At 69.5% G+C, this 55899-nt stretch carries 52 protein-coding genes and 2 tRNA genes (1 of these 54 running past the window's edge); 37 read left to right on the forward strand and 17 right to left on the reverse strand.

Going from position 1 to position 55899, the window contains the following annotated elements; genetic code table 11:
* Nucleotides 1–179: 179 nt before the first annotated feature.
* The 12 genes from fabG (at nt 180) to H537_RS0101120 (ending at nt 12222) form a co-directional block, all read left to right on the forward strand.
* Nucleotides 180–920 carry a 3-oxoacyl-ACP reductase FabG gene (fabG, locus tag H537_RS0101065; RefSeq protein ID WP_028996434.1) on the forward strand — a complete coding sequence of 247 codons (741 nt, stop codon included), beginning with the start codon at nt 180–182 and terminating at the stop codon, nt 918–920.
* Between the two features lie 188 nt (nt 921–1108).
* Entirely contained in the window at nt 1109–3154 is a 2046-nt protein-coding gene (locus H537_RS0101070; RefSeq protein WP_028996435.1) for a ribonuclease catalytic domain-containing protein, read from the forward strand.
* An 8-nt stretch (nt 3155–3162) separates the two neighbouring features.
* On the forward strand, nt 3163–4050 hold the full coding sequence (locus tag H537_RS0101075; protein ID WP_156901261.1) for an energy transducer TonB family protein: 888 nt from the start codon (nt 3163–3165) through the stop codon (nt 4048–4050).
* A 29-nt stretch (nt 4051–4079) separates the two neighbouring features.
* On the forward strand, nt 4080–4919 hold the full coding sequence (gene aroE, locus H537_RS0101080) for a shikimate dehydrogenase (RefSeq protein ID WP_028996437.1): 840 nt from the start codon (nt 4080–4082) through the stop codon (nt 4917–4919).
* 15 nt (nt 4920–4934) lie between these two features.
* The gene (locus H537_RS0101085) at nt 4935–5750 is read left to right on the forward strand and encodes a transglycosylase domain-containing protein (RefSeq protein ID WP_211234950.1); all 816 of its coding nucleotides are present in this window, start codon (nt 4935–4937) and stop codon (nt 5748–5750) included.
* Nucleotides 5751–5864: 114 nt separating this feature from the next.
* Entirely contained in the window at nt 5865–6473 is a 609-nt protein-coding gene (locus H537_RS0101090; RefSeq protein ID WP_028996439.1) for a hypothetical protein, read from the forward strand.
* Nucleotides 6470–6982, forward strand: a complete 513-nt coding sequence (locus H537_RS40345) for a TlpA family protein disulfide reductase (protein ID WP_043457956.1) — start codon at nt 6470–6472, stop codon at nt 6980–6982. Before H537_RS0101090 ends, H537_RS40345 begins: the two co-directional genes overlap by 4 nt.
* A gap of 333 nt (nt 6983–7315) precedes the next feature.
* Nucleotides 7316–7795, forward strand: coding sequence for an acetyl-CoA carboxylase biotin carboxyl carrier protein (gene accB, locus H537_RS0101100; RefSeq protein WP_028996440.1), 480 nt, complete (start codon nt 7316–7318; stop codon nt 7793–7795).
* A 171-nt stretch (nt 7796–7966) separates the two neighbouring features.
* A complete protein-coding gene (gene accC, locus H537_RS0101105; RefSeq protein WP_028996441.1) occupies nt 7967–9316 on the forward strand; it encodes an acetyl-CoA carboxylase biotin carboxylase subunit in 1350 nt (449 codons plus the stop codon).
* Nucleotides 9317–9327: 11 nt separating this feature from the next.
* On the forward strand, nt 9328–10236 hold the full coding sequence (gene prmA, locus H537_RS0101110; protein ID WP_028996442.1) for a 50S ribosomal protein L11 methyltransferase: 909 nt from the start codon (nt 9328–9330) through the stop codon (nt 10234–10236).
* A 7-nt stretch (nt 10237–10243) separates the two neighbouring features.
* Nucleotides 10244–11302, forward strand: a complete 1059-nt coding sequence (locus H537_RS0101115) for a zinc-ribbon and DUF3426 domain-containing protein (protein ID WP_028996443.1) — start codon at nt 10244–10246, stop codon at nt 11300–11302.
* 17 nt (nt 11303–11319) lie between these two features.
* Nucleotides 11320–12222: a carbohydrate kinase family protein gene (locus H537_RS0101120; protein ID WP_028996444.1), complete on the forward strand. Its 903-nt coding sequence runs from the start codon at nt 11320–11322 to the stop codon at nt 12220–12222.
* Nucleotides 12223–12349: 127 nt separating this feature from the next.
* Here the strand turns inward: H537_RS0101120 and H537_RS50515 are convergent, their stop codons facing one another.
* From H537_RS50515 to H537_RS0101150, 6 genes are all read right to left on the reverse strand, one after another.
* Nucleotides 12350–12877, reverse strand: coding sequence for a hypothetical protein (locus tag H537_RS50515; protein ID WP_043457994.1), 528 nt, complete (start codon nt 12875–12877; stop codon nt 12350–12352).
* A 288-nt stretch (nt 12878–13165) separates the two neighbouring features.
* A complete protein-coding gene (locus tag H537_RS0101130) occupies nt 13166–14347 on the reverse strand; it encodes a ribonucleotide-diphosphate reductase subunit beta (protein WP_028996445.1) in 1182 nt (393 codons plus the stop codon).
* Nucleotides 14348–14540: 193 nt separating this feature from the next.
* Entirely contained in the window at nt 14541–17462 is a 2922-nt protein-coding gene (locus H537_RS0101135; protein WP_028996446.1) for a ribonucleoside-diphosphate reductase subunit alpha, read from the reverse strand.
* Nucleotides 17463–17827: 365 nt separating this feature from the next.
* A complete protein-coding gene (gene ampD, locus H537_RS40355; protein ID WP_051241460.1) occupies nt 17828–18442 on the reverse strand; it encodes a 1,6-anhydro-N-acetylmuramyl-L-alanine amidase AmpD in 615 nt (204 codons plus the stop codon).
* Nucleotides 18439–18687, reverse strand: coding sequence for a PP0621 family protein (locus tag H537_RS0101145; RefSeq protein WP_028996447.1), 249 nt, complete (start codon nt 18685–18687; stop codon nt 18439–18441). The genes ampD and H537_RS0101145 overlap by 4 nt, the downstream gene beginning before the upstream one ends.
* Nucleotides 18688–18780: 93 nt before the next feature.
* Nucleotides 18781–19611 carry a cytochrome C assembly family protein gene (locus tag H537_RS0101150; protein ID WP_028996448.1) on the reverse strand — a complete coding sequence of 277 codons (831 nt, stop codon included), beginning with the start codon at nt 19609–19611 and terminating at the stop codon, nt 18781–18783.
* A gap of 58 nt (nt 19612–19669) precedes the next feature.
* On the opposite strand from H537_RS0101150, the gene ffh reads away from it, so the two are divergent.
* On the forward strand, nt 19670–21046 hold the full coding sequence (ffh, locus tag H537_RS0101155) for a signal recognition particle protein (RefSeq protein WP_028996449.1): 1377 nt from the start codon (nt 19670–19672) through the stop codon (nt 21044–21046).
* A 121-nt stretch (nt 21047–21167) separates the two neighbouring features.
* Here the strand turns inward: ffh and ftsY are convergent, their stop codons facing one another.
* The gene (gene ftsY, locus H537_RS0101160; RefSeq protein ID WP_028996450.1) at nt 21168–22316 is read right to left on the reverse strand and encodes a signal recognition particle-docking protein FtsY; all 1149 of its coding nucleotides are present in this window, start codon (nt 22314–22316) and stop codon (nt 21168–21170) included.
* Nucleotides 22317–22390: 74 nt separating this feature from the next.
* Here ftsY and H537_RS0101165 point away from each other — a divergent pair.
* The 3 genes from H537_RS0101165 (at nt 22391) to miaB (ending at nt 25909) form a co-directional block, all read left to right on the forward strand.
* Nucleotides 22391–22467 (forward strand) — tRNA-Met (locus tag H537_RS0101165).
* A gap of 101 nt (nt 22468–22568) precedes the next feature.
* Nucleotides 22569–24401 carry an aminodeoxychorismate synthase component I gene (gene pabB / locus H537_RS0101170; protein WP_028996451.1) on the forward strand — a complete coding sequence of 611 codons (1833 nt, stop codon included), beginning with the start codon at nt 22569–22571 and terminating at the stop codon, nt 24399–24401.
* A 161-nt stretch (nt 24402–24562) separates the two neighbouring features.
* A complete protein-coding gene (miaB, locus tag H537_RS0101175; RefSeq protein ID WP_028996452.1) occupies nt 24563–25909 on the forward strand; it encodes a tRNA (N6-isopentenyl adenosine(37)-C2)-methylthiotransferase MiaB in 1347 nt (448 codons plus the stop codon).
* A 57-nt stretch (nt 25910–25966) separates the two neighbouring features.
* Here miaB and H537_RS0101180 read toward each other — a convergent pair whose 3' ends face one another.
* Both H537_RS0101180 and H537_RS0101185 read right to left on the reverse strand, forming a co-directional pair.
* Nucleotides 25967–26182, reverse strand: a complete 216-nt coding sequence (locus tag H537_RS0101180; protein ID WP_028996453.1) for a hypothetical protein — start codon at nt 26180–26182, stop codon at nt 25967–25969.
* A 165-nt stretch (nt 26183–26347) separates the two neighbouring features.
* Nucleotides 26348–26635: a hypothetical protein gene (locus tag H537_RS0101185; protein WP_028996454.1), complete on the reverse strand. Its 288-nt coding sequence runs from the start codon at nt 26633–26635 to the stop codon at nt 26348–26350.
* A gap of 118 nt (nt 26636–26753) precedes the next feature.
* On the opposite strand from H537_RS0101185, the gene hemA reads away from it, so the two are divergent.
* From hemA to H537_RS0101215, 6 genes are all read left to right on the forward strand, one after another.
* On the forward strand, nt 26754–28055 hold the full coding sequence (gene hemA, locus H537_RS0101190; protein WP_028996455.1) for a glutamyl-tRNA reductase: 1302 nt from the start codon (nt 26754–26756) through the stop codon (nt 28053–28055).
* A 58-nt stretch (nt 28056–28113) separates the two neighbouring features.
* Nucleotides 28114–29202 carry a peptide chain release factor 1 gene (gene prfA, locus H537_RS0101195; protein WP_028996456.1) on the forward strand — a complete coding sequence of 363 codons (1089 nt, stop codon included), beginning with the start codon at nt 28114–28116 and terminating at the stop codon, nt 29200–29202.
* Complete coding sequence (gene prmC / locus H537_RS0101200; RefSeq protein ID WP_028996457.1) at nt 29199–30056, forward strand: peptide chain release factor N(5)-glutamine methyltransferase; 858 nt, start codon at nt 29199–29201, stop codon at nt 30054–30056. The genes prfA and prmC overlap by 4 nt, the downstream gene beginning before the upstream one ends.
* Before the next feature lie 125 nt (nt 30057–30181).
* Nucleotides 30182–30754, forward strand: a complete 573-nt coding sequence (locus H537_RS0101205; protein WP_028996458.1) for a hypothetical protein — start codon at nt 30182–30184, stop codon at nt 30752–30754.
* Between the two features lie 96 nt (nt 30755–30850).
* Complete coding sequence (gene grxD, locus H537_RS0101210) at nt 30851–31171, forward strand: Grx4 family monothiol glutaredoxin (protein ID WP_028996459.1); 321 nt, start codon at nt 30851–30853, stop codon at nt 31169–31171.
* Nucleotides 31172–31173: 2 nt separating this feature from the next.
* Nucleotides 31174–31734: a UbiX family flavin prenyltransferase gene (locus H537_RS0101215; protein ID WP_043457957.1), complete on the forward strand. Its 561-nt coding sequence runs from the start codon at nt 31174–31176 to the stop codon at nt 31732–31734.
* A 31-nt stretch (nt 31735–31765) separates the two neighbouring features.
* Here H537_RS0101215 and H537_RS0101220 read toward each other — a convergent pair whose 3' ends face one another.
* On the reverse strand, nt 31766–32368 hold the full coding sequence (locus tag H537_RS0101220; RefSeq protein WP_028996461.1) for a lytic transglycosylase domain-containing protein: 603 nt from the start codon (nt 32366–32368) through the stop codon (nt 31766–31768).
* Nucleotides 32365–34110 carry a proline--tRNA ligase gene (locus H537_RS0101225; RefSeq protein WP_028996462.1) on the reverse strand — a complete coding sequence of 582 codons (1746 nt, stop codon included), beginning with the start codon at nt 34108–34110 and terminating at the stop codon, nt 32365–32367. The genes H537_RS0101220 and H537_RS0101225 overlap by 4 nt, the downstream gene beginning before the upstream one ends.
* A 134-nt stretch (nt 34111–34244) precedes the next feature.
* Between H537_RS0101225 and H537_RS40360 the strand changes: the two genes are divergently transcribed.
* Complete coding sequence (locus H537_RS40360) at nt 34245–34826, forward strand: RNA pyrophosphohydrolase (protein ID WP_043457996.1); 582 nt, start codon at nt 34245–34247, stop codon at nt 34824–34826.
* 66 nt (nt 34827–34892) lie between these two features.
* Here H537_RS40360 and proB read toward each other — a convergent pair whose 3' ends face one another.
* The 4 genes from proB to rplU all read right to left on the reverse strand — a co-directional run bounded on the left by proB (nt 34893) and on the right by rplU (nt 37758).
* Nucleotides 34893–36011 carry a glutamate 5-kinase gene (proB, locus tag H537_RS0101235; RefSeq protein ID WP_028996463.1) on the reverse strand — a complete coding sequence of 373 codons (1119 nt, stop codon included), beginning with the start codon at nt 36009–36011 and terminating at the stop codon, nt 34893–34895.
* Entirely contained in the window at nt 36008–37087 is a 1080-nt protein-coding gene (gene cgtA, locus H537_RS0101240; RefSeq protein ID WP_028996464.1) for an Obg family GTPase CgtA, read from the reverse strand. The genes proB and cgtA overlap by 4 nt, the downstream gene beginning before the upstream one ends.
* A gap of 74 nt (nt 37088–37161) precedes the next feature.
* Nucleotides 37162–37419 carry a 50S ribosomal protein L27 gene (gene rpmA, locus H537_RS0101245; protein ID WP_028996465.1) on the reverse strand — a complete coding sequence of 86 codons (258 nt, stop codon included), beginning with the start codon at nt 37417–37419 and terminating at the stop codon, nt 37162–37164.
* 27 nt (nt 37420–37446) lie between these two features.
* Complete coding sequence (gene rplU / locus H537_RS0101250) at nt 37447–37758, reverse strand: 50S ribosomal protein L21 (protein ID WP_028996466.1); 312 nt, start codon at nt 37756–37758, stop codon at nt 37447–37449.
* Between the two features lie 205 nt (nt 37759–37963).
* Here rplU and ispB point away from each other — a divergent pair, with 205 nt between their 5' ends.
* From ispB to groL, 9 genes are all read left to right on the forward strand, one after another.
* Nucleotides 37964–38953: an octaprenyl diphosphate synthase gene (gene ispB / locus H537_RS0101255; RefSeq protein ID WP_043457958.1), complete on the forward strand. Its 990-nt coding sequence runs from the start codon at nt 37964–37966 to the stop codon at nt 38951–38953.
* Nucleotides 38954–39035: 82 nt separating this feature from the next.
* Nucleotides 39036–39112, forward strand: a tRNA-Pro gene (locus H537_RS0101260).
* Between the two features lie 256 nt (nt 39113–39368).
* Nucleotides 39369–41090 (forward strand): type IV-A pilus assembly ATPase PilB, encoded by a 1722-nt coding sequence (pilB, locus tag H537_RS0101265; protein WP_051241465.1) that lies wholly within the window; start codon nt 39369–39371, stop codon nt 41088–41090.
* Nucleotides 41091–41168: 78 nt separating this feature from the next.
* Complete coding sequence (locus H537_RS0101270; RefSeq protein WP_028996469.1) at nt 41169–42392, forward strand: type II secretion system F family protein; 1224 nt, start codon at nt 41169–41171, stop codon at nt 42390–42392.
* A gap of 8 nt (nt 42393–42400) precedes the next feature.
* Entirely contained in the window at nt 42401–43321 is a 921-nt protein-coding gene (locus tag H537_RS0101275) for a prepilin peptidase (RefSeq protein ID WP_028996470.1), read from the forward strand.
* A complete protein-coding gene (gene coaE, locus H537_RS0101280) occupies nt 43321–43959 on the forward strand; it encodes a dephospho-CoA kinase (protein ID WP_051241470.1) in 639 nt (212 codons plus the stop codon). The genes H537_RS0101275 and coaE overlap by 1 nt, the downstream gene beginning before the upstream one ends.
* A gap of 102 nt (nt 43960–44061) precedes the next feature.
* On the forward strand, nt 44062–44268 hold the full coding sequence (locus H537_RS0101285; RefSeq protein ID WP_028996472.1) for a DNA gyrase inhibitor YacG: 207 nt from the start codon (nt 44062–44064) through the stop codon (nt 44266–44268).
* Between the two features lie 165 nt (nt 44269–44433).
* On the forward strand, nt 44434–44724 hold the full coding sequence (gene groES / locus H537_RS0101290) for a co-chaperone GroES (protein ID WP_028996473.1): 291 nt from the start codon (nt 44434–44436) through the stop codon (nt 44722–44724).
* A gap of 44 nt (nt 44725–44768) precedes the next feature.
* Nucleotides 44769–46412, forward strand: a complete 1644-nt coding sequence (gene groL, locus H537_RS0101295) for a chaperonin GroEL (protein WP_028996474.1) — start codon at nt 44769–44771, stop codon at nt 46410–46412.
* A gap of 105 nt (nt 46413–46517) precedes the next feature.
* Here the strand turns inward: groL and yihA are convergent, their stop codons facing one another.
* Entirely contained in the window at nt 46518–47276 is a 759-nt protein-coding gene (gene yihA / locus H537_RS0101300; RefSeq protein ID WP_028996475.1) for a ribosome biogenesis GTP-binding protein YihA/YsxC, read from the reverse strand.
* Nucleotides 47277–47332: 56 nt separating this feature from the next.
* Here yihA and H537_RS0101305 point away from each other — a divergent pair, with 56 nt between their 5' ends.
* The 5 genes from H537_RS0101305 to msrQ all read left to right on the forward strand — a co-directional run bounded on the left by H537_RS0101305 (nt 47333) and on the right by msrQ (nt 53484).
* Complete coding sequence (locus H537_RS0101305) at nt 47333–47971, forward strand: c-type cytochrome (RefSeq protein ID WP_028996476.1); 639 nt, start codon at nt 47333–47335, stop codon at nt 47969–47971.
* A gap of 138 nt (nt 47972–48109) precedes the next feature.
* Nucleotides 48110–50272: a cytochrome c biogenesis protein ResB gene (locus H537_RS0101310; RefSeq protein ID WP_028996477.1), complete on the forward strand. Its 2163-nt coding sequence runs from the start codon at nt 48110–48112 to the stop codon at nt 50270–50272.
* Complete coding sequence (gene ccsB / locus H537_RS0101315) at nt 50269–51630, forward strand: c-type cytochrome biogenesis protein CcsB (RefSeq protein WP_028996478.1); 1362 nt, start codon at nt 50269–50271, stop codon at nt 51628–51630. Before H537_RS0101310 ends, ccsB begins: the two co-directional genes overlap by 4 nt.
* A gap of 182 nt (nt 51631–51812) precedes the next feature.
* Nucleotides 51813–52805, forward strand: a complete 993-nt coding sequence (msrP, locus tag H537_RS0101320) for a protein-methionine-sulfoxide reductase catalytic subunit MsrP (protein WP_028996479.1) — start codon at nt 51813–51815, stop codon at nt 52803–52805.
* A 25-nt stretch (nt 52806–52830) separates the two neighbouring features.
* A complete protein-coding gene (gene msrQ / locus H537_RS0101325) occupies nt 52831–53484 on the forward strand; it encodes a protein-methionine-sulfoxide reductase heme-binding subunit MsrQ (RefSeq protein ID WP_028996480.1) in 654 nt (217 codons plus the stop codon).
* Here the strand turns inward: msrQ and uvrA are convergent.
* Nucleotides 53474–55899 carry the 3' portion of an excinuclease ABC subunit UvrA gene (uvrA, locus tag H537_RS0101330; RefSeq protein WP_028996481.1) on the reverse strand. 3244 nt of this gene lie beyond the right edge of the window, so 2426 of the gene's 5670 nt are visible here — the last part of the coding sequence; the start codon falls outside the window, past its right edge — the gene reads right to left on this strand; its stop codon occupies nt 53474–53476. The two genes, msrQ and uvrA, sit on opposite strands and share 11 nt — an antisense overlap.

Raw genomic sequence — 55899 nt, forward strand, 5'->3', positions numbered from 1 at the left:
ATTGATTGCCCGCAAGGCCGCTGCAGTTCTCGGCCCGTCGGGGGCTCTTCCCATCCCGGCCCTTCCAGCAGTACGGAAGCCGTGTGGCACCATGGATGCGCGCGCATCGGCCCAGGCGGCGCGGCATGGCATGACGTGACCGCGGAGGCCGGTGTCGCTCACTTTCCTGGAGCTCGTTCATGCGTTTGAAAGACAAGATCTGCATCGTCACCGGCGCCGCTCAGGGCATCGGGCTGGCCACGGCGAAGAAGTTCTGCGCCGAAGGGGCGGTGGTCGTGCTGTGCGACATCCGGCCCGAGGCGGTCGATGCCGCCGTGGGGCAGTGCCTGGACACCGGTGGCCGCGCCGAGGGCCAGGTGCTCAACGTCACCGACCGCGCCCAGGTCGACGCCATGGTGGCGGCCGTGAAGGCGCGGCACGGGCGCATCGACGTGCTGGTCAACAACGCCGGCATCACCAAGGACGCGCGGCTGCAGAAGATGACGCTGGAGCAGTTCGACGCCGTGATCGACGTCAACCTGCGCGGCGTCTTCCACTGCTCGCAGGCGGTGGCCGACACGATGGTGGCGCAGGGCAGCGGCGTGATCCTCAACGCCTCCAGCGTGGTGGGCCTGTACGGCAATTTCGGCCAGACCAACTACGCCGCCAGCAAGTTCGGCGTCATCGGCTTCACCAAGACCTGGTCGCGCGAGCTGGGCCCCAAGGGCGTGCGCGTCAACGCGGTGGCGCCGGGCTTCATCCAGACGCCCATCCTCGACACCATCCCGCAGAAGGTCATCGACCAGCTCGTGGCGCAGGTGCCGCTGGGCCGCCTGGGCAAGCCCGAGGAGATCGCCAACACCTACGCCTTCCTCGCCAGCGACGAGGCCAGCTACATCAACGGCGTGGTGATCGAGGTCGGCGGCGGGCTGACGGTCTGAGGCGATCTTCCCGTTCGGGCTGAGCCCTTCGACAGGCTCAGGACAGGCCTGTCGAAGCCCCGCAGCGACCTCCGAGCGCCGGCCCTTCGACAAGCTCAGGGCGAACGGGAACCTCTCCCCGCCCCGCAACAAGCGCGTACACCCCTGCCCCGGCGGGCCTTGCGGCCGCTGCGGCGACAATACGGGGGATGTACGCCCTGTTCGATGAAGCCGGCAAATTCCTCGCCGGCCGTGTGATGTCCGAAGCCGAGAGCTCGCTGCAGGTCGAGCTGGACTCCGGCAAGCGCGTCAAGGTCAAGGCCGCCAACGTGCTGCTGAAGTTCGACAAGCCCGCGCCGGCTGAGCTCATGAGCCGCGCCCAGGCCATCGCCCCCGAGATCGATCTCGACCTGGCCTGGGAATTCGCCCCGGAAGGCGAGTTCGGCTTCGCGGCGCTGGCCCGCGACTACTTCAGCGCCAATGCCTCGCTGGAGCAGCAGGTGGCGGCGCTGCTGCGGCTCTTCGAGGCCCCGCACTACTTCCGCCGCGCCGGCAAGGGCCTGTTCAAGAAGGCGCCCGAGGAGATCGTCAAGGCCGCGCTGCTGGGCATCGAGCGCAAGAAGCAGCTCGCGGCACAGATCGAGGCCTGGGCCGCCGAGCTGGTGGCCGGCACCTGCCCGCAGCCCATCCGCGAGCAGCTCTACAAGATCCTGTTCCGCCCCGACAAGAACGCCGCCGAATACAAGGCCGTGGTGGACGCCGCCAAGCAGGCGCAGCGCGCGCCGCTGGACCTGCTCAAGGACGCCGGCGCCATCAGCAGCCCCTACCAGTTCCACTGGCGGCGCTTCCTGTTCGAGATGTTCCCCAAGGGCACCGGCTTCCCCGCGCTGCAGGCGCCGGCGATCAAGGAGGAGCTGCCCCTGGCGCCGGTGGCCGCGTTCTCCATCGACGACTCGGCCACGACCGAGATCGACGACGCCCTGTCCGTGCAGGGGCTGGGCAGCGGCACGGTGGTGTTCGGCGTGCACATCGCGGCGCCGGGGCTGGCGATCCAGCCCGATACGCCGGTGGACAAGGTGGCGCGCGACCGGCTCTCCACCGTCTACATGCCGGGCTGGAAACTGACCATGCTGCCCGACGAGGTGGTGCAGGCCTACACGCTGATCGAAGGCCGCGACTGCCCGGCCGTGAGCCTGTACGTCACCTTCGACGAGGCGACGCTGGAGATCCGCAGCCGCGAGACGAAGCTGGAGCGCGTGCCCATCGCGCGCAACCTGCGCCACGACCAGCTCGATGACGTCATCACCGAGGCCACGCTCACCGGCGAGGCGCCGGCCGACTACGAGTTCGCGCCGGAGCTGGCTTTCACCTTCCGCCTGGCCAAACATCTGAAGGCCCAGCGCGAGGTGGTGCGCGGCAAGCCCGAGACCTTCAACCGCCCGGACTACAACTTCCGGCTGCTGGACAACGCGAGCGAGCCCACCGGCGACGAGACGGTGCAGATCAGCACGCGCCGCCGCGGCGCGCCGCTGGACCTGATCGTCTCGGAAGCCATGATCCTGGCCAACAGCAGCTGGGGCGGCTGGCTGGCCGAGTGCGGCGTGCCGGGCATCTACCGCAGCCAGGCCAGCCTGGCCCCGGGCATCAAGGTGCGCATGGGCGTCAAGCCCGCGCCGCACGCGGGCATGGGCGTGGCGCAGTACACCTGGGCCACCTCGCCGCTGCGCCGCTACGTGGACCTGGTCAACCAGTGGCAGATCATTGCCTGCGCGCGCCACGGGCGCACCGCACCGCTGTCCGCGCCCTTCAAGCCCAAGGATGCGAGCCTGTTCTCCATCATCTCGGGCTTCGATGCCGCCTACGGCGCCTACAACGACTTCCAGCACGGCATCGAGCGCTTCTGGACCCTGCGCTGGCTGCAGCAGAACGGCGTGACGGAACTCGACGCCGCGGTGCTCAAGGACGGCCTGGTGCGTGCCGACACGCTGCCGCTGGTGTTCCGTGCCCTGGGCTGCGAGGGCCTGCCGCGCGGCGCGCACGTGCGCGTGCGCGTCACCGGCTGCGACCTGCTGACGCTGGACCTGCATGCCAGCCTGCTGGCGCGCCTGGACGACACCGCGCCCGCCGCAGGCCTGGCCGAGCCCGAAGCCGAGGAGGCCGAGGAGGAAGAGACCAGCGGTCCGCTGGCGCTGGCCATCGACGTGGCCGACGCCGACGCCACCGCGGCGGCCGAGCCGCCCGCTGCCGCCGCCTGAGGCTGCCCATGCGCGCCCTGCGATGGCCGGCACTGAGCCCGCTGCAGTGGGCGCTGGGGCTGTCGCTGGCGCTGCATGCCGGGCTGCTGGCGGTGCGCGTGGCCGATCCGCAGGCGTTCGCGCGCATGTTCCAGGACGCGCCGCTGGAAGTGGTGCTGGTCAACGCCCAGGCACAGATACCGCCCAAGCGCTCGCAGACGCAGGCGCTGGCGCAGCACCACCTGGCCGGCGGTGGCGGTGGCGATGCCGAGGCCGGGCGCGCCACTTCGCCGCTGCCCGCCTCCACCATCGAGGCGCACGGCGACGCCAGCGAGGACGCGCAGCGCCAGATCGAGCAGCTGCAGGCGCAGCAGCAGCAGTTCCTGGCGCAACTGCGCGCGGAGGTGCAGCAGCTGCCGCCGCCCGATCCGCAGCGCGACCAGGGCCAGCCCAAGGCGCAGGAGCTGGAGGAACGCCGGCGCCGGCTGCTGCGCCAGCTCGCCGAGATCGAGCGCCGCGTGAACGAGGAAAACGCCCGGCCGCGCAAGCGCTACGTCAGTCCCGCCACGCGCGAGGTGCCCTATGCGCGCTACTACGACGCGCTGCGCCGGCGCATCGAGGCCCGTGGCACTCAGGACTTCCCGCACGTGCAGGGCAAGAAGCTCTACGGCGAGCTGACCATGGGCATCACCGTGGACACCCAGGGCCGCGTGCTGGGGATGGAGGTGCTCAAGCCCTCGGGCCAGCCGCTGCTGGACCGCCGCGCCCAGGCCATCGTCCAGGCTGCCGCGCCCTACGGCAACTTCGGCCCCGAGCTGCGCACGCTGGCCGACCTGCTCGTCATCACCGCGCGCTTCCGCTTCACGCGCGAGGAAGGCGTGGAAGCCATCCCGCTGGGCGGTAGCGGCACGCCCTGAACTGAAGAACCCCTTTTCCATCCCGTCCCATGACCGACCTCGACCGCTACGCCGTCTTCGGCCACCCCGTGCAGCACAGCCTGTCGCCACAGATCCACCAGGCCTTCGCCGAGCAGACCGGGCAGCGCCTGGCCTACACCCGGCTGTGGGCGCCGCTGGACGGCTTCGAGGCCGTGCTGCGCGCCTTCGTCGCCGGCGGCGGGCGCGGCGCCAACGTGACGGTGCCGTTCAAGTTCGAGGCGCTGCGTCTGGCCACGCGGCGCAGCGCGCGCGCGGAGCTGGCGCAGGCGGCCAACGTGCTCACCTTCGACGGCGAGCAGATCCAGGCCGACAACAGCGACGGCGTGGGCCTGGTGCGCGACATCGAGACCGGCGCCGGCCGCCCGCTGGCGGGCCAGCGCGTGCTGCTGGTGGGCGCGGGCGGCGCGGGCGCGGGCGTGCTGGGCCCGCTGCTGCAGGCGGCGCCGGCGGAGCTGGTGGTGGTCAACCGCACGGACGAGCGCGCGCAGGACCTGGTGCTGCGCCACACCGAGCTGGCGCGGGAGAGCGGCGTGCGGCTGCACACGGCCTTGATGCAGGCGCCGGGCGCGGGCTTCGACGTGGTGATCAACGCCAGCGCCAGCAGCCTGGAGGGCGCCGCGCCCTCCCCCGTGCCGGAGACGGTGCTGCGTCCGGGCACCCTGGCCGTGGACCTGATGTACGGCCCCAAGGCGCAGCCCTTCATGGACTGGGCGCGCCAGCACGGTGCCGAGCCGCGCGACGGCCTGGGCATGCTGGTGGAGCAGGCCGCGGAGGCCTTCGAGCTCTGGCGCGGCGTGCGTCCCGACACGGCCCCGGTGATGGCGGCGCTGCGCGCGCTCAAGGGCTGAGTGGGCCGGCAGCCGATGGGAGCGGTCTCACCGGTCCGTGCAGTCCAGGCCGGCAAGGCGCGCGGCGTGCTGCGCCAGGCGGCGCGGCTGCTGGCGCTGCTGGCGATCTGCGTGCTGGCGCTGCAGCTCTACTTCGTCGGGCGCATCGCGCTGATGCGCTGGGTCGCTCCAGCCTCCACCACCTTCGAGCGCAGCGAGGCCTGGCGGCTGCTGCGCGAGGACGGCCGCATCGCCTGGGCGCAGCAGTGGGTGGACGGCGAACGCATCTCGCCGCACCTCAAGCGCGCCGTGATCGCCAGCGAGGATGCGGGCTTCAACCAGCACGGCGGCGTGGAGTGGGATGCGATCGAGGGCGCCTGGAACAAGAACCAGCGCGCGCAGGCGCGCGTGGAAAGGCTCAACGAGCAGGCCAGCCGGCGCGCCGCCGCGCGCGGGCGCGAGCCGCCGCCGGCGGCGGCGCCCAAGGTCATCGGCGGCTCCACCATCACGCAGCAGCTGGCGAAGAACCTGTTCCTGGATGGCGAGCGCACGCTGGTGCGCAAGGGGCAGGAACTCTTCATCACGCTCACGCTGGAGGCGCTGCTGGACAAGCGCCGCATCCTGGAGATCTACCTCAACCACGTCGAATGGGGCGAGGGCGTGTTCGGCGCACAAGCCGCGGCGCGGCACTACTTCCGCGTGGACGCGGCCAATTTGAATCTGGCCTCGGCGGCACGGCTGGCGGTGATGCTGCCGGCGCCCAAGCGCTTCGAGCAGCGGCCGGCCTCGCCGTACCTGGTCTCGCGCGCCGCCACCATCGCCGCGCGCGCCGGCGCGGTGCAGCTGCCCTGAGGCCGCCGGCGTTGCCGCCCGGCCCGGCCGCGTCCCCGGGACGAGCCCGCCCCATGGGCGCTGCAGTATCAGGGTTGGTACGGAGGCCGGGCCCGGCTTCCTAGAATGGACCACATGGCTACAGCACAGAGCGCCGAACTCGCCGCCGCCGCCGCAAGGCTGGTGGTCGAGGAAGGCATGGAATACGGGCCGGCCAAGAAGCGCGCCGCGCGCGACCTGGGCCGCGGGCGCAGCACCGAGCTGCCCAGCAACGAGGCGGTGGAGGAACAGGTGCGCGAGTACCTGCAGATTTTCTGCGCCGACACCCAGCCCGGCGAGCTGGCGGCGCTGCGCCGGCTGGCGCTGCGCTGGATGCAGCGGCTGGCGGAGTTTCGCCCGCACCTGGCAGGCGCGGCCTGGCGCGGCACGGCCACGCGGCTGTCCAGCGTGCACCTGGACCTGTACTGCGACGACCCCAAGTCGGCCGAGATCGGCTTGCTGAACCAGGGCATCGACTACGAGCTGGTGGGCCAGCAGTCCCGCGGCTCGGGCCAGGACCCTTACGACGTGCTCAGCGTCGGCAGCCGCAGCGAGGAGTTGGGCGAAGTTGTCACCATTTTCCTGCACATTCGCGACCATGACGAGCTGCGCGGCGCGCTCAAGCCCGATGCCACGGGCCGCACGCTGCGCGGCGACACCGCGGCGCTGCGCCGGCTGCTGGAAGCACAGGACGACGCGGCATGAGGCGCCGCCTCTGGCTCACCACGGCCGCCGTGGCGGCCGCGGGCGGCGCGGGCCTGGCCTGGTGGCGCATGCAACCGCGCGGCCAGCCGGTGCCGCAGGCCGTGTGGACGCTGCAGCTGGAGCGTCCGCAAGGGGGCAGCCTGGCGCTGTCCACACTGCGCGGCCAACCGCTGCTGCTGAACTTCTGGGCCACCTGGTGCCCGCCCTGCGTCAAGGAAATGCCCGAGCTTGACCACTTCAGCCGTGACTTCGCCCAGCGCGGCGGCCGCGTGCTGGGCGTGGCCATCGACGGTGCGGCGCCGGTGCGCGATTTCCTGCAACACCGTCCCGTGAGCTACGACATCGTGCTGGCGGGCTTGGCCGGTAGCGAGCTGATGCGCCAGCTCGGCAACCAGGCCGGCGTACTGCCCTTCAGCGCGCTGCTGGATGCTGGCGGCAACTTGCGCAAGCAGCACAGCGGCGAGACGACTCGCGAAGAGCTCTCGCGCTGGGTGGCCGATCTCGGGTAAAACCCTGAGCCGGCCCGACTGCGAACGTAACAGAGAGTGTCTTTGGGCGTAACCGATTGTTGAGCCTGCTCAACAAGTCGGTAGGCCGATTTTTTGCGAACGCGTCGGCAACCGCATGCAAAACGCGTAAAGTTCGGCCCTTTGCATTTTTGGGGTGGGTTCAACCCGCACCAAAAACGACGTCCGGCATCCGGGAAGCTGTTACTTTTTGCAAGCTGCCTGGCCGCCGTGAAGACGGCAGTTGCCGGACGTTGAGGACGTGTACCAACGCATTGAAAAGGTGCAGCAGCCGTGAGGAGTTTGCGGCTGCCACCGAAGGCCCTGGAGAAGCTGATGGACCTGCGCAAGCTCAAGACCTTGATCGACCTCGTGTCGGAATCGAACATCTCCGAGCTGGAGATCACGGAGGCCGATGGCAAGGTCCGCATCGTCAAGGCCGACCCGGCCGCCGCCGCGATGGCAGCGGCGGGCGTGGCGGCGCCGGCCCCGGTGCTGCAAATGGCCCCAGCGCAGCTGGCGCCCGTGGCAGCGCAGCCGGCGGCAGCGCCCCAGGCCGCCGCAGCGCCGGCGGCCATCACGGGCCACGTGGTGAAGTCGCCCATGGTGGGCACGCTCTACCGCGCTTCCACCCCGGGCGGCAAGCCGTTCGCGGACGTCGGCCAGGCCGTCAAGGAAGGCGAGACGATCTGCATCATCGAGGCCATGAAGATCATGAACGAGATCGAGGCCGACAAGACCGGCACCATCACGCAGGTGCTGTGCGAGAACGGCCAGGCGGTGGAATACGGCCAGCCGCTGTTCGTCATCGAGTGATCCGGCCCCTGCGGCCCGGACTGGAAAGTTACCGTTCGGGCTGAGCCTGTCGAAGCCCTGAGGCCTGGCCGGCCTGCAAGCCCTTCGACGAGCTCAGGGCAAACGGAAATTGGGACAAGCCCCCGCCGCGACAGCCCTCTCCGGGCGCGCGGCGGCTGCAGAGAAAGCAGCATGTTCAAGAAGATATTGATCGCCAACCGCGGCGAGATTGCCCTGCGCATCCAGCGCGCCTGCCGCGAGCTGGGCGTGAAGTCGGTGGTGGTGTATTCGGAGGCCGACCGCGACGCCAAGTACGTGCGCCTGGCCGACGAGGCGGTGTGCATCGGCCCGGCGCCTTCGGCGCAGAGCTACCTCAACATGCCCGCCATCATCTCCACCGCGGAGGTGACGGATGCCGAGGCCATCCACCCCGGCTACGGCTTCCTGTCGGAGAACGCCAACTTCGCCGAGCGCGTGGAAAAGAGCGGCTTCACCTTCATCGGCCCCACGCCCGAGTCGATCCGCATCATGGGCGACAAGGTGGCGGCCAAGCAGGCCATGATCAAGTCCGGCGTGCCCTGCGTGCCGGGCTCCGAGGGCGCGCTGCCCGAGGACCCGAAGGAGATCATCCGCATCGCGCGCGCCATCGGTTACCCGGTCATCATCAAGGCCGCCGGTGGTGGCGGCGGGCGCGGCATGCGCGTGGTGCATACCGAAGCAGCGCTGATCCACGCCGTGCAGACCACGCGCCAGGAAGCGGGCGCGGCTTTCGGCAACCCGGCCGTGTACATGGAGAAGTTCCTGGAGAACCCCAGGCACGTCGAGATCCAGATACTGGCCGACGAGCACAAGAACGCCGTGTGGCTGGGCGAGCGCGACTGCTCGATGCAGCGCCGGCACCAGAAGATCATCGAGGAGGCGCCGGCGCCGGGCATTCCGCGTCGCCTCATCGACCGCGTGGGCGACCGCTGCGCCGCCGCGTGCAAGAAGATCGGCTACCGCGGCGCGGGCACCTTCGAGTTCCTGTACGAGAACGGCGAGTTCTACTTCATCGAGATGAACACGCGCGTGCAGGTGGAGCATCCGGTGACGGAGCTGGTGTCGGGCATCGACATCGTGCAGATGCAGATCCGCGTGGCCGCCGGCGAGAAGCTGCCGTTCACGCAGCGCCAGGTGCAGACGCGCGGCCATGCCATCGAGTGCCGCATCAACGCCGAGGACCCGTACAAGTTCACGCCCTCGCCGGGGCGCATCACCATGTGGCATCCGCCCGGCGGCCCGGGCGTGCGCGTGGACTCGCACGCCTACACCAACTACTTCGTGCCGCCGCACTACGACTCGATGATCGGCAAGATCATCGTCTACGGCGACTCGCGCGAGCAGGCGCTGGCGCGCATGCGCACCGCGCTGGACGAGACCGTGATCGAAGGCATCCAGACCAACATCCCGCTGCACCGCGAGCTGATGGTGGACGCCAACTTCATTGAAGGCGGCACCAGCATCCACTACCTGGAAGGCTGGCTGGCGCAGCGCAAGCGGTAAAGGAGCTGTCCATGTTCGAGCTGGTGCTGCGCGCGCCGGAGACGCTGGTGGAGCCAGTGTCCGAGGCGCTGATGGAAGAGCTGGAGGCGCTGTCGGTGTCGGTGGAAGACGCCGACGTCAACACCGAGGCCGAGCAGGCGCTCTTTGGCGAGCCGGGCATGCCCGCGCCCAAGAGCGGCTGGCAGCGCTCGACGCTCAAGGCGCTGTTCGCCCAGGAGGCGCAAGCCACCGAGGCCGCCACGCTGCTGCTGGCGCAGGAATGGGCCAGCGAGCTGCAGGTGCAGTCGCTGCAGGAGGTGGCGGACCAGGACTGGGTGCGCTTGACGCAGTCGCAGTTCGCGCCGGTGGAGATCACGCCCGCGTTCTGGATCGTGCCGAGCTGGCATGAGACGCCGCAGCAGGCGCAGCAGGTGATCCGGCTCGATCCGGGCCTGGCGTTCGGCACCGGCACGCACCCGACCACGCGCATGTGCCTGCGCTGGATCGCGCGGCAGGACGCCGAGCGCCGCGCGCGCTGGCAGCGCGTGCTCGACTACGGCTGCGGCTCGGGGATCCTGGCCATCGGCGCGGCACTGCACGGCGCCCGGGAGATCGATGCCGTGGACATCGACCCCGCGGCGGTGCAGTCCACGCTGGACAACGCGCAGGCCAACGGCGTGACGCTTCGCGCCGGGCTGCCGGAGCTGGCGCAGGAACAGTACCCGCTGGTGCTGGCCAACATCCTGGCCACGCCGCTGAAGCTGCTGGCCCCGCTGCTGGCCGGACACGTGGCCCCGGGCGGCGACCTGGTGCTGGCCGGCATCCTGGAGCGCCAGGCCGACGAGCTGAAGGCGGCCTACGCACCGTGGTGCGAGCTGCAGGTCAGCGATGCCGAGGATGGCTGGGTGCTGATGACGGCACGCCTGGCCGACCAGGGCTGAGCCGGCCATGAGCCAGGCCGCGCGCTGTCCCAGCTGCCGCACGGTCTTCCGTGTGCAGCCGCAGCAGTTGCAGGCTTCGGGCGGCTGGGCGCGTTGCGGCCAGTGCGGCGAGGTGTTCAACGCGCTGCAGGCGCTGGTGGCGATGCCGCCCGCGCCGGCTGGCACCACCCCCGCATCGGCCCGAACGGGCGCGCCGCTGGACCGCAATCCGCCGCCGGTGTCGTCGCTGTACCGCCGCGCCGAGCCCACGCCGGCCTCGATGCCGCCGGGCGGCGGCACGCCCGCGCCGGCAGCGGCAGTGCCCGCGCCCAGTCCCCTGCCCCGCGAGACCGCCGCGCCGCCCGCGACGACGACACCGCGTCCGGCCGCGCCCGTACCGCCGGCAACGCCCGCTGCAGCACCCGCACAGCCGCCGAGCCCCGCACCGGCGCCAGCGCCGGTCCCCCGGGAGACGGATGTGCGTGCATCCACCGTCGGCACGCCGCCCGACCTGAACTCGGTGCTGGCGGACGACGCGGCACCGTCCGCCTTCATGGACACGGCCACGGCGGCGCCCTCCTTCATGCAGGCGCCCGCGCCGGCTGCGCAGGTCACCGACACCCGGCGCACCTGGTGGACCGCCGCGGCCACGGTGCTGGTGCTGGTGGCGCTGCTGCAGGCGCTGATCATTGCGCGCCCGGCGCTGAGCACGCGCTTCCCGGGCCTGCGTCCCTTCATGCAGCCGCTGTGCGTGCTCATGCGCTGCAACGCCGAGGCCGCGCCGCGGCATCTGGCCGCACTGGCGGTGGAGAGCAGCGCGCTGTCGCGGCTGTCGGGCAGCGAGCAGCGCTACCGACTGTCCTTGGTGCTGCGCAACCGCGACACCCAGACCCTGCGCTGGCCCGCGGTCGAGCTGCGGCTCACCGACGCACAAGGCGTGCTGCTGGTGCGCAAGGTGCTGCGTGCCCGCGAGCTCGGCGCCACGGTGGTCGCCATCCCCCCCGCCCAGGAAATACCGCTGCAGGCGGTGCTGGACGTGGGCGACCAGCCCGTGGCGGGCTACTCGGTCGAACTCTTCTATCCCTGAACCTCACGGACTCCCCCATGCCCGTTCTCGTCTGCGGCTCGCTGGCCTTCGACACCATCACGACCTTCCATGGACGCTTCGCGCAGCAGATCCTGCCCGAGCAGGTGCACATCCTGAACGTGTCCTTCCTGGTGCCGACGCTGCGGCGCGAGTTCGGCGGCTGCGCGGGCAACATCGCCTACACGCTCAAGGCGCTGGGCGGCGAGCCGGTGGTGGCCGCGGCGCTGGGCAACGACGGCGGCCCGTACCTGCAGCGCCTGCAGGACCTGGGCATCGACAGCTCCAGCGTGCGCGTGGAGGCCGAGAGCTACACGGCGCAGGCGATGATCATCACGGACACCGACAACAACCAGATCACCGCCTTCCACCCCGGCGCGATGCAGCAGGCGCACCTGATTGACGTGCCCGCGCGCGACGACCTGGCGCTGGCCATCGTGGCACCCGATGGACGCGAGGCCATGCTGCGCCACGCCGCGCAGTTGCACGAGCGCGGCATCCCCTTCGTGTTCGATCCGGGCCAGGGCCTGCCCATGTTCGACGGCGAGGCGCTGCGCGGCTTCATCGCGCAGGCGACCTGGGTGGCAGTCAATGACTACGAGGCCCGCATGCTGTGCGAGCGCACGGGCGAGAGCCTGGAGCAGATCTCGAGCCGTCCGCACCTCAAGGGCGTGATCGTGACGCTGGGCGCGCAGGGCTGCGAGCTGTGGGTGCAGGGCGAGCGCACGCTGGTGCCGGGTGTGGAGGCCGCGCAGGTGGTCGATCCCACGGGCTGCGGCGATGCCTTCCGCGGCGGCCTGCTGTACGGGCTGGAGCGCGGCTGGCCGCTGGCGCGCTGCGTGGAGCTGGGCAACCGCATGGGTGCGCTCAAGATCGCGCAGGCGGGCCCGCAGAACCACCGCGTCGAGCGCATCGAGGGCTGAGGCCCGGGGCGTACGCCGGCACGCCGGCCGGCGCCCCGCAAGACCCACCCACGGAAATGACACGGCCCGCCAGGCCGTGAGGCCTGCGGGCCGCTACACACACGCGCCGCGGTCGCGGCGCGACGGCTCAGGGCTTCTCGCCCGTCGGGAAGGGCCAGGCGGCGGCAGGGCTCAGCGCGGTCTTGGCCGACGCTGCTGCGGTGCCGGTGGTGCCGGCGGCCGAGGCCTTCTTGGCCGACGCCTTCTTCGCGGCGGCCTTCTTGGCCGGGGCCTTCTTCGCCGGCGCCGCGGCCTTGGTGGCCGTCGCGGCCTTCTTGGCAGGGGCAGCGGCCTTCTTGGCCGGGGCCTTCTTCGCCGGTGCCGCGGCCTTGGTGGCCGTCGTGGCCTTCTTGGCCGGGGCGGCCTTCTTGGCAGCCGTGGCCTTCTTGGCCGGCGCCGCGGCCGTCGTCTTCTTCGCCGCAGCCTTCTTGGCCGGCGCAGCAGCCGTCGTCTTCTTCGCGGCGGCCTTCTTGGCCGGCGCGGCGGCCGTCGTCTTCTTCGCGGCAGCCTTCTTGGCCGGCGCTTCAGTGGCCTTCTTCGTTGCGGCCACCGCCTTCTTCGCCGGGGCCTTCTTTGCCGCGGCCTTCTTGGCCGGGGCTTTCTTCGCAGTTGCCATCACGCTCTCCTTGATCAAGTGACAAAGCGCCGTGCCGCGTTGCCGCGGCCCGGCTGCTCACCGTCCGGTGTTCTGCCCTCAAGGGGTTCCCGGTCCGGCGAACGGGGGAGCGCAGGCCCGGTGGCGTTTCTGTTGTCGCCACCTGGGCCTGCGCGGATCTTGATCGCTTGCTTCTTCGTGGGGTCCCGGTGATCGGGCTGCGACGGCAGGCTGCCGGCGTGCGGGCCGCCCGACGCGGGAGTCGCGCATCGGCTCCACAGCAGGCGTCGGCGTGCGCCGCGGCCGCCTTCAGTCCCAGCTCAGCGCGCCGCCGCTCTGGTACTCGATCACGCGGGTTTCGAAAAAGTTGCGCTCCTTCTTCAGGTCAATCATTTCGCTCATCCACGGGAACGGGTTGTCCTCGTTGGGGAAAAGCGCCTCCAGGCCGATCTGCGTGGCACGCCGGTTGGCGATGTAGCGCAGGTAGCCCTTGAACATGGACGCGTTGAGGCCCAGCACGCCACGCGGCATGGTGTCCTCGGCGTAGCGGTACTCCAGCTCGACGGCCTGCAGGAACAGTGCCTTGATCTCGGCGCGGAACTCCGGCGTCCACAGCTGGGGGTTCTCCAGCTTGATCTGGTTGATGAGGTCGATGCCGAAATTGCAGTGCATCGACTCGTCGCGCAGGATGTACTGGTACTGCTCGGCCGCGCCGGTCATCTTGTTCTGCCGGCCCAGCGCCAGGATCTGCGTGAAGCCGACGTAGAAGAACAGGCCTTCCATCAGGCAGGCGAAGACGATCAGGCTCTTGAGCAGCGTCTGGTCGGCCGCCAGGGTGCCGGTCTTGAAGGTCGGGTCCATGATCGCGTCGATGAACGGGATCAGGAACTCGTCCTTGTCGCGGATGGACGACACCTCGTGGTAGGCGTTGAAGATCTCGCCTTCGTCCAGGCCCAGCGACTCCACGATGTACTGGTAGGCGTGGGTGTGGATCGCCTCCTCGAAGGCCTGGCGCAGCAGGAATTGGCGGCACTCCGGCGCCGTGATGTGGCGGTAGGTGCCCAGCGTGATGTTGTTGGCCGCCAGCGAGTCGGCGGTGACGAAGAAGCCCAGGTTGCGCTTGATGATGCGGCGCTCGTCCTCGGTCAGCCCGTTGGGGTCCTTCCACGTCGCGATGTCGCGCGACATGTTGATCTCCTGCGGCATCCAGTGGTTGGCGCAGGTGGCGAGGTACTTCTCCCAGGCCCACTTGTACTTGAAGGGCACGAGCTGGTTGACGTCGGTCTGGCCGTTGATGATGCGCTTGTCGGCCACGTTAACGCGGCGCTGGCTCAGGGCCTGTGCCGCTGCGGACGGGGACGGTTCAGCGGCCACGGCATCGACGGCGATGGAGGCGCTGCGCACCGGAGGCACGGAGCCTTGCGAGGGATTGCTTGGGGTCGTCTGCGGCGTGCGGGCTTCGCCTTGGACGTCGTCTTCCCAGACCAGCATGTGTGTACTTCCTAATGTGTGGAAATTATGAGAGGGATGCGATCAAACACCAAGCACTTGTTGCCCCTGCAATGCACTGCATGAGGCCCTGAACCATCGATGCTGGCGGACTTCATGCAAGAAGTCCGGTTTGCAACCATAGGGAGTTCAGCAAGCGGCTTGCCGATCGCATCCAACCGAGGTCATCGGGCGCTTACTGACAAGCCTCGCAGCCGGGATCGTCGATCGCGCAGAACTTGATGTCGGTGGCCGGCACCGCGGCTTCCGCCACCACGGCGGACACGGCAGCAGGCGCCATCACCGCGGCCGGCGCCGACAACGAGGACACGGCGTTGAGTGCACCGGCCTGCACGGTGGACTTCTCCACGTGCGTGGCCGCCATCGTGCGCAGGTAGTACGTGGTCTTGAGGCCGCGCACCCACGCCAGCTTGTAGGTCTCGTCGAGCTTCTTGCCCGAAGCGCCGGCCATGTAGAGGTTCAGGCTCTGCGCCTGGTCGATCCACTTCTGGCGCCGCGCCGCGGCTTCCACCAGCCACTGCGTCTCGACCTCGAAGGCAGTCGCGTACAGCCGCTTGAGCTCCTCGGGCACGCGGTCGATGCGCTTGAGCGAGCCGTCGAAGTGCTTGAGGTCCATGAGCATCACGTCGTCCCACAGGCCCAGCGCCTTGAGGTCGCGCACCAGGTACTCGTTGATGACGGTGAACTCGCCCGAGAGGTTGGACTTCACCGAGAGGTTGCCGAAGCAGGGCTCGATGGAGGCGTCCACGCCGATGATGTTGGAGATGGTCGCCGTGGGCGCGATGGCCACGCAGTTGCTGTTGCGCATGCCGTGCTGGCCGATCTGCGCGCGCAGCGCGTCCCAGTCCAGCGTGGAGGCGGTGTCGGCGTCGATGTAGCCGCCGCGCTCCTGGGCCAGCAGCTTGAGCGTGTCCAGCGGCAACACGCCGCGGCTCCACAGCGAGCCCTCGTAGCTGGAGTAGCGCCCGCGCTCGGCCGCCAGCTCCGTGGAGGCCCAGTAGGCGTAGTAGCACAGCGCCTCCATCGAGCGGTCGGCGAACTCCACCGCCGCCTGGCTGGCATAGGGCACGCGCAGCTGGTAGAGCGCGTCCTGGAAGCCCATCACCCCCAGGCCCACCGGGCGGTGGCGCTCGTTGGCGCGGCGCGCCTTCTCCACCGCGTAGTAGTTGATGTCAATGACGTTGTCGAGCATGCGCATGGCCGTGCGAACGGTCTTGCGCAGCTTGTCGTGGTCGATGCCGCCGTCCTTGAGGTGGTGCGACAGGTTCACCGAACCCAGGTTGCACACCGCGATCTCGTCCGGACCGGTGTTGAGCGTGATCTCGGTGCACAGGTTGGAGGAGTGCACCACGCCCACGTGCTGCTGCGGGCTGCGCACGTTGCAGGCGTCCTTGAACGTGATCCAGGGATGCCCGGTCTCGAACAGCATCGTGAGCATCTTGCGCCACAGGTCCTTGGCGGCCATGCGCTTGAAGAGCTTGATCTCGCCGCGGTCGGCCATGGACTCGTAGGCCACGTAGGCGCGCTCGAAGTCCTGGCCGAACTTGTCGTGCAGGTCCGGGCAGTTCGAGGGCGAGAACAGCGTCCACTGACCACCTTCCATGACGCGCTTCATGAACAGGTCCGGAATCCAGTTCGCGGTGTTCATGTCGTGCGTGCGGCGGCGGTCGTCGCCGGTGTTCTTGCGCAGCTCCAGGAACTCCTCGATGTCCAGGTGCCAGGTCTCCAGGTAGGCGCACACCGCGCCCTTGCGCTTGCCGCCCTGGTTCACGGCCACGGCCGTGTCGTTGACGACCTTGAGGAAGGGCACCACGCCCTGGCTCTTGCCGTTGGTGCCCTTGATGTAGGAGCCCAGCGCGCGCACGTTGGTCCAGTCGTTGCCCAGGCCGCCGGCGAACTTGGACAGCAGCGCGTTCTCCTTGAGCGCCTCGTAGATACCTTCCAGGTCGTCGGAGACGGTGGTCAGGTAGCAGCTGGAGAGCTGCGAGCGCCGCGTGCCCGCGTTGAACAGCGTGGGCGTGCTGCTCATGAAGTCGAAGCTGGAGAGCACGTCGTAGAACTCGATGGCGCGCGCCTCGCGGTCGCCGCTCTTCTCGCCCAACGCCAGGCCCATGGCCACGCGCATGAAGAAGGCCTGCGGCAGCTCGATGCGCTGCTCCTCGATGTGCAGGAAGTAGCGGTCCACCAGGGTCTGCAGGCCCAGGTAGTCGAACTGCAGGTCGCGCTCGGCCTTGAGCGCCGCGCCCAGCCGCGCCAGGTCGAAGCCCAGCAGCGCCTCGTCCAGCAGCTCGGCCTTGACGCCCTTGGCCACGAAGCCCGGAAAGTATTCGGCGTAGCGCGTGGCCATCTGCTCATGCGTCACTTCCTGACCCAGCACCTGCTTGCGCACCGTGTGCAGCAGCAGCCGCGCGGTGGCGCGGGTGTAGGCAGGCTCCTTCTCGATGAGGGTGCGCGCGGCCAGGATGGCGGCCTTGTGCACTTCCTCCAGCGGCACGCCGTCGTAGAGGTTGCGCCGCGTCTCGGCCAGGATGGGGCCGGCCTTCACGTCCTCGCCCAGGCCCGCGCAGGCGGACTCCACCAGCGCCTGCAGCTTGGCCTCGTCCAGCGGCACGCGCTGGCCGTCCTCGACCACGTGCAGCACGGGCTTGGCCGCGGCGGCCTGGGCCGCGGCTGCGGCGGCCGCTGCACGCTGGGCGCGCTCCTGCGCATGGCGCTCGCGGTACAGCACGTAGGCACGCGCCACGTCATGGTGGCCGCTGCGCATGAGCTGCAGCTCGACCTGGTCCTGCACGTCCTCGATGTGGAAGGTGCCGCCGGTTGGGCGCGAGCGCAGCAGCGAACGCACCACGGCCTCGGTGAGCCCGTCCACCGTCTCGCGCACGCTGGCCGAGGCCGCGCCCTGGCTGCCGCGCACGGCCAGGAAGGCCTTCATCAGCGCCACGGCGATCTTGCTGGGCGTGAAGGCGACCACCGCCCCGTTGCGCCGGATGATCTGGTAGCCCTCGTAGGTGGCGCGCGCCGGTGCTTCGACAGCCTCGGCCTCGCCGATGAAGGCGCTGCCGGCGCCGGAGGAGGAATGCAGTTCAGGTGCGCTCATGTGGACTTTCCTTCTGGTCAACGGGAGAGCTGCCGCCGCCGCAAGCTCGACGGCTTGCGACCGGGCCTGGCAGGCTCTCCAGCACCCCGATGCGGGCCCTTCCAGGGGCCCGGCGGACCGGGGCATGTGCAAAAACTTGTGGATAACCGGTGAGTCATCGGTGGACAGTGGACACTACCGGTGGTGTGGCGGCGCGTATTAGACCACTACATGTAGTGGTCGAGAAGCTTCAGCCCCCGGAGAGTCACAGATTTGCCACGTTCGCGTGATGCACCGCCAAAGCCGGCATCCGGCTTGCACTGGGAATGGAACGCCCACTCGCGGCGGCCTGGACGGTTGCGCCCGAAACGGGCTTCGGAAGGGCGTCAGGCGCGCCGTTGCAGCGCGCTGCCGGCGCCTTGCCAGCCGCTGAGCCGGGCCAACAGCGGCCAGCTGAAGGCAGCGCCGGGGTCGTGCTTGCGGCCCGGCGCAACGTCCTCATGGCCGGTCACCTCGGCCAGCGGATAGCGCCGCGCCAGTGCCCGCAGCAGCCGTGCCAGGCGCCGGTACTGCACGGCGGCGAAGGGCGTGCCCTCCAGGCCTTCGAGCTCGATGCCGATGGAGTAGTCGTTGCAGTTGTCGCGGCCGCGCCAGCTGGAGCGCCCGGCATGCCAGGCGCGCGCGTCACAGGACACGAACTGCATCAGCGCGCCGTCGCGGCGCACCAGGAAGTGCGCCGACACTTCCAGGCCGCAGATCTGCTGGAAGTACGGGTGCGCGTCCCAGTCCAGCCGGTTGGTGAAGAGCCGCTCGATGGCATCGCCGCCATAGACGCCCGGCGGCAGGCTGATGGAATGGACCACCGCCAGGTCGATGCTCGCGCCCGCGGGGCGCGGACCGAAGTTGGGCGAGGGACAGCGCCGCGCCGGCGCGTACCAGCCCTCTTCCCAGTCATCGCGCCGGGCCGTGGCCGCGCGCGGCGCAGGCGGATCGGCGCTCATGTCTTGCGCGGCCCCGCGGCGCGGTGCATCGGGCAGCAGTAGGGCTTTCCATCCAGGCCCAGCACGGCTTCGCTGCTGGGCAGGTGCAGCCCGCAATGGCTGCAGCGCACCATCGCCTCCAGCTGGGGCGGCTCGGGTGGGCGCGGCGGCGGTGGCGGAGGAGGCGGTGGTGGTGGCGGCAACGAGGCGCGGCGCATGGCCCACAGCACCAGCGCGATCACGGCCAGGAGCAGCAGGTACTTCATCGCAGCAGCCTCTCATGCAGGGCGGCGGGTGGCAGGGCGTGGGAGATCTTCATGGTCCGGGCAGCGGCGCCTGCGGCAGGCGCGCCGTGGTTCTCACACGGTGCGGTGCAGCACCACCTCCAGCACGAAGCGCGAGCCGATGTAGCCCAGCAGCAGCAGCACCGCGCCGGCATAGAGCCAGCGCGTGGCGCGCCGTCCGCGCCAGCCCCAGGCCAGCCGGCCGCCGATGAGCAGCGCGAAGGTGGCCCAGCCCAGCAGCGAGAACACCGTCTTGTGGTCCCAGCGCCACTCCGGGCTGAGCCAGGCGCCCAGCAGCAGCGCGGCGCTGAGCACCACGAAGCCGGCCTCGATGAAGCGGAAGGTCAGCCGCTCCAGCCGCAGCAGCGGCAACCCGAAGGGACCGCCGCTGCTGCCCTGGGGCGGGACGAGCTTCAGGCGCATCTGGCGCTCGGCGCGGTCCAGCAGCATCGCGTGCAGCACCGCGGCGCCGAACAGGCCATAGGAGGCGATGCCCAGCAGCCAGTGCAGCGGCATCCAGGCCGAGCCGCCTTCAAGCCGGATGTCGCCCGGGAAGGCCGCGGCCAGCAGCACCACCGGCGCACCCACGGTCGCGAGCTGGCGCCGCACGCCCGGCAGTGAGAAAAGGCGGCTTTCCACTGCATGCACCGCCAGCACGAACCACACGGTCAGCGACAGCGCCGGGCCGAAACCGAAGCGCACGCCCGGCGGCTCGCGGCCGATGGCAGCGATCTCCAGCACCAGCGCCACGCCGTGCAGCACCCAGCCCAGCTGCAGCGCGGCCGTGTGCAGCCGGCGCCCATCGGGCGCAGGCAACATGGCAACGAGGTAGGCCAGCACGGCGCCCAGGGCGGGCAGCCAAGGCCATGCGACGGCAGCCGCCACGGGGCCGGACGATAAAATCATCCGAACAGTTTACTTTCGCGGCCAGCGCCTCCCGGCGTGCCACGGTCGCCCCCCCGCCATGGCATCCGCCCTCACCGACCGCCTGTCGCGCCTGGTCAAGACCATGCGCGGCCAAGCCCGCATCACCGAAAGCAACGTGCAGGACATGTTGCGCGAGGTGCGCATGGCTTTGCTCGAAGCCGACGTCGCCCTGCCCGTCGTGCGCGACTTCATCGCCCGCGTCAAGGAAAAGGCCCTGGGCCAGGAGGTGGTGGGCTCGCTCAACCCCGGCCAGGCGCTGGTGGGCATCGTGAACAAGGAGCTCGCCGCCACCATGGGCGAGGGCGTCTCCGACATCAACCTCGCCGCGCAGCCGCCAGCGGTGATCCTGATGGCGGGCCTGCAGGGCGCGGGCAAGACCACCACCACCGCCAAGCTGGCCAAGCACCTCATCGAGCGCCGCAAGAAGAAGGTGCTCACCGTCTCGGCCGACGTGTACCGCCCCGCGGCCATCGAGCAGCTCAAGACGGTGACGAAGCAGGCCGGCGCCGAGTGGTTCCCCTCCGCAGCCAACCAGAAGCCGCAGGACATCGCGCTGGCGGCGCTGGACCACGCGCGGCGCCACTACTTCGACGTGCTGCTGGTGGACACCGCCGGCCGCCTGGCCATCGACGAGGCGCTGATGGCGGAGATCCGCGATCTGCACGCCGCGCTCAAGCCAGTGGAGACGCTGTTCGTGGTGGACGCCATGCAGGGCCAGGACGCCATCAACACCGCGCGCGCCTTCAAGGAGGCGCTGCCGCTCACGGGCATCGTGCTGACCAAGCTCGACGGCGACTCGCGCGGCGGCGCGGCGCTGTCGGTGCGCCAGGTCACGGGCGCGCCCATCAAGTTCGCCGGCGTGTCGGAAAAGATCGACGGGCTGGAGGTCTTCGACGCCGAGCGCCACGCCGGGCGCGTGCTGGGCATGGGCGACATCGTCGCCCTGGTCGAGGAGGTGCAGAAGGGCGTGGACCTGGAGGCGGCGCAGAAGCTCGCCGAGAAGGTCAAGAGCGGAGACGGTTTCGACCTCAACGACTTCCTGGCCCAGATCAGCCAGATGAAGAAGATGGGTGGCCTCTCCAGCCTCATGGACAAGCTCCCCGCCCAGCTCGCCGCCAAGGCCGGCCAGGCCGACATGGACCGTGCCGAGCGGGACGTGCGCCGCATGGAGGGCATCATCAATTCCATGACCGCGCTGGAGCGGCGCAAGCCCGAGCTGATCAAGGCCAGCCGCAAGCGCCGCATCGCCGCCGGCGCCGGCGTGCAGGTGCACGAGGTGAACAAGCTGCTCAATCAGTTTGAGCAGATGCAGGGGATGATGAAGAAGATGAAGGGCGGCGGCCTGATGAAGATGATGAAACGCATGGGCGGCATGAAGGGCCTCAAGGGCATGCTGCCGCCGGGAATGGGCTGAAGGGCCGAGCGTCTCACCCGGCATGGGCTGAAGGCCCCGGGCAACCGACGCGGCTCTATATATAAGTAAGAAGGGCAGGCACCTTGCGGTGTCCGCCCTTCTCTCTATGGAGCCATCGGCCTCAGCCCAGCAGCGCCTGCGCGAACTCGCGCGCGTCGAAGGTCTCCAGGTCCTCCAGCTTCTCGCCCACGCCGATGAAGTACACCGGCACCGGGCGCTCGCGCGCGATGGCCGCCAGCACGCCGCCCTTGGCCGTGCCGTCGAGCTTGGTGACGATCAGGCCCGTGAGCTGCAGCGCCTCGTCGAAGGCCTTCACTTGCGCCAGCGCGTTCTGGCCGGTGTTGCCGTCCACCACCAGCAGCACCTCGTGCGGCGCGTCGGCCTGGGCCTTGGTGATGACGCGGCGGATCTTCTTGAGCTCCTCCATCAGGTGCAGCTGCGTGGGCAGCCGGCCCGCGGTGTCGGCGATGACGACGTCGCAGCCGCGCGCGCGGCCGGCCACCACGGCGTCGTAGGTCACGGCCGCCGGGTCGCCGCCCTCCTGGCTCACGATCTCCACGCGGTTGCGCCCCGCCCACACCGCCAGCTGCTCGCGTGCGGCGGCGCGGAAGGTGTCGGCCGCCGCCAGCAGCACGCGCTGCTCGGCGTCGGCAAGGTGCCGCGTGAGCTTGCCGATGCTGGTGGTCTTGCCCGCGCCGTTGACGCCCACGACCATCATCACCGTGGGCGAGGCCTCGCCGATGCTCAGCGGCTTCTCCAGCGGCGCCAGCAGCTCGGCGATGGCATCCACCAACAGCGCCTTGACGGCCGCCGGGTCAGTGGCCTTGGCCTCCTTGACGCGGCGCCTGAGGTCCTTGAGCAGGTGCTCGGTGGCCTTGACGCCGGCGTCGGCCATCAACAGCGCCTCTTCGAGCTGCTCGTACAGGTCCTCGTCGATCTTGGTGCCGGTGAAGACCTGCGCGATGCCGCTGCCGGTCTTGCGCAGTCCCTGCTTGAGGCGCTCCATCCAGCCCGCGCGCGGGGCACCGGGCTTCTCGGTGGTTTCCTCCACCTCCGGCTGATCGACGGACACCTCGGCCGGCGCGGCGGGTGCAGGCACGGGCGCGGGCGCGGACTTGCCGAACAGGCCGCCGAGCCACCCGCTGCGCGCCGGCGGCGCTTCGGTGGCCGGCGGGACGACAGGCACCTCAGGCGCAGCGGGCGCGGCGGCAGGAGACTCCTGCGGCGGGGCCGGCGGCGGGGGCGCCTTCTTCTTGAAAAAGCTGAACATGAAGAAATTGTCTGATGAATTCGCTAAGGGGCTTGCACCGAAGTCAAAAATATCGATAGAATGGCGGTCTCGCAGGCGCTTTAGCTCAGCCGGTTAGAGCGACGGAATCATAATCCGCAGGTCCGGGGTTCGAATCCCTGAAGCGCCACCAAACAAGAAAGCCCTGCAGGCCACAAGCCTGCAGGGCTTTTCGCTTTGTACGCGCCGCAACCAGTGCCCTTCCGGGTTGCAGCAATGGGCATGCTCAGCGCCATGACGATCTTCGCCCTGCTCGACGACTGCACCGCCACGCTCGATGCGCCGCGCAGCCGGCTCTACAGCGGCTTCGTGCGCGAACACCGGTGCACCGACCCGCGCACGCTCGAAGCGGTGTGCGCCGCGGCCGAGGCCGACCAGCGCGCCGGCCTGCACGCACTGCTGCTGGCCGACTACGAATGGGGCGCCAAGCTGCTGCGCGCGGGACACGAGGCGCTGGACCCGGACGACGGCGCGAGCCTTCGGCTGCTGATGTTCCGCGAGCTGCGCCACCTCTCTCGCGACGAGGCCGACGCCTGGCTCGCAGCGCAGGACACCGCCACGGCGGGATTGCCCACCGCCGGGCTGCTGCCGCTGGAGCCCAGCATCGAGCGCGCGGGCTTCGAGGCCGCCATCGAACGCATCCACGCCGCCATCCGCGCTGGCGAGAGTTACCAGGTCAACTTTACCTACCGCCTGGGTGGCCAGGCCTACGGCGAGCCGCTGCGCCTGTACCGCCGGCTGCGCGAGCGCCAGAGCGTGCCCTACGGCGCGTTCATCCAGCTGCCCGACGGCGGCTGCGTGCTGTCGTGCTCGCCGGAGCTGTTCCTGCGCCACGAGCGGGGGCTGCTGACGGCACGCCCGATGAAGGGCACCGCCGCGCGCTGCGCCGACGCGACCGAGGACGCAGCCGTTGCCCAGGCGTTGGCGCAGGACACCAAGAACCAGGCCGAGAACCTGATGATCGTGGACCTGCTGCGCAACGACCTGGGCCGCATCGCGCAGACCGGCTCGGTGCGCGTGCCGGCGCTGTTCACGGTGGAACCGCATGGCGTGGTTTGGCAGATGACTTCCACCATCGAGGCCCGGCCGCGCCCGGGGCTGGACCTGCCCGCCCTGCTGCGCGCCGCCTTCCCCTGCGGCTCCATCACCGGCGCGCCCAAGCTGCGCACGATGCAGCTCATTGCCGAACTGGAAAGCACGCCGCGCGGCCTCTACTGCGGCGCCATCGGCTGGCTCGATGCGCCGCAAGGCGGGGCGGCCTGCGGCGACTTCTGCTTCTCGGTAGCGATCCGCACGCTGGTGCTCGGCCCCGAAGGCAAGGACGGCCTGCGCTGCGCGCGCCTGGGCGTCGGTGCCGGCATCGTGCTCGACAGCGAGCCTGCTTCCGAGTTCGAGGAGTGCCGGCTCAAGGCCCGCTTCGCCACCGGGCTGGGCCACGAGTTCGAGCTGTTCGAGACGCTGTTCGCGCAGCAGCCCCAGGGGTTCAGGCATCTGGAGCGGCACCTGGCGCGATTGCGGCGCAGTGCGCAGGCGCTCGGCTTCCAGCTCGATGAAGCCCTGGTGCGCCGGCATCTCGATGCCGCGTTGACTGCCCTTCCCCAGGGCATGCCGCATCGCGTGCGCGTGGCACTGACCCACGACGGCCGCGTCAGCGTCACGCAGGTGCCGCTGGCGCCCTTGCCCGCCCGGCCGGTCGGGCTGCTGCTGGCTGAAGAGCCGCTGGCACCCTCGCCGCTGTCGCGCCACAAGAGCACGCTGCGCGCGCGCTACGACGCCGGCGTGCGCGCGGCCGAAGCCGTGGGCGCCTTCGACACGCTGTTCTTTACGCCCGACGGCCGGCTCATCGAAGGCGGCCGCAGCAACGTCTTCGTGCAGCTCGATGGCCGCTGGTGGACGCCGCCGCTGGCCGACGGCGCCCTGCCCGGCGTGATGCGCGAGGTGCTGATGGAAGATCTCGGCGCCCAGGAGCGCAGCCTGCGGCGCAAGGACCTGACACGCGCGCAGAACCTGAGCATTTGCAACGCCTTGCGTGGCGCGCTGCCGGCCCGGCTGCTGGGCGGCGACTAAAATTCGCGTTCGCCCGCGGGCCTTGCTGCCCGCACCCACAGCCCCTGGCTCTACACCATGTCCGCTGTGCCGGCGCCGCGCCGCCCTTCGCAGGGACGGGCCGCGGCCACGCGCAGGCCTGGACCGCAGCGTGCCGCCTCCCTTCGCTGAAGGACCCTCCCATGAGCGCCAAGAAAGTATTCATCCGCACCTTCGGCTGCCAGATGAACGAGTACGACTCGGACAAGATGGCCGACGTGCTCAAGGCCGTCGAAGGCTACGAGCCCACCGACGACGTCGAGCAGGCCGACCTGATCCTGTTCAACACCTGTTCGGTGCGCGAGAAGGCGCAGGAGAAGGTCTTTTCCGACCTGGGCCGCGTCAAGCACCTCAAGAAGAAGGGCGTGCTCATCGGCGTGGGCGGCTGCGTGGCGAGCCAGGAAGGCGCGGCCATCATCGAGCGCGCACCCTACGTGGACATGGTGTTCGGGCCGCAGACCCTGCACCGTTTGCCGCAGATGATCCAGGCGCGCCAGGACCAGCGCCGGCCGCAGGTGGACATCAGCTTCCCCGAGATCGAGAAGTTCGACCACCTGCCGCCCGCGCGCGTGGAAGGCGCCTCGGCCTTCGTGTCGATCATGGAAGGCTGCTCCAAGTACTGCAGCTATTGCGTGGTGCCCTACACCCGCGGCGAGGAAGTGAGCCGCCCCTTCGAGGACGTGCTCACCGAGGTCGCCGGCCTGGCCGACCAGGGCGTCAAGGAAGTCACGCTGCTGGGCCAGAACGTCAACGCCTATCGCGGCCGCATGGGCGACAGCGGCGAGATCGCCGACTTCGCGCTGCTGATCGAGTACGTGGCCGAGATCCCCGGCATCAAGCGCATCCGCTACACCACCAGCCACCCCAACGAGTTCACGCAGCGGCTCATCGACGTCTACGCCAAGGTGCCGCAGCTCGTGAGCCATCTGCACCTGCCGGTGCAGCACGGCAGCGACCGCGTGCTCATGGCCATGAAGCGCGGCTACACGGCGCTGGAATACAAGAGCACGGTGCGCAAGCTGCGCGCGGTGCGGCCGGACATCAGCCTCTCCAGCGACTTCATCGTCGGCTTCCCCGGCGAGACGCAGGAGGACTTCGAGCGCACGCTCAAGCTGATCGAGGACGTGGGCTTCGACGCCAGCTTCAGCTTTGTCTTCTCGCCGCGCCCGGGCACACCGGCCGCCGCGCTGCACGACGACACGCCTCAGGAGCTGAAGCTCAAGCGGCTGCAGCAGTTGCAGGCGCTGATCGAGGCCAACGTGCGCCGCATCAGCGACAGCCGCGTCGGCACGGTGCAGCGCATCCTGGTCGAAGGCCCGTCGCGCAAGGACCCGGCCGAGTTCATGGGCCGCACCGAGTGCAACCGCATCGTCAACTTCAAGGGCCAGCCGCGCCTGGTGGGGCAGATGGTCGAAGTGCGCATCACCCAGGCGCTGCCGCATTCGCTGCGCGGCGAGCTGGTCCTGCGCGGAGACGACGCGGCAGCCTGAACGCGCTCAGGCTTCCCTCGGGCCGTGGCACATGCCGTGGCCTGGGCGGCTGCAGGCTCAGTGCAGGTCGCTGAGCTGCACGCGCGGCGTGGCGAACTCGCGTCCCACCATCGCGCGGGCAAACAGGTAGTTGCCCTTGGCGCGCTCGCTCAGCGCATCCAGGTTGACGTGACCGTCGCGGTCACAGGGGAAGGCCAGCGCGTGGCCCTCGCGGAACAGCGAGGGGAAGCGGATCTCGTAGGCTTCGACGGACTGGGCAAGGGTCTGGGACATGGCCTTCTCCTGCATTGTTCGGTGCTTGACGATCTCACTGTGCCGCCGGTGGCGGGCACTGCACAGCCAGAGCAAAGCAACGCGCGTGCCGGTTTCCGGCGCTAACGAATGTCAGGCTTTTGCGGATGCGGTCGGGCGAACGCCGACGTGGGCGGCGTCGATTTCCTACAAACGGGACGCCCGCCGGCCGAAGCCGGCCCACCACAGGCTCAGGGCGCAGCTCAGCGCCATGACGCCGTAATTGAGCATGCGCCCGTCGCGCCCGCTGATCACGAGCATGGCCAGCAGCGCCAGTGCCGCGCCGGTGCAGCCCCACTGCGCGAGGCGGCGCCAGGGCACTGCGGCCAGCTCACGGCGCCAGCACAGCTTGGAGGCCGAGGCCCCCAGCAGGCCCACGCTCAGCGCGGGCGCAAAAAAATCGAGCAGATGCCACAGCGCATCCAGCGGACCCATGGTGCGCTTCCTCGTGTCTTCTCGTGGACTTGATGTCGGTCAAGGACCGCGGCGCGCGCGGCGGCGACCATAACCGGCCGGAAAACCGGTCCAAACGGCAGATCATACAATTCCCGACATGAGCGTCTTCGCCCTTGGCCTGAACTACCAGACCGCTCCGCTGGACCTGCGCGGGCGGTTCGCGTTCGGTGCCGAGCAGCTCTCGCCGGCCCTGCGCGGCTTCCGCGAGCGGCTGCAGCGCGCCATGCCCGAAGCGGCACTGGTCTCTACCTGCAACCGCACCGAGCTGTACGTAGCCGCCGATCCCGGCCGCGCGTGCGAGCTGGTGCGCCCGGCAATCGAATGGCTGGCCGAACAGGGCGGCGTCGCGGGTGCGCAGCTGGAGTCCTGCAGCTACGTGATGGAGAACCGCGAGGCCGCGCGCCACGCCTTCCGCGTCGCCTCGGGGCTGGACTCCATGGTGCTGGGCGAGCCGCAGATCCTGGGCCAGATGAAGCAGGCCGTGCGCCAGGCGGAGACCGCCGGCACGCTGGGCACGACGCTGCACCAGCTCTTCCAGCGCAGCTTCTCCGTGGCCAAGGAGGTGCGGACCTCCACCGAGATTGGCAGCCACTCCATCAGCATGGCCGCCGCCGCGGTGCGGCTGGCTTCGCAGCTGTTCGAGGACCTGCGCGACATCAAGGTGCTGTTCGTGGGCGCGGGCGAGATGATCGAGCTCGTGGCCACCCACTTCGCCGCGCGCGAGCCCAAGGCCATGGCCGTGGCCAACCGCACGCTGGAGCGCGGCGAGAAGCTGGCCGGCCGCTTCGGCGCCCAGGCGCTGCGCCTGGCCGACCTGCCGGGCTGCCTGCACGAGTACGACGCCGTCATCTCCTGCACCGCCAGCACGCTGCCCATCATCGGCCTGGGTGCCGTGGAGCGCGCGCTCAAGGCGCGGCGGCATCGCCCGATGTTCATGGTGGACTTGGCCGTGCCGCGCGACATCGAGCCCGAGATCGCGCAGCTCTCTGACGTCTATCTCTACACCGTGGACGACCTCTCGGCCCTGGTGCAGAGCGCCGGCGAGAAGCGCCAGGCCGCCGTGCAGCAGGCCGAGGCCATCATCGACGCTGGCGTGCAGAGCTTCAGCCACTGGCTGGACCAGCGCGGCAGCGTCCCGCTGATCCAGGCCCTGAACCAGCAGGCCGACCGCTGGCGCGCCACCGAGCTTGCGCGCGCGCGCAAGATGCTGGCGCGCGGCGAGGACATCGACGCCGTGCTGGAAGCCCTCAGCCGCGGCCTGACGCAGAAGATGCTGCACGGCACCTTTGCCGAGCTGCACGCGGCCGACGGCCCGCAGCGCGAGCAGGTGGCGCACACCGTGTCGCGCCTGTTCCTGCGCCAGACCAGCCGCAATCCCGAAGCCGAAGGCGGCCGCTAGCGGCCCCTGCCCTGTCGCCGTCGTGCGCGGGGTTGCCGTGTGCGCGGCGCTTTCGCCCATGAAAGACACCCTGCGCCCCCAATTCGAACGCTTGGCCATGCGCCAGGCCGAGCTCGACGCCACGCTGGCCGATCCGCAACTGATGTCGGACATCAAGCGCTGGCGCGCGCTCTCGCGCGAGCAGGCCGAGGTGGCCGAGGTGGTGGCGGACTTCCGCCTCTACCAGCAGCGCGAGCAGGACCTCGCCACCGCGCGCGAGCTGCTGGAAGACCCGGACATGGCCGACATGGCGCGCGAGGAGATCACCGGCGCCGAGGCCGAGCTGCAGCGGCTGGAGCTCAAGCTGCAGACCGCCCTGCTGCCGCGCGACCCGGACGACGCGCGCAACGCATTCCTGGAGATCCGCGCCGGCACCGGCGGCGACGAGTCCGCGCTCTTCGCGGGCGACCTGGCGCGCATGTACCTGCGCTACTGCGAGCGCCAGGGCTGGCGCACCGAGGTGATGAGCCAGAGCGACTCCGAACTCGGCGGCTACAAGGAGATCGTCTTCCGAATCGAGGGCGACGGCGCCTACGGCCGGCTGCGCTTCGAGAGCGGCGGCCACCGCGTGCAGCGCGTGCCCGCCACCGAGAGCCAGGGCCGCATCCACACCAGCGCCTGCACCGTGGCGGTGATGCCCGAGCCCGACGAGGCCGAGGAGGTCACGCTCAACCCGGCGGAGCTGCGCATCGACACCTTCCGCGCCAGCGGCGCTGGCGGCCAGCACATCAACAAGACCGACAGCGCGGTGCGCGTGACGCACCTGCCCACCGGCCTGGTGGCCGAGTGCCAGGACGACCGCAGCCAGCACCGCAACAAGGCCAAGGCGCTGGCGGTGCTGGCCGCGCGGCTGCGCGACAAGGAATCGAGCGAGCGCGCCGCCAAGGAGGCGGCGACGCGCAAGGGCCTCATCGGCAGCGGCGACCGCAGCGACCGCATCCGCACCTACAACTTCCCGCAGGGCCGGCTTACCGACCACCGCATCAACCTCACGCTCTACAAGCTGGGCGCGGTGATGGATGGCGAGCTCGACGACGTCATCGCTGCGCTGCAGGCCGCGCGTGCCGCCGAGCAGCTGGCGGCGCTGGAAAGCAGCGGCCTGGCATGACGGCACCGGGCATATCCTTTGCGCCGGGCACGGTGCGCGAGGCCCTGGCCCGCGCCAAGGCGCTGGGCCTGGACCGGCTCGATGCCCAGCTGCTGCTGGTGCACCACCTGCAACGCCCGCGCAGCTGGTTGCTCGCACACGACGACGCCACCTTGACGCCGGAGCAACGAGAGCGCTTCGACGCCGATGCGACGCGCCGCGCCGATGGCGTGCCCATCGCCTACCTGCTGGGCCAGCGCGAGTTTCACGGGCTGATGCTGCAGGTCACGCCCGACGTGCTGGACCCGCGTCCGGACACCGAGACGCTGGTGGAGTGGGCGCTGGAGCTGCTGGCCGGCGAGCTGGCGGCGCTGCCCGCGCCGCAGGTGCTGGACCTGGGTACCGGCAGCGGTGCCATCGCCCTGGCCGTCAAGCACGCCGCGCCGCGCGTGTGCATGCGGGCACTGGACGCCAGTGCCGCGGCGTTGGCGGTGGCCCAGGGCAATGCGCAGCGCCTGGGCCTGGAGGTGGGCTTTGCCCTGTCCGACTGGTGGAGCGCGCTGGTGCCGCCGCGCCTGCACCTGGCGCTGAGCAACCCGCCATACATCGACGGCGACGATCCGCATCTGGCGCAGCTGCGCCACGAGCCACTGCAGGCGCTCACGCCCGGTCCCGACGGCATGGCGGCGATCGAGCGCATCGTGGACGGTGCGCCGACCCACCTGGAGCCCGGCGCCTGGCTGCTGCTCGAACATGGCTTCGACCAGGGCGCAGCCGCACGCCAGGTGCTGCAGCGGCGAGGCTTCACGGCCGTGGCGACGCGCCGCGACCTCGCCGGCCAGGAGCGCTGCAGCGGCGGACGCTGGCCGGGCTGAAGCGGGATCCGCACCCTCTTTCACGGCGGGCGGCAATCCCGGGATGGCACCAATCGGGCCATGTGCCATGGCCCCGCGCAGCGGCGTAGCATGAAGCGACCGTGGAGCGGCAAGGGGGTAGCGCGATGAAGGCAATCCGGAAACTGTCCCTGTGGTTCATGGCGCTGGGCTGCGCGGCCGCACAGGCCGACGGCGGCCTGCGGGTGGCGCCCGAGGAGGCTCCCTGGCCGCGCTGGCAGGCGCGCGTTGGCGTGGACCAGGCGCCGCCCTGGCGGGGCGACCTGGCCCCGAGCGGCAATGGCTTGCGCAGCATGAAGCTGCTGGGCGACGTCTATCTCAGCGGCCCGGGCTTCGGCGAAGGGCACGTGGTGGGCGGCGTGCGCGCCACGGGCGGGCTGCTGCTGGGTAGCCGCTCGCCGCTGCTGGGCGCCGCATCCGGCTCACCGATGTCGCTCAGCGTCTCCAACAGCCTGCTCACGCCCGGGCGCGGCGAAGAGGCCTTCGATGCGCCGCCGGTGGGCTACTTGGGCATCGGCTACAGCAGCCTGTCCACCCGCGGCGGCTGGGGCTTCAGTGCCGACCTGGGCGTGACGACGGGCACGGGCCTGCGTCCTCCCGAGACACGCAACCTGGACGAGGCGGTACGCGAACTGCGGCTGCGGCCGGTGCTGCAGCTGGGTGTCTCCTATGCCTTCTGAAGCCACCGTGCCAAGGGCTTTGCCCCAGACCACGGCGACGGGGTGCGGCATGCCGTATAACGCCGGCTGTTTGAATCCCCTATTTCCAGAAACACCATGGAAGACGTCCAGAAGCGCATCGACGACATCGTGAAGAACAACCGCGTGGTGCTGTTCATGAAGGGCACTGCGCAGTTCCCGATGTGTGGTTTCTCCGGTCGCGCCGTCCAGATCCTCAAGGCCTGCGGCGTACAGGATCTGCAGACCGTGAACGTGCTGGAAGACGAGGCCGTGCGCCAGGGCATCAAGACCTACGCCAACTGGCCCACCATTCCGCAGCTGTACGTCAACGGCGAGTTCGTCGGCGGCTCGGACATCATGATGGAGATGTACCAGGCAGGCGAGCTGCAGCAGGTGCTGGACGCCAAGCAAGCTTGAGCATGCAACGGTTGGTCGTGGGCCTCACCGGCGCCAGCGGTGCGGTCTACGGCGTGAGGCTGCTGCAGCGGGCGCGGGCCTTGGGTGTGCATACGCACCTGGTGGCCACGCCTGCGGGCGTGCTCAATGCCCACCACGAGCTCGGTCTTGACCGCCGTGCACTGGAAGCGCTGGCCGACGAGGCGCATTCACCCGGTGATGTGGGCGCTTGCATCGCCAGCGGCTCGCACCCGGTGGACGCGATGCTCATTGCGCCCTGCTCCATGAAGACGCTGGCCGCCGTCGCACATGGCTTTGGTGACAACCTGCTCACGCGCGCAGCCGACGTGATGCTCAAGGAGCGGCGCCGGCTGCTGTTGCTGGTGCGAGAAACGCCCTTCAACCTCGCGCACCTGCGCAACATGACGGCGGTGACGGAAATGGGCGGCATCGTCTTCCCGCCGCTGCCAGCCTTCTACAACCATCCGGGCAGCATTGACGAGATGGTGGACGACACCGTGGAACGCGTGCTGGCGCTGGCCGGCATCGTCGCTGCCCAGCCCCGCGCTTGGCAGGGCTTGTAGCCGGGGCACACAGGCCATCGGCTGCGCCGGCTCAGTCCGGCATCACCCACTGTCGCCGGGCGCCGAGAACCTTGCCAGGATACTCCGGGCGCCCCCGGCTGCCGTTGTAGCGGCCCAGCGCCATGAAGAGATTGCCGCCTTCGCGCTCCAGGTAGTGCCGCAGGATCACGCAGCCGAAGCGCAGATTGGTTTGCATGTGGAAGAGGCGGTTGGCATCGCCGTCGCCGATGAGCCGGGTCCAGAACGGCATCACCTGCATGTAGCCGCGCGCGCCGGCGGCACTGACCGCGTACTTGCGGAAGTTGCTCTCCACCTGCACCAGGCCCAGCACCAGATCGGGCTCCAGGCCGGCGCGGCGGCTCTCGTACCAGAGCGTTTCCAGGAACTCCACACGCGTGCGCAGCTCGGTCTTGCGCGGCTGCAGCCGCTCGCTCATGGCGGTGAGCCAGCGCAGGTAGGCCATGCGCTGCGCGGTGGTAGGAAATTCAGGCCGCGGCGGCTCGGCGTCCGCCACGGCAGCGGAGAGCGCCGAACGCACGGCATCGGAGAGGTCCTCTTCCCGCTGGGCACCGGCCCAGGCGCTGCCCAGCGGCAGTGCCAGTGCGGCGGCGCTCAGCAGGCCGCGTCGTCTCACACGCCGAGCTTGTCCTTCAGGAAGGCATCGATCTCGGCCAGTGCCACTGGGGTGGCTTGGGCGTCACGCCGACCCTGGTACTCGAGCTTGCTTTCCTTGAGGCCGCGGTCGGAGATGACCACGCGGTGCGGCACGCCGATCAGCTCCCAGTCGGCGAACATCGCGCCCGGGCGTTCGCCGCGGTCGTCGAGCAGCACATCCACGCCCTGCGCCTGCAGCGCCTGATACAGCCGTTCGGCTTCTGCGCGCACCGCCTCGCTGCGGTCCATGCCGATGGGGCAGACCACCACGCGGAACGGCGCCATGGCGTCGGGCCAGATGATCCCGCGCTCGTCGTGGTTCTGCTCGACGGCCGCGCCCAGCAGCCGGGTCACGCCGATGCCGTAGCAACCCATCTCCATGAACTGCGGCTTGCCCTTCTCGTCCAGGTAGGTCGCGTTCATGGCCTTGGAGTACTTGGTCCCCAGGTAGAACACGTGCCCCACCTCGATGCCGCGCTGGATCGCCAACAGCCCCTTGCCGTCCGGCGAAGGGTCGCCTTCGACGACGTTGCGGATGTCGGCCACCACGTCGGGCTCCGGCAGGTCGCGCCCCCAGTTGGCGCCGGTGTAGTGGAAGTCCTCGTCGTTGGCGCCGCAGACGAAGTCCGCCATGTTTGCGACCGTGCGATCCACCACCATCTTCACCGGCTGCTTCAGGCCGATGGGGCCCAGGTAGCCGGGCTTGCAGCCGAAGTAGGTATCGATCTCGGCCAGGGTGGCGAAGCGGAAGCCCCCCTTGAGGCCTTCGATCTTGCTGGCCTTGACCTCGTTGAGCTCATGGTCGCCACGCACCATCAACAGCCAGACGGTGGTTTTCTTGACTTTGCCGGCTTCGTCCAAATCGTCGGTGGCAAGCACCAGCGACTTGACCGTGCGCTGCAGCGGCAGGCCCAGCAGCTTGGCTACGTCGGCGCAGGTGGCCTTGCCCGGCGTAGGCGTCTTGGTCAGCGGCTCAGCAGCAGCGGCACGTTCAGCCAGCAGTGGCAGCGCCTCGGCCAGCTCGATGTTGGCGGCGTAGTCACTGCTGGGGCAGTAGATGATCGCGTCCTCGCCGGTGTCGGCGATCACCTGGAACTCGTGCGAGCGATCGCCGCCGATGGCGCCGGTGTCGGCCGCCACGGCGCGGTACTGCAGGCCCATGCGGTCGAAGATGGCGATGTAGGCCTTGAACATCGCGTCGTAAGTGCGACCGGCGGATTCCACATCACGATCGAAGGAATATGCGTCCTTCATCGTGAATTCCCGGCCGCGCATGATGCCAAAGCGGGGCCGGCGCTCGTCGCGGAACTTCGTTTGGATGTGATAGAAGTTCTTGGGCAGCTGCTTGTAGCTTCGCAGTTCCTGGCGCGCGATGTCCGTCACGACCTCTTCGGAAGTCGGCTGAATGATGAAGTCGCGCTGGTGCCGATCCTTCACGCGCAGCAGCTCCGGCCCCATCTTGTCGAAGCGTCCTGTTTCCTGCCACAGCTCGGCAGGCTGCACCACAGGCATGAGCAGCTCGATAGCGCCAGCGCGATTCATTTCCTCGCGGATGACGGCTTCGACCTTGCGGATCACGCGCAGCCCCATGGGCATGTAGTTGTAGATGCCCGCGCCCAGGCGCTTGATTAGCCCGGCGCGCATCATGAGCTTGTGGCTCACGATCTCGGCATCGGCGGGCGCCTCCTTGAGCGTGGAGACAAAAAACTGCGAGGCTTTCATGGATGAGAAATCAAGAGATTGCACGACGGCGCCACGGAGTGCGCCGGGAGATCGGAAGTCGGGGGTTACCGAGGTAACGCAGACCGCATCGAGCCGGTGCAATAATCAAATCAATTCAAGAATTGGGGTTGATTATGCTCGACCGTGAAGGCTTCAGGCCCAACGTCGGCATCGTCCTGCTCAACGCGCGGAATCAGGTGTTCTGGGGCAAACGGCTACGTACCCACTCCTGGCAGTTCCCGCAAGGCGGTATCAAGTACGGCGAGACGCCCGAGCAGGCCATGTTCCGCGAACTGCATGAGGAGGTGGGCCTTCGACCTGAGCATGTCAAGGTGCTCGCCCGTACGCGCGACTGGTTGCGCTACGAGGTCCCCGACCACTACATCCGCCGCGATGCCCGCGGCCACTACAAGGGGCAGAAGCAGATCTGGTTCCTGCTCAAGCTTCTGGGGCGCGACTGCGACATGAACCTGCGCGCCACCGACCATCCCGAGTTCGACGCCTGGCGCTGGAACGACTACTGGGTGCCGCTGGACATGGTCATCGAGTTCAAGCGCGACGTGTACCAGATGGCGCTCACCGAACTCGCACGCTTTCTGCCGCGTGCCAACCCTCACAACCGCTATCTGCGCGCGGGCATGCGTTCGCACCAGCGCCACGAGGAGCCGCCAGACGCCTCGCTGGCACCGCCGACCAATCCCGGCAACCGCGCCTGAGCAGAGCTGCTCAGGCCCCACGCCGCAGCGCCTGGCCGGGATGCCCCGGGCCGCTGCCGCGTCTTCTCAAGCCAGCACGAGGTTGGCGCGATCGACGAGCTCAGGCTCGTTGACATAGCCCAGCAGCACCTCGATCTGCGATGAGGGCTTGCGCATGATCAGCCGCGCCTCGGCGCTGGAATAGTTGGCCAGGCCCCGCGCCACTTCGACGCCCTGCGCATCGCGCACCGCAATGACGTCCCCGCGGTGGAATTCGCCCTGCACTTCCACCACGCCGATGGGCAGCAGGCTCTTGGCTTCCTCGCGCAATTTGGCTGCAGCCCCCGCGTCCACCACCACACCACCGCGCAGCTGCAAGTGATCCGCCATCCACTGCTTGCGCGCGGCCAGCTTGGGCGTCGAGGCGACCAGTGCCGTGCCGATGGACTCGCCCTGCGCCAGGCGCAGCAACACGTCAGGCTCGCGCCCGTAGGCGATCACGGTGCTGGCGCCGCTGCCGGCAGCGCGCTTGGCAGCCAGGATCTTGGTGATCATCCCGCCCTTGCCGATGCTGCTGCCCGCGCCGCTAGCCATCTGCTCCAACTCCGGCGTACCGGCTGGCGCCTCGTCGATGAAGCGAGCATCGGGGTTCTTGCGCGGATCGGCGGAATACAGGCCGCGCTGATCGGTAAGGATCACCAGCGCATCGGCTTCCACCAGATTGGCCACGAGCGCACCCAGCGTGTCGTTGTCACCGAACTTGATCTCGTCCGTCACCACCGTGTCGTTCTCGTTGATGACCGGGATCACCTTGAGCGACAGCAGCGTCAGCAGCGTGGAGCGTGCGTTGAGATAGCGCTCGCGATCGGCCAGATCGGCATGCGTGAGCAGCACCTGCGCGCTGCCCATGCCTTGCTCGCGCAGCTTGCTCTCGTACATCCGTGCCAGGCCCATCTGGCCGACGGCGGCGGCGGCCTGCAGCTCATGCAGTTCCTTCGGACGCGCCGTCCAGCCCAGGCGCTTCATGCCTTCGGCGATGGCGCCGCTGGACACCATGATGACTTCACGCCCCTGCTGCGCCAGCGCCGCGAGTTGCCGGCACCAGTTGCCGATGGCCTCCGCATCCACGCCGCGGCCATCGTTGGTGACCAGGCTGGAGCCGACCTTGACGACGATGCGCCGCGCCTGTCGCAATACCTCGCTCATGTCGTGCCTCCCTCGGTGGGCTGCACGCCGTCGAAGCGCGGGTCGACCTCCGGCTCCACCGGGTGCTTGTGCGCCTGGACATGGTCAAAGATCGCGCGCAGCAGCGGATCCAGGCCCTCACGCGCCAGCGCCGAGATCTCGAATACCGGCCCCTTCCACTTGAAGCGCTTGACGAAGTCCTTCACGCGCGCGGCCCGCTGCTCCATGGGCACCATGTCGAGCTTGTTGAGCACCAGCCAGCGCGGCTTCTCGTAAAGCATCGGGTCGTACTTCTTGAGCTCGGCCACGATGGCCTTGGCTTGTGCCACCGGGTCTACGCTCTCGTCGAACGGCGCAAGGTCCACCACGTGCAGCAACAGCTGCGTGCGCTGCAGGTGACGCAGGAACTGGTGCCCCAGGCCGGCGCCCTCGGCTGCGCCCTCGATCAGCCCCGGCACATCGGCCACCACGAAGCTCTGCTCGGGCCCGACGCGCACCACGCCCAGGTTGGGATGCAGCGTGGTGAAGGGGTAATCGGCGATCTTGGGCCGCGCATTGGAGATGGCGGAAATGAGCGTGCTCTTGCCCGCATTGGGCATGCCCAGCAGCCCCACGTCGGCCAGCACGCGCAGCTCCAGCTTGAGCTTGCGCCTCTCGCCCGGCCAGCCCGGCGTCTTCTGCCGCGGCGCGCGGTTGGTGCTGCTCTTGAAGTGCAGGTTGCCGAAGCCGCCGTCGCCCCCCTTGCAGATCAGCACCTTTTCGTCAGGCACCAGCAGCTCGGTAAGGACCTCTTCGGTCTCGGCATCCTTGATGATCGTGCCCAGCGGCATGCGCAGCACGATGTCCTCGCCCGCGGCGCCGAACTGGTCCGAGCCGCGGCCGGCCTCGCCATTGCGCGCCTCGTGGCGGCGCGCGTAGCGGTAGTCGATGAGCGTGTTGAGGTTGCGGTCCGCCACGGCCCAGATGCTGCCGCCGCGACCGCCGTCGCCGCCGTTGGGTCCGCCAAAGGGGATGAACTTCTCGCGCCGGAAGCTCACGCAGCCCGCGCCCCCGTCACCCGCAGCGACATCGATGGTGGCTTCATCTACGAATTTCATGGCGCAAGAATAGTCAAGTCGGAAACGACAAAGCCCCGGCGGGCCGGGGCTTGGATGGTGACGAGGACGTCAGCTCAGACCGGGGTGACGAAAACCGTCTGACGGTTGAGCGCGCCCTTGGTGGCGAAGGACACCTGGCCGTCCACGAGGGCGAACAGGGTGTGGTCCTTGCCCACGCCGACGTTCGTGCCGGCATGGAACTTGGTGCCGCGCTGGCGCACGATGATCGAGCCGGCCGAGATGGTCTGGCCGCCGAACACCTTCACGCCCAGCATCTTCGGTTTAGAGTCGCGGCCGTTCCGGGTGGAACCGCCGCCTTTTTTCTGTGCCATGGTTCAGCTCTCCTGAGGCAACTGAGATCAGGCGTTGACCGCGCCGATCTGGATTTCGGTGAAGGTCTGACGATGACCCTGGCGCTTCTGGTAGTGCTTGCGGCGACGCATCTTGAAGATGCGCACCTTGTCATGCTTGCCGTGCGCCACGACGGTGGCGGTGACAGTGGCGCCGCTGACCAGAGGCGTGCCCACCTTCAGCTCCGCGCCGTCGCCGACAGCCAGAACTTGGTCGATCACGATCTCCTGGCCCACGTCCGCAGCAATCTGTTCTACCTTGATCTTCTCGCCGACAGCAACCTTGTATTGCTTACCGCCGGTTTTTATGACCGCGTACATATGTGACCTTTCTCTTGGGAATCCGTGCACACAGTAGACATCCCCGGCACACGGAACCCGCGATTCTAACCCAACGGCGAAAATGACCCAGCTGCGCGCTGGGTTGGCCGGTCCGGCGCGCGACTTGCGGCACACCTCATGTCCCGTGCGCCCGGCGCCCGTCGTGAGGCGCTTCCTATAATCCGCGCCGACTTTTCGAGCATCCATGACTTCATCGGCTTCCACACCCACAACCCCTTCCGCCGACGAGCTCATGGCGCAGGAGATGCAGACCGTCGATGCCGTCATCGTCGAGCGCCTGCGCTCCGAGGTGGCCCTCATCAACCAGATCGCGCACTACATCATCAGCGCTGGCGGCAAACGCATCCGCCCGCGTCTGGTGTTGCTGTTCGCGCGAGCGCTGGGATTCAAGGGACCTGAGCGCTTCGCGCTGGCCGCCATCGTCGAATTCATCCACACCGCCACGCTGCTTCATGACGACGTGGTGGACGAGTCCTCCCTGCGGCGCGGTCGCCAGACCGCGAATGCGCTGTTCGGCAACGCTGCAAGCGTGCTGGTGGGCGACTTCCTGTACTCCCGCGCCTTCCAGATGATGGTCTCCGTCAACCGCATGCGCGTGCTTGACGTGCTGGCCGACGCCACCAACGTCATCGCCGAAGGCGAAGTGCTGCAACTGATGAACATGCATGACCCCGATCTCGCGATCGAGGACTATCTGCGCGTCATCCGCTACAAGACCGCCAAGCTGTTCGAAGCCAGCGCGCGGCTGGGCGCCGTGCTGGCCGAGGCCGACGCCGCCACCGAGGAGCGCTGCGCCGACTACGGCCGCTCGCTGGGCACGGCCTTCCAGCTCGTGGACGATCTGCTCGACTATCAGGGCGACACGCAGGAGCTGGGCAAGAACGTGGGCGACGACTTGCGTGAAGGCAAACCCACGCTGCCGCTGCTCATTGCCATGGCACGCGGCACGGAGGAAGAGCGGCTCCTGATCCGCCACGCCATCGAGCATGGCGAAGTCGAGCGGCTGCCCGACATCGTGCAGATCGTGCGTCGCACCGGCGCGCTGGAGGCCACGCGCGAGGCCGCGCGCGCCCAGGCCGAACAGGCCCGCGCCAGCCTCGAAACACTGCCGGATTCCGAAGCGCGGAAATCTCTGCTAGAATTCTGCTTTCGGTCGGTTGACCGGACCTTCTGAAAAACGAAGCGCTCCGCACAACAGCTGATAAATCTGATAGAATAGAAAAATGTTGAGGCAGCACAGACGCTGTCTTGAACATCGGGGTGTAGCTTAGCCTGGTAGAGCGCTACGTTCGGGACGTAGAGGCCGGAGGTTCGAATCCTCTCACCCCGACCAGGTTTCCTTTCCGTATCTCTCAAAGCTCCTGACGTCAGGAGGCGCGGCACGCAAGGTGTCGCGCAGAGGTCGCGGTACAGCCGTATTGAGGCATTTTCCTTCTCCTGACTGAATTCGGCAGCAGTTCACGGCTGCTGGCTGCATGCAAGCGCAGTTGCGGCCACGTCGTCCATTGGGGCTGGCGCTTGTTGCGGATTGTTTCAATGTGGGCAGATCATCGCCTGATCCTTGCCACCGCGTTCCGCCGCGCACTACCGTGCCCCTCGACACGCCCGCTGTCGCGATTCCCGCCACCCTCACCGGTGCCGCCCGCGTGCTCGTGCATGCCGGTCGGCTCGATGCCACCACGGCCCTGGCATTGACCCAGACGGCCCGCCAGCAGCGCCAGGGCTTCGCCACGGTGGCTGTGGACGCGGGCGCCATTTCCGCACGTGCGCTCGCGCACACGCTGGCGCGCACCCTGGCCCTGCCGCTGCTGGACCTCGACGCCTTCGACACGCGCCTGCTGCCGCGCGGCCTGCTCGACACCCGACTGGCGCGGCAGCACCAGGTCGTCGTGCTGGGGCGGCGCGGCAACCGCCTCTTCATAGGCGGCGCCGACCCCACCGATCAGGCCGCGGCCGAGCGCATCAAGTTCGCCACCCAGCTCACGCCGGAGTGGGTCGTGGTCGAGCGCGACAAGCTCGTGCGGCTGCTCGATGCCACCGCCGAACAGCTGCCCACGCCCAGCGGCGGCACCGACTTCAGGTTCGACCTCGCCGACGAGGCCGCGCCTGCGCCTACGGTCGAGGCCACCGCCCTCTCGGCCGAGGTCGAAGATGCCCCCGTGGTGCGCTTCCTGCAGAAGATGCTGATCGACGCGGTCAACGCCCGCGCCTCGGACCTGCACTTCGAGCCCTACGAGTCGCACTACCGCGTGCGCTTTCGCATCGACGGCGAGCTGCGCGAGGTGGTGCAGCCGCCCCTGGGCATCAAGGACAAGCTCGCTTCGCGCATCAAGGTCATCAGCCGCCTGGACATCGCCGAGAAGCGCGTGCCGCAGGATGGGCGCATGCAGCTCAACGTGGGCACGCGCACCATCGACTTTCGGGTCAGCACGCTGCCCACGCTTTTCGGCGAGAAGATCGTCATCCGCATCCTCGACGCCTCCAGCGCGCAGCTGGGCATCGACGCCCTGGGCTACGAGGCCGAGGAGAAGGCACGGCTGCTGCACGCCGTTCGCCGCCCCTACGGCATGGTGCTCGTCACCGGTCCCACCGGCTCGGGCAAGACGGTGTCGCTCTACACCTGCCTGAACCTCCTCAACCGCCCCGGCATCAACATCTCCGCCGTGGAAGACCCGGCCGAGATCCGCCTGCCCGGCATCAACCAGGTGGACGTCAACGAGAAGGCCGGGCTCACCTTCGCCGCCGCGCTGCGCGCCTTCCTGCGCCAGGACCCGGACGTGATCATGGTGGGCGAGATTCGCGACCTGGAGACGGCCGACATCGCCATCAAGGCGGCACAGACCGGCCACCTGGTGCTCTCCACGCTGCACACCAACGACGCGCCTTCGACGCTGACGCGGCTGCTGCACATGGGCGTGGCGCCTTTCAACGTCGCCTCCAGCGTGCTGCTGATCACGGCGCAGCGCCTGGCGCGGCGGCTGTGCGAGCAGTGCAAGGCGCCGGCGGCGCTGTCGCGCGAGGCGCTGCTGCAGGCCGGCTTCGCGGCCGAAGAGCTCGACGGCCGCTGGCAGCCGTACCGGGCCGTGGGCTGTGCCGCCTGCAACAATGGCTACAAGGGCCGCGTCGGCCTGTACCAGGTGATGCCGGTGAGCGAGGCGCTGCAGCGCCTGATCCTGGCCCAGGGCACGGCGCTGGACCTCGCGCAGCAGGCCCGCCGCGAGGGCGTGCGCGACCTGCGCCAGGCCGGCCTGGTGAAGGTGCGCGCCGGGGTGACGTCGCTGGAGGAAGTCATCGCCGTCACCAACGACTGACCCACGCCGCCGCACGGCACCGCGCCGCGGCGGCCCCACACCACCCGCGCCAGACGGGAGCACCCACCGGGAGGACGCATGGCCAGCACCACCATCACGGCAAGGAAGGCCCGGGAATTTCTCTTCGAATGGGAAGGCCGCGACCGCCAGGGCAAGCCCGTGCGCGGCGAGCTGCGCTCGGCCGGCGAGGCGGCCGTGGGTGCGCACCTGCGCCGCCAGGGCGTCACGGTGCTGCGCGTGCGCAAGCGCCGCCTGCCCAGCGGGCGCGCCATCCGGCGCAAGGACATCGCGCTGTTCACGCGCCAGCTCGCCACGCTCATGCGCGCCGGCGTGCCGCTGCTGCAGGCCTTCGACATCGTCGCGCGCGGCAGCGCCAACCCGCGCCTGACGCGGCTGCTGCAGGGCATCCGCGCCGACATCGAGACCGGCACCAGCCTCTCCGCGGCGTTGCGCAAGCACCCGCAGCACTTCGGCGCGCTCTACTGCAACTCGGTGCAGGCCGGCGAGAGCGGCGGCGTGCTGGAGCCGCTGCTGGAGCGGCTGGCGCTGCACGAGGAGAAGACGCTGGCGCTGCAGGCCCGCATCCGCGCAGCGCTGTTCTATCCGGTGACGGTGCTGGCGGTGTCGGCGCTGGTGCTGGCGCTGATCCTGGTGCTGGTCATCCCCGCCTTCACGGACGTGTTCCAGTCCTTCGGCGCCGACCTGCCCGCGCCCACGCGCTTCGTGATCAGGCTCTCCGAACTCTTCGTCGCCTGGTGGCCGCTGATGCTGACGCTGCTGGCCGGCGGCACGGCGGGCTTCCTGCACGCCTGGCGCCGCTCGCAGCGGCTGCGTGACGGCGCCGAGGCGCTGCTGCTGAAGACGCCGGTGTTTGGCGACCTGGTGTTCAAGTCCGTGCTGGCGCGCTGGACGCGCACGCTCTCCACGCTCTTCGCCGCCGGCGTGCCGCTGGTGGAAGCGCTGCCCTCGGCCGGCGCGGCGGCCGGCAACGCGGTGGTGGCGCGCGCCACGGCACAGGCGCGCAAGGCGGTGGCCAGCGGCACGGCGCTCAGCGCCGCGCTGCAGGCCAGCGCGGTGTTTCCGGGGCTGGTGCTGCAGCTCACGGCCATCGGCGAGGAGACGGGCACGCTCGACGCCATGCTGGCCAAGGCGGCCGAGTTCTACGAGAGCGAGGTGGACGAGTCCGCGCGCGGACTGGCGAGCCTCATGGAGCCGGCGGTGATCGTGGTACTGGGCTCGCTCATCGGCGGCATCGTGGTGTCGATGTACCTGCCCGTGTTCAAGCTGGGAGCCATCGTCTGATGGATTTGATGTTCCTGCAGCCGCTGCTGCACCCGCTGCCGCTGGCCCTGCTGGGGCTGTGCATCGGCAGCTTTCTCAACGTGGTCGTGCACCGGCTGCCGCGCATGCTGGAGCGCCAGTGGTGGCAGGACACCGCCGAGCAGCTGGCGGACGCCGATTCGCACGCGCGCACGCTGGGCCATGCGCCCTCGCCCGCGCTCGCGCAAGGCACCGGCGTGCTGCGGCAGGCGCTGGAGTCGCTGCCGGTGCTGACCCTCTCGCGCCCTGGCTCGCGCTGCCCGCACTGCGGCACGCCCATCGCCTGGCACGACAACCTGCCGCTGCTGGGCTGGCTCAAGCGGCGCGGGCGCTGCGCCGCCTGCGGCGAGCGCATCTCGCTGCGCTACCCGCTGGTGGAAGCGGGCACGGCGCTGCTCTTCGCCGCCATCGGCACGCGCTTCGAGGCCCAGCCGGCGGCGCTGCTGTGGTGCGCGGTGGCGGCGGCGCTGCTGGCCGCGGCGCTCATCGACTGGGACACCACGCTGCTGCCCGATGCCCTCACGCTGCCGCTGCTGTGGGCCGGCCTGGTGGCCGCGGCCCTGGGCTGGACGCTGCCGCTGCCGCAGGCGCTGTGGGGGGCGGTAGCGGGCTACCTCTCGCTGTGGTCGGTGTACTGGCTGTTCAAGCTCGTCACGGGCAAGGAAGGCATGGGCTACGGCGACTTCAAGCTCATGGCTGCGCTGGGCGCCTGGTTCGGCGCGTGGATGATCGTGCCCATGCTGCTGATGGCCTCGCTGCTGGGCGCTGTCGTGGGCATCGGCATGAAGCTCACGCACTCGCTGCGCGAAGGCGGCTACGTGCCCTTCGGCCCCTTCCTGGCCGGCGCCGGGCTGGTGGTGCTGCTGGCCGGCTCGCGGCCCGTGCTGGGCTGGATCGGATGGACCTTCTGATGACGACGACTTCCACATTTCCCGCCACCGCCACTGCGCCGCCGCTGCGCATCGGCCTCACGGGCGGCATCGGCAGCGGCAAGAGCACGGTAGCGGCGATGCTGGGGGCGCTGGGCGCGGTGGTGCTCGACACCGACGCCATCTCGCGCGAACTCACCGCGCCAGGCGGCGCGGCGCTGCCCGCCATTGCCGCGCTGTTCGGCGCGCAGGCCATCGGCGCCGACGGCGCGCTGGACCGCGCCTGGATGCGCCAGCGCGTGTTCGCCGACACGGCAGCGCGGCAGCAGCTCGAAGGCATCCTGCACCCGATGATCGGCATCGAGGTGCAGCGCCGCAGCGATGCCGCCGGCGCCGCGCCGCGCGTCTTCGACGTGCCGCTGCTGACCGAGTCGGCGCACTGGCGCGCGCGCGTGCAGCGCGTGCTGGTGGTGGACTGCAGCGAAGAGACGCAGGTGCAGCGCGTGGTGCAGCGCTCTCAGTGGAGCGAGGACACCGTGCGGCGCGTCATCGCGCAGCAGGCACCGCGCGCGCGGCGCCGCGCCATCGCCGACGCCGTGATCTTCAACGAGGGCCTGAGCCTGGAAGCACTGGCGCTGCAGGTGCAGGCCCTCTGGCGCGGATGGTGTCCGGCCGCGTGAAAGAATCCACGCCCCGCTGATTCCGCCGCCGCGGCCCGCGCGGCGGCGCCTTCACTCCCTCCCCGCCTTGTGCGCCGCCCCGGCGCCTCCAGCTTCGGTGCCATGACTGCGTCCCGCCTCGTTCCCTGTCCCCATTGCGGCCAGGCCGCGGCCTTCGAGCCGTCCAACCGCTGGCGTCCCTTCTGCAGCCAGCGCTGCCGCGAGATCGACCTCGGCGCCTGGGCGCGCGAGGACTACCGCGTGCCCGACCGCGGCCGTGACGGCGCACCCCCCGGCGTCGAGGACGACCCGCAGGATTTCCCGAACTGACACGCCGACCCCCTTGAAGCCGGAACAGCCGTCCCTATAATCTGTTTCGCTAGCACTCGCCACCGGTGAGTGCTAACAGCCGGTTGGTGTGGCCGGCTACAACTTTGCAGGGCGTGCCCGGGTGGGCACGCGCTTACTTCCTCCAGAGCGAACCAAGGAGAAGCAATGAAACTTCGTCCGTTGCATGACCGCGTGATCGTCAAGCGTCTCGAAAACGAAACCCGTACGGCCTCGGGCATCGTGATCCCCGACAACGCCGCGGAAAAGCCCGACCAGGGCGAGGTGCTGGCCGTTGGTCCGGGCAAGCGCAACGACAAGGGCGAGTTCGTGGCCCTGAACATCAAGGTCGGCGACCGCGTGCTGTTCGGCAAGTACAGCGGCCAGACCGTGAAGGTCGATGGCGACGAGCTGCTGGTGATGCGCGAGGAAGACCTCTTCGCCGTTGTCGAGAAGTAATCGCTCCCGCTCCCTACCGCATCTACTGAATCCGGAGAATTCCAATGGCAGCTAAAGACGTCGTGTTCGGCGGTGAAGCCCGCGCCCGCATGGTCGAGGGCGTGAATGTCCTGGCCAACGCCGTGAAGGTCACCCTGGGTCCCAAGGGCCGCAACGTGGTGCTGGAGCGCTCCTTCGGCGCCCCGACCGTGACCAAGGACGGCGTGTCCGTGGCCAAGGAGATCGAGCTCAAGGACAAGCTCCAGAACATGGGCGCGCAGATGGTCAAGGAAGTCGCTTCCAAGACCAGCGACAACGCCGGTGACGGCACCACCACCGCCACCGTGCTGGCCCAGGCCATCGTGCGCGAGGGCATGAAGTACGTGGCCGCCGGCATGAACCCGATGGACCTGAAGCGCGGCATCGACAAGGCGGTTACCGCCCTGGTCGAGCAGCTGAAGGCCGCGTCGAAGGCCACCACGACCTCCAAGGAAATCGCCCAGGTCGGCGCGATCTCCGCCAACTCCGACGAGTCGATCGGCCAGATCATCGCCTCGGCCATGGACAAGGTCGGCAAGGAAGGCGTGATCACCGTCGAAGACGGCAAGAGCCTGGACAACGAGCTGGATGTCGTGGAAGGCATGCAGTTCGACCGCGGCTACCTGTCGCCCTACTTCATCAACAACCCCGAGAAGCAGTCGGCCATCCTGGACAACCCGTTTGTCCTGCTGTTCGACAAGAAGATCAGCAACATCCGCGACCTGCTGCCCACGCTGGAGCAGGTGGCCAAGGCCGGCCGTCCGCTGCTGATCATTGCCGAGGACGTCGAGGGCGAGGCGCTGGCCACGCTGGTGGTCAACACCATCCGCGGCATCCTGAAGGTCGTGGCCGTCAAGGCGCCGGGCTTCGGTGACCGCCGCAAGGCCATGCTGGAAGACATCGCCATCCTGACGGGCGGCAAGGTCATCGCCGAGGAAGTGGGCCTGACGCTGGACAAGGTCACGCTCAACGACCTGGGCCAGGCCAAGCGCGTCGAAGTGGGCAAGGAAAACACCACCCTCATCGACGGCGCCGGCGCTGCCGCGGACATCGAAGCCCGCGTCAAGCAGATCCGCATCCAGATCGAGGAAGCCACCAGCGACTACGACCGCGAGAAGCTGCAAGAGCGCGTGGCCAAGCTGGCCGGCGGCGTGGCCGTCATCAAGGTCGGTGCCGCCACCGAAGTCGAGATGAAGGAGAAGAAGGCCCGCGTGGAAGACGCGCTGCACGCCACCCGTGCCGCCGTTGAAGAAGGCATCGTCGCCGGCGGCGGCGTGGCCCTGCTGCGTGCCCGCCAAGCTGCTGGCGCCATCAAGGGCGACAACGCCGACCAGGACGCCGGCGTCAAGCTGGTCCTGAAGGCCATCGAAGCCCCGCTGCGCGAAATCGTGGGCAACGCCGGTGGCGAGCCGAGCGTGGTCGTGAACGCCGTGCTGGCCGGTTCCGGCAACTACGGCTTCAACGCCGCCAACGACACGTACGGCGACATGATCGAGATGGGCATCCTGGATCCCACCAAGGTCACCCGCACCGCGCTGCAGAACGCCGCGTCCGTCGCGTCGCTGATGCTGACCACCGAAGCCATGGTCGCCGAGGCCCCGAAGGAAGACGCTCCCGCGATGCCGGGCGGCGGCATGGGCGGCATGGGCGGCATGGGCATGGACATGTAATGTCCTGAGCCCGGAAACCCTTCCGAGCCAACAAAAAGCCCGCGGCGCAAGCCGCGGGCTTTTTTCATTGCGGCAGCGCCGTGAGGCAGCGCTGCGTCAAGACGCTCAGGCCTGGGCCGGCGGCGGCGCCTCCACGGCCGCCTCGCCCTCTTCCGGCGTCGCCGTGCTCGGCTCCGGCGCCTCCACGCGCACGTGCGACAGCGTCCACTCGCGCAGCGCCAGCGCCGCGTCGCCCAGGCCGGACTTCTTCAGCGCCGAGAACAGCAGCACGCCGATGTCAGCCTCGTCGGTGCTGAGCTCGCCCAGCACCTCGGAGACGGCGCGCAGCGAGGCGTCGGCCTCCTTGCGCGAGAGCTTGTCGGCCTTGGTCAGCAGCACCAGCAGCTTCACCTCGCCGGTCTGCACGCGCGGGGCGACGAAGTCCAGCAGCTGCCGGTCCAGGTCGGTGAAGCCCAGCCGCGAGTCCACCATCAGCACCACGCCGGCGAGGTTGCGCCGCACCTCCAGGTAGCTGGCCATCACCTGCTGCCAGCGCAGCTTGGCCGTGCGCTCCACGGCGGCGTAGCCGTAGCCCGGCAGGTCGGCAAAGACCGCGTCGGGCGCATCCTTCGGCCCCAAATGGAACAGGTTGATGTGCTGCGTGCGCCCGGGCGTCTTGGAGGCGAAAGCCAGGCGTTTCTGCTGCGCCAGCGTGTTGATCGCCGTGGATTTGCCGGCATTGCTGCGGCCGACGAAGGCAATCTCGGGCAGCTCGGTCACGGGCAGCTGGTCGAGCCGGCTGGCGGTGGTCAGGAAGCGCGCCGTGTGAGTCCAGGAAAGTGCGGACTTGGCATCCGGGGCCACCGGTGTAAGGGACGTGTGCATGAGGCATTGTAAAATTTCAAGGTTTGCCCCCATTGACCCTTTCGGCAGCCATACCAATGAAGTCGATCCTTGCACGCACCCTCCAGACGGCGCTTGCGCCGGCCCTTGCGCTCGCTCTGGCGACGCCCCTGATGGCTGCCGAGCCGGCAGCGCCGACCAAGCCGGACCTGGCCAAGGGCCAGGCCACTGCCCAGGTCTGTGCAGCCTGCCACGCCGCCGACGGCACCCGCGGCATCACGGCCAACCCGATCCTGCAGGGCCAGCACCCCGAGTACCTGGTCAAGCAGCTGACCGAGTTCAAGGCCGGCAAGCGCCAGAACCCGATCATGCAGGGCATGGCGGCGTCGCTGAGCGAGGAAGACATGCGCAACGTCGCTGCCTTCTACGCCAGCAAGCAGGCCGAGCCGGGCGCGGCCACCGACAAGGAGCTGGTGCAGCTGGGCGAGAAGATCTACCGCGGCGGCATCGCCGAGCGCAACATCCCCGCCTGCGCCGGCTGCCACAGCCCCACGGGCGCCGGCATCCCCGCGCAGTACCCGCGCCTGTCGGGCCAGCACGCCGAGTACACCTCCTCGCAGCTCAACGCCTTCCGCGCCGGCACCCGTGCCAACAGCGCCCAGATGACGGGCGTGGCCGCCAAGATGAACGACCGCGAGATCAAGGCGGTTTCCGACTACATTGCCGGGCTGCGCTGAACCCGCGGCGCCCGCGAGATTCACCCCGCAGTACCCCGAGGCCGGTCTTGAACCGGCCTTTTTTGATGGTGCCGGACCGACCTTGCGCGCTTGACCGTTATCAAGCGCGGACCATGCACTGACCCGGACAATCCCGCGATGACCGTCTCTGCCCCCGCCGCGCGCACGCCTCAGCATCGGCTGCGCGACACCCTCGAGCTGGTGTCGTCGATGCGCTTTGCCATCGCGCTGCTGACCGTGATCTGCATCGCCTCGGTGATCGGCACCGTGGTCAAGCAGCACGAGCCGCTCAACAACTACGTCAACCAGTTCGGGCCCTTCTGGTCCGAGGTGTTCGGCGCGGTGAACCTCTACAGCGTCTACAGCGCCTGGTGGTTCCTGCTGATCCTGGCGTTCCTGGTGATCTCCACCAGCCTGTGCATCGCGCGCAACACGCCGCGCTTCCTGGCCGACATGCGCTCGTTCAAGGAGAACGTGCGCGAGTCGGCCCTCAAGGCCTTCCACCACAAGGCGCAGGGCGTGCTGCCGGGCGAGACGCCGCAGGCCAGCCTGCAGCGGCTGTCGGCGCTGCTGGCGGGCAACGGCTGGAAGGCCCGGGTGCAGCAGCGCGAGGGCGGCACCATGATCGCCGCGCGCAAGGGCGCGGCCAACAAGCTCGGCTACATCGCCGCGCACTCCGCGATCGTGCTGATCTGCCTGGGCGGCCTCTTCGACGGCGACCTGATCGTGCGCGCGCAGATGCTGCTGCTGGGCAAGCAGCCCTACCAGGGCGGCGGGCTGATCCGCGACGTCAAGCCCGAGCACCGGCTCTCCCCGGCCAACCCCACCTTCCGCGGCAACCTGCTGGTGCCCGAGGGCGCGCGCGCCGGCACCGCGGTGCTGAACATGTCCGACGGCGTGGTGCTGCAGGACCTGCCCTTCGACATCGAGCTCAAGAAGTTCATCGTCGAGTACTACGACACGGGCATGCCCAAGCTCTTCGCCAGCGAGATCGTGATCCACGACCACGAGACCGGCCAGGCGACGCCCGCCACCGTCAAGGTCAACGAGCCCGCCTTCCACCGCGGCATCGCCATCTACCAGAGCAGCTTCGACGACGGCGGCTCGCAGCTGAAGCTGCAGGCCGTGCCGCTGCGCCCCGGCCTCAAGCCCTTCACCGTCGCCGGCACCGTGGGCGACAGCACGCCGCTGGACAAGGCGGGCCAGCCCTACACGCTGGAACTCACGGGGCTGCGCGTGATCAACGTCGAGAACCTGGGCGGCACCGGCGGCAGCGACTCCGGCGCCGACGTGCGCAAGGTGGACCTGGCCGACTCGCTGCAGAAGCACCTGGGCTCCGGCGCCAAGTCGCAGGGCGACAAGCACCTGCAGAACATCGGCCCCTCGGTGAGCTACAAGCTGCGCGACGCCAGCGGCCAGGCGCGCGAGTTCAACAACTACCAGCTGCCGGTGGAGATCGACGGCCAGCGCGTGCTGCTCGCGGGCATGCGCGACAACCCCAACGAGGCTTTCCGCTTCCTGCGCATCCCGGTGGACGAGCAGGACCGCATCGACGGCTGGCTGCGCCTGCGCGAGGCGCTGCTGGACCCGGCCTCGCGCGAGCAGGCCGCGCGCCGCTACGCCAAGCTGGCCTCCCCGCCCGACAACCCCGCCACCACGCAGCAGCTGCAGGTGACGGCGCAGCGCGCGCTGGGCCTGTTCGCCGGCGCCGACAAGCCGCCGGCCGAGGCTTCCGCCGCGGCGGACGCGGCTTCGGGCGCTGCCGCGGCCAGCCCGGCCGCCGAGTTCCCGCCCGGCGGCCTGGCGGCGCTGGCGCGCTTCATCGAGACCAGCGTGCCCGAAGCCGAGCGCGCGCGCGTGTCCGAAGTGCTGCTGCGCATCCTCAACGGCAGCCTGTTCGAGCTGGCCAACCTCAGCCGCGAGCGCGCCGGGCTGGCGCCGCTGGCGCCCAGCGAGAAGACGCAGGCCTTCATGACGCAGGCCGTGGTCTCGCTCTCCGACAGCTTCTTCTATCCCGTGCCGGTGCTGCTGCAGCTGGAGGACTTCCGGCAGGTGCAGGCCAGCGTGTTCCAGCTCGCGCGCGCACCGGGCAAGAAGCTCGTCTACCTGGGCGCGATCCTGCTGATCCTGGGCGTATTCGCCATGCTGTACGTGCGGGAACGGCGGCTGTGGATCTGGGTCGAAGCGCAGGATTCGGGCTCGCGCATCACCACGGCCCTCTCCACCACGCGGCGCACGCTGGACGCCGACACCGAATTCGAGCTGCTCAAGAAGGCCATCCTGAAGGACGCTGCCGCATGAACACCGCCGCCTCTCCCACCAACACCACCACCTTCACGCTCGGACGCAGCCACCCGCTGGCCGGGCGCAGCCTCTACGACTGGCTGTTCGCCCTGCTGGCCGTCGCCGGCGCCGTGTTCGCCTTCTCGCGCTACGGCGACGCGATGGACGTGTACGAGAAGGGCATCCTCGTCGGCAGCGTGCCGGCCGTCATCTGGCTGGGCTGGTTCTGGGGCCCGCTGCGCACGCTGATGCTGGGCGTGACCGGCGCCACCCTGGTGGCCATCTCGCTCTACAGCCGCACGCCGGACGCCTTCGGCGCCGACCTCGCGGCCGGCGAGAAGGTGTTCCTGCTGAAATATTTCCTCTCCAGCCAGAGCGCGATCCTGTGGATGTCGGTGCTGTGCTTCATGAGCACGGTCTTCTACTGGATCGGCTTCGCCGCGCGCGGCCAGGACAACGTGGCGCAGCGCCTGGGCTCGAAGATCGCCTGGGCGGCGGTGTTCATGGCGCTGACCGGCACCATGGTGCGCTGGTGGGAGAGCCACCAGATCGGCGCGAGCATCGGCCACATCCCGGTGAGCAACCTCTACGAGGTGTTCGTGCTGTTCTGCTGGCTCACCACGCTGTTCTACCTGTACTTCGAGCAGCACTACCGCACGCGCGCGCTGGGCGCCTTCGTGATGCTGGTGGTCAGCGCCGCGGTCGGCTTCCTGCTCTGGTACACGGTGGAGCGCGAGGCGCAGCAGATCCAGCCGCTGGTGCCCGCGCTGCAGAGCTGGTGGATGAAGCTGCACGTGCCGGCCAACTTCATCGGCTACGGCACCTTCGCGCTGTCGGCCATGGTCGCCTTCGCCTACCTGCTCAAGCAGCAGGCCACGGCCGCGCGCGGGTGGCAGCTGGCGCTGCTGGGGCTGCTGGGCCTGGTGCTGTGCTTCGAGCCGATCGTGTTCCGCCAGAGCGCGCAGAGCGCCAGCAGCAGCTTCTGGCTCGTGTACTTCGGCATCAGCACGCTGATCGTGGGCGGCATCCTGGCCGGGCGCCGCGCCATCGCCGAGAAGCTGCCGGCGCTGGAGCTGCTGGATGACCTCATGTACAAGGCCATCGCCGTCGGCTTTGCCTTCTTCACCATCGCCACCATCCTGGGCGCCTTCTGGGCCGCCGAGGCCTGGGGCGGCTACTGGAGCTGGGACCCGAAGGAAACCTGGGCGCTGATCGTGTGGCTGAACTACGCCGCCTGGCTGCACATGCGGCTCATGAAGGGCCTGCGCGGCAGCATGTCGGCCTGGTGGGCGCTGGCCGGGCTGGTGGTCACGACCTTCGCCTTCCTGGGCGTGAACATGTTCCTCTCCGGCCTGCACTCCTACGGCGAGCTGTGAGCCGGCACGCCCGGTGAACCCAACGACGGCGCCCCGCGGGGCGCCGTTTTCTTTTCCCCCGGCGGGAAGCCATGGCGAGCCTCGTCCGTAAGCTTTATCACGCCCAGATCACATCGCAACGCATCTAGGAACTTCGCGCCGGCGTATCCGGTCTGCGAAGGGAACCAGCAAGAGGACTCACCATGCATTTGCTCAGGGACCGCGGCTTCATCCATTCCACCCCGTCCGAGATCACGCCGCAGGCGGTCTACGAACAGCGCCGCCGGCTGCTCAGGACCCTGGCCGCCGGCGCCGCGGGCAGCGTGCTCGCCACCTGGGCCGCGCGCGACGCCCGCGCGGCCTTCGCCGGCCCCGGCAAGCTGCCCCAGCTGTCCGGCGCGCCCAGCAGCGTGGCCGGCGCCTCCACCATGGAGAAGGTGACGGGCTACCAGGACGCCACCACCTACAACAACTTCTACGAGTTCGGCACCGACAAGTCCGACCCGGCGGCCAACGCCGGCAAGCTCAAGACGCGGCCCTGGACCGTGGCGGTCGAGGGCGCCGTCGCCAAGCCGCAGGTGTTCGACATCGAGCAGCTGATGAAGCTCGCGCCGATGGAGGAGCGCATCTACCGCCTGCGCTGCGTGGAAGGCTGGTCGATGGTGATCCCGTGGCTCGGCTTCTCGCTCTCCGAAGTCATCAAGCGCGTGGAGCCCACCGGCAACGCCAAGTACGTGGAGTTCGTGACCCTGGCCGATGCCAAGCAGATGCCCTTCGTCGGCTCGCGCGTGCTGGACTGGCCCTACGTCGAAGGCTTGCGCATGGACGAGGCCATGCATCCGCTGACGATGCTGGTCTTCGGCATGTACGGCGAGGTGCTGCCGAACCAGAACGGCGCGCCGCTGCGGCTGGCCGTGCCCTGGAAGTACGGCTTCAAGAGCGGCAAGTCGATCGTGAAGATCCGCTTCGTGGAACAGCAGCCGCGCACGGCCTGGGTGAAATCCGCGGCGCAGGAATACGGCTTCTATTCCAACGTGAACCCCACCGTGGACCACCCGCGCTGGAGCCAGGCCACGGAGCGGCGCATCGGCGAAGGCGGTCTGTTCGCCAAGAAGCGGCCCACGCTGATGTTCAACGGCTACGAGGCGCAGGTCGGCCAGCTCTACGCGGGCTTGGACCTGAAGAAGAACTACTGAGGAACCGACCGTGGCGAATCCCGCGATGGCCGCCCGCGCGGTCCGGAAGAAACCTTGGCTGCTGCACCCGGCCTGCAAGCCGGGGCTGTTCGTGCTCCTGCTGCTGCCGCTGGCCTACCTGGTGTTCGCGGCGGCCACCGACAGCCTGGGCGCCAACCCGGCCGAGGCGCTGATCCGCCGCAGCGGCGACTGGACCCTGCGCCTGCTGTGCGCCACGCTGGCCATCACGCCGCTGCGCGTGCTGCTGAAGCAGCCGGCGCTGGCGCGCTTTCGCCGCATGCTGGGCGTGGCGACCTTCGGCTATGCCCTGCTGCACTTCGTCTGCTACGCCGTGCTGGACCAGGGGCTGGACCTGGCGGTGATCCTCAAGGACATCGCCAAGCGCCCCTTCATCCTGGTCGGCACCGCGGCGCTGCTGCTGATGGCGCCGCTGGCCCTGACCTCCTTCAACCGCGCCATCAAGGCGCTGGGGGCACAGCGCTGGCAGCGGCTGCACAAGAGCATCTACGCCATCGCGCTGCTGGCGCTGCTGCACTTCTTCTGGATGAAGGCGGGGAAGAACGACTTCGGGGAGTGGTCCATTTACGCCGCGGTCGTGGCAACACTGCTGGGATGGCGGGTGTGGGAGGCGCGGCGGCGGCGCGTGGTGCCTGCCGCCGCGAGCTCCCTCAGCGGCTGAGCACCGGCGCCAGCGCCACCCCCGTGTGGCTCCCCGCCTTCACCAGTGCCTCCGGCGGCCCGGCCACCACCAGCTTGCCGCCGCCGCTGCCGCCTTCAGGTCCCAGGTCCAGCACCCAGTCGGCCTCGGCGATCAGGTCCAGGTCGTGCTCGATCACCACCACGCTGTGGCCCCCGGCCACCAGCCGGTGCAGCACGTGGATCAGCCGCTCCACGTCCGCCATGTGCAGGCCCACCGTCGGCTCGTCCAGCACGTACAGCGTGTGCGGCGCCTTCTGCCCGCGCCGGCCTACCTCGTCGCGCACCTTGGACAGCTCCGTCACCAGCTTGATGCGCTGCGCCTCGCCGCCCGACAGCGTCGGTGACGGCTGCCCCAGCGTCAGGTAGCCCAGCCCCACGTCCTTGAGCAGCTGCAGCGGGTGCGCGATGCCCGGCATCGAGGCGAAGAACTCCACCGCCTCGTCCACCGCCATGTTCAGCACGTCGCCGATGCTCTTGCCGCGCCAGGTCACGGCCAGCGTCTCCGGGTTGAAGCGCTGCCCGTGGCACACGTCGCAAGGCAGCTTCACGTCCGGCAGGAAGCTCATCTCGATGGTGCGCAGGCCCTGCCCCTCGCAGGCCGGGCAGCGGCCCTCGCCGGTGTTGAAGCTGAAGCGGCCCGGCCCGTAGCCGCGCGCCTTGGCCTCCAGCGTCTGCGAGAACAGCTTGCGGATCGCGTCCCAGAAGCCGATGTAGGTCGCGGGACAGGAGCGCGGCGTCTTGCCGATGGGCGTCTGGTCCACCTCCAGCACGCGGTCCACGTGCATCCAGCCTTCCACCGCGCCGCAGCCCGTCAGTGCCACGTTCTTGCCGCGCGCGGCCACCAGCGCCTGCACGTTGGCCAGCAGCACGTCGCGCGCGAGCGTGCTCTTGCCCGAGCCCGACACGCCCGTCACCGCCACCAGGCGGCGCAGCGGCACGCCCACGTCCACCTTCTGCAGGTTGTGCAGGTCGGCCTTGCGCACGCGCAGCCACTGCACGCCGTCGTCCACCGGGCGCCGCGCCTCGATCGGATGCTTCAGCGGCGAGGCCAGGAAGCGGCCGGTGACGGAGTCCGGCTGCGCCGCCAGCTCCTCGGCCGTGCCCTGCGCCACCACCTGCCCGCCGCGCCGTCCGGCGCCGGGGCCCATGTCGATGATGTGGTCCGCGCGGCGGATGGTGTCCTCGTCGTGCTCCACCACCACCAGCGTGTTGCCGCGGCTGCCCAGCTCCTGCAGGGCGTCGAGCAGGATGCCGTTGTCGCGCGGGTGCAGGCCGATGGTGGGCTCGTCCAGCACGTAGCACACGCCCTGCAGGTTGCTGCCCAGCTGCGCCGCCAGGCGGATGCGCTGCGCCTCGCCGCCGGAGAGCGTGGGCGCGGCGCGGTCCAGCGTCAGGTAGCCCAGGCCCACCGCCTCCAGGAACTTCAGCCGGCTGGCGATCTCGACCACCACGTCGCGCGCGATGCCCGCCTCGCGCCCTTCCAGCCGCAACCCGTCGACCCACTCGCGCGCCTGCTGCACCGACCACGCGGCCACCTCGCTGATGGGCCGCGCGTCGAACTGCACCGCCAGCGACACCGGGTTCAGCCGCGCACCGTGGCAGGCCGGACAGGCGCGGTCGGCCAGGTCCTCGGCCTCCGCCTCCTCGGACGGGAAGGCCTGCTCGCGCCCGCGGTTGTCCTCGTCGCGCACCGAGTCGTCATAGACCTTGCGCTGCTCGCGCGTGAGCGCCAGGCCCGTGCCCACGCACTCCCCGCACCAGCCGTGCTTGCTGTTGTAGGAGAACATGCGCGGGTCCAGCTCCGGGTAGCTGGTGCCGCAGGTCGGGCAGGCGCGCTTGGTCGAGAACACTTTCACCTTGCACAGCCCGCCGGTGGGCTTGCCGCAGGCCATGGCGTCGCGCAGGCCGTCCAGCGGGTGCAGCAGGTGCATCACGCCCTTGCCGTGCTCCAGCGCCTTGTGCAGCAGCTCGCGCAGGCGCGTCTCGTTCTCCGGCGTGACGACGATGTCGCCCACCGGCAGCTCCACGGTGTGCTCCTTGAACCGGTCCAGGCGCGGGAAGGGCTGGACCGGCACGAACTCGCCGTCCACGCGCAGGTGCGTGTGGCCGCGCGCCAGGGCCCACTTGGCGAGGTCCGTGTACAGGCCCTTGCGGTTCACCACCAGCGGCGCCAGCAGCCCCACGTGCTGGCCGCGGTGCTCGCGCAGCAGCTGCGCCGCGATGCTCTCGGCGCTCTGCGGCATCACCGGCGTGCCGTCGTGGATGCAGCGCTGCAGCCCCAGCTTCACCCACAGCAGGCGCAGGAAGTGCCAGACCTCGGTGGTGGTCGCCACCGTGCTCTTGCGGCCGCCACGCGAGAGGCGCTGCTCGATGGCGACGGTGGGTGGAATGCCGT

Source organism: Azohydromonas australica DSM 1124, assembly GCF_000430725.1.
GTDB lineage: Bacteria > Pseudomonadota > Gammaproteobacteria > Burkholderiales > Burkholderiaceae_C > Azohydromonas > Azohydromonas australica.

Excerpts from the sequence above, each read along its gene's own strand:
- fabG (WP_028996434.1), top strand. The coding sequence starts at position 180 with ATGCGTTTGAAAGACAAGATCTGCATCGTCACCGGCGCCGCTCAGGGC.
- H537_RS0101070 (WP_028996435.1), top strand. The coding sequence starts at position 1,109 with ATGTACGCCCTGTTCGATGAAGCCGGCAAATTCCTCGCCGGCCGTGTG.
- H537_RS0101075 (WP_156901261.1), top strand. The coding sequence starts at position 3,163 with ATGCGCGCCCTGCGATGGCCGGCACTGAGCCCGCTGCAGTGGGCGCTG.
- aroE (WP_028996437.1), top strand. The coding sequence starts at position 4,080 with ATGACCGACCTCGACCGCTACGCCGTCTTCGGCCACCCCGTGCAGCAC.
- H537_RS0101085 (WP_211234950.1), top strand. The coding sequence starts at position 4,935 with ATGGGAGCGGTCTCACCGGTCCGTGCAGTCCAGGCCGGCAAGGCGCGC.
- H537_RS0101090 (WP_028996439.1), top strand. The coding sequence starts at position 5,865 with ATGGCTACAGCACAGAGCGCCGAACTCGCCGCCGCCGCCGCAAGGCTG.
- H537_RS40345 (WP_043457956.1), top strand. The coding sequence starts at position 6,470 with ATGAGGCGCCGCCTCTGGCTCACCACGGCCGCCGTGGCGGCCGCGGGC.
- accB (WP_028996440.1), top strand. The coding sequence starts at position 7,316 with ATGGACCTGCGCAAGCTCAAGACCTTGATCGACCTCGTGTCGGAATCG.
- accC (WP_028996441.1), top strand. The coding sequence starts at position 7,967 with ATGTTCAAGAAGATATTGATCGCCAACCGCGGCGAGATTGCCCTGCGC.
- prmA (WP_028996442.1), top strand. The coding sequence starts at position 9,328 with ATGTTCGAGCTGGTGCTGCGCGCGCCGGAGACGCTGGTGGAGCCAGTG.
- H537_RS0101115 (WP_028996443.1), top strand. The coding sequence starts at position 10,244 with ATGAGCCAGGCCGCGCGCTGTCCCAGCTGCCGCACGGTCTTCCGTGTG.
- H537_RS0101120 (WP_028996444.1), top strand. The coding sequence starts at position 11,320 with ATGCCCGTTCTCGTCTGCGGCTCGCTGGCCTTCGACACCATCACGACC.
- H537_RS50515 (WP_043457994.1), bottom strand. The coding sequence starts at position 12,877 with ATGGCAACTGCGAAGAAAGCCCCGGCCAAGAAGGCCGCGGCAAAGAAG.
- H537_RS0101130 (WP_028996445.1), bottom strand. The coding sequence starts at position 14,347 with ATGCTGGTCTGGGAAGACGACGTCCAAGGCGAAGCCCGCACGCCGCAG.
- H537_RS0101135 (WP_028996446.1), bottom strand. The coding sequence starts at position 17,462 with ATGAGCGCACCTGAACTGCATTCCTCCTCCGGCGCCGGCAGCGCCTTC.
- ampD (WP_051241460.1), bottom strand. The coding sequence starts at position 18,442 with ATGAGCGCCGATCCGCCTGCGCCGCGCGCGGCCACGGCCCGGCGCGAT.
- H537_RS0101145 (WP_028996447.1), bottom strand. The coding sequence starts at position 18,687 with ATGAAGTACCTGCTGCTCCTGGCCGTGATCGCGCTGGTGCTGTGGGCC.
- H537_RS0101150 (WP_028996448.1), bottom strand. The coding sequence starts at position 19,611 with ATGATTTTATCGTCCGGCCCCGTGGCGGCTGCCGTCGCATGGCCTTGG.
- ffh (WP_028996449.1), top strand. The coding sequence starts at position 19,670 with ATGGCATCCGCCCTCACCGACCGCCTGTCGCGCCTGGTCAAGACCATG.
- ftsY (WP_028996450.1), bottom strand. The coding sequence starts at position 22,316 with ATGTTCAGCTTTTTCAAGAAGAAGGCGCCCCCGCCGCCGGCCCCGCCG.
- pabB (WP_028996451.1), top strand. The coding sequence starts at position 22,569 with ATGACGATCTTCGCCCTGCTCGACGACTGCACCGCCACGCTCGATGCG.
- miaB (WP_028996452.1), top strand. The coding sequence starts at position 24,563 with ATGAGCGCCAAGAAAGTATTCATCCGCACCTTCGGCTGCCAGATGAAC.
- H537_RS0101180 (WP_028996453.1), bottom strand. The coding sequence starts at position 26,182 with ATGTCCCAGACCCTTGCCCAGTCCGTCGAAGCCTACGAGATCCGCTTC.
- H537_RS0101185 (WP_028996454.1), bottom strand. The coding sequence starts at position 26,635 with ATGGGTCCGCTGGATGCGCTGTGGCATCTGCTCGATTTTTTTGCGCCC.
- hemA (WP_028996455.1), top strand. The coding sequence starts at position 26,754 with ATGAGCGTCTTCGCCCTTGGCCTGAACTACCAGACCGCTCCGCTGGAC.
- prfA (WP_028996456.1), top strand. The coding sequence starts at position 28,114 with ATGAAAGACACCCTGCGCCCCCAATTCGAACGCTTGGCCATGCGCCAG.
- prmC (WP_028996457.1), top strand. The coding sequence starts at position 29,199 with ATGACGGCACCGGGCATATCCTTTGCGCCGGGCACGGTGCGCGAGGCC.
- H537_RS0101205 (WP_028996458.1), top strand. The coding sequence starts at position 30,182 with ATGAAGGCAATCCGGAAACTGTCCCTGTGGTTCATGGCGCTGGGCTGC.
- grxD (WP_028996459.1), top strand. The coding sequence starts at position 30,851 with ATGGAAGACGTCCAGAAGCGCATCGACGACATCGTGAAGAACAACCGC.
- H537_RS0101215 (WP_043457957.1), top strand. The coding sequence starts at position 31,174 with ATGCAACGGTTGGTCGTGGGCCTCACCGGCGCCAGCGGTGCGGTCTAC.
- H537_RS0101225 (WP_028996462.1), bottom strand. The coding sequence starts at position 34,110 with ATGAAAGCCTCGCAGTTTTTTGTCTCCACGCTCAAGGAGGCGCCCGCC.
- H537_RS40360 (WP_043457996.1), top strand. The coding sequence starts at position 34,245 with ATGCTCGACCGTGAAGGCTTCAGGCCCAACGTCGGCATCGTCCTGCTC.
- proB (WP_028996463.1), bottom strand. The coding sequence starts at position 36,011 with ATGAGCGAGGTATTGCGACAGGCGCGGCGCATCGTCGTCAAGGTCGGC.
- cgtA (WP_028996464.1), bottom strand. The coding sequence starts at position 37,087 with ATGAAATTCGTAGATGAAGCCACCATCGATGTCGCTGCGGGTGACGGG.
- rpmA (WP_028996465.1), bottom strand. The coding sequence starts at position 37,419 with ATGGCACAGAAAAAAGGCGGCGGTTCCACCCGGAACGGCCGCGACTCT.
- rplU (WP_028996466.1), bottom strand. The coding sequence starts at position 37,758 with ATGTACGCGGTCATAAAAACCGGCGGTAAGCAATACAAGGTTGCTGTC.
- ispB (WP_043457958.1), top strand. The coding sequence starts at position 37,964 with ATGACTTCATCGGCTTCCACACCCACAACCCCTTCCGCCGACGAGCTC.
- H537_RS0101270 (WP_028996469.1), top strand. The coding sequence starts at position 41,169 with ATGGCCAGCACCACCATCACGGCAAGGAAGGCCCGGGAATTTCTCTTC.
- H537_RS0101275 (WP_028996470.1), top strand. The coding sequence starts at position 42,401 with ATGTTCCTGCAGCCGCTGCTGCACCCGCTGCCGCTGGCCCTGCTGGGG.
- coaE (WP_051241470.1), top strand. The coding sequence starts at position 43,321 with ATGACGACGACTTCCACATTTCCCGCCACCGCCACTGCGCCGCCGCTG.
- H537_RS0101285 (WP_028996472.1), top strand. The coding sequence starts at position 44,062 with ATGACTGCGTCCCGCCTCGTTCCCTGTCCCCATTGCGGCCAGGCCGCG.
- groES (WP_028996473.1), top strand. The coding sequence starts at position 44,434 with ATGAAACTTCGTCCGTTGCATGACCGCGTGATCGTCAAGCGTCTCGAA.
- groL (WP_028996474.1), top strand. The coding sequence starts at position 44,769 with ATGGCAGCTAAAGACGTCGTGTTCGGCGGTGAAGCCCGCGCCCGCATG.
- yihA (WP_028996475.1), bottom strand. The coding sequence starts at position 47,276 with ATGCACACGTCCCTTACACCGGTGGCCCCGGATGCCAAGTCCGCACTT.
- H537_RS0101305 (WP_028996476.1), top strand. The coding sequence starts at position 47,333 with ATGAAGTCGATCCTTGCACGCACCCTCCAGACGGCGCTTGCGCCGGCC.
- H537_RS0101310 (WP_028996477.1), top strand. The coding sequence starts at position 48,110 with ATGACCGTCTCTGCCCCCGCCGCGCGCACGCCTCAGCATCGGCTGCGC.
- ccsB (WP_028996478.1), top strand. The coding sequence starts at position 50,269 with ATGAACACCGCCGCCTCTCCCACCAACACCACCACCTTCACGCTCGGA.
- msrP (WP_028996479.1), top strand. The coding sequence starts at position 51,813 with ATGCATTTGCTCAGGGACCGCGGCTTCATCCATTCCACCCCGTCCGAG.
- msrQ (WP_028996480.1), top strand. The coding sequence starts at position 52,831 with ATGGCCGCCCGCGCGGTCCGGAAGAAACCTTGGCTGCTGCACCCGGCC.